This is a genomic window from Pedomonas mirosovicensis (assembly GCF_022569295.1).
In the GTDB taxonomy this organism is placed as follows: domain Bacteria; phylum Pseudomonadota; class Alphaproteobacteria; order Sphingomonadales; family Sphingomonadaceae; genus Pedomonas; species Pedomonas mirosovicensis.
Genome location: NZ_JAKFIA010000001.1, coordinates 1,311,876 through 1,368,510, shown reverse-complemented (window position 1 = coordinate 1,368,510; position 56,635 = coordinate 1,311,876). Strand labels below are relative to the sequence as shown.

At 65.0% G+C, this 56,635-nt stretch carries 51 protein-coding genes (2 of these 51 only partly in view); 25 read left to right on the top strand and 26 right to left on the bottom strand.

The annotated features are described in order from the left end of the window. The 4 genes from L0C21_RS06540 to L0C21_RS06525 form a co-directional block, all read right to left on the bottom strand. On the bottom strand, window positions 1-864 hold the 5' portion of the coding sequence (locus L0C21_RS06540) for an adenylosuccinate synthase (protein WP_259277592.1). 426 nt of this gene lie to the left of the window's left edge; the window shows 864 of its 1,290 coding nt (coding positions 1-864); the start codon lies at window positions 862-864; its stop codon lies beyond the left edge, outside the window. A 106-nt stretch (window positions 865-970) separates the two neighbouring features. Then, a complete protein-coding gene (locus L0C21_RS06535; RefSeq protein WP_259277591.1) occupies window positions 971-2,125 on the bottom strand; it encodes an ATP phosphoribosyltransferase regulatory subunit in 1,155 nt (384 codons plus the stop codon). A 157-nt stretch (window positions 2,126-2,282) separates the two neighbouring features. Then, window positions 2,283-3,863: a phosphoglycerate dehydrogenase gene (serA, locus tag L0C21_RS06530; protein ID WP_259277590.1), complete on the bottom strand. Its 1,581-nt coding sequence runs from the start codon at window positions 3,861-3,863 to the stop codon at window positions 2,283-2,285. Window positions 3,864-3,987: 124 nt separating this feature from the next. Further along, entirely contained in the window at window positions 3,988-5,184 is a 1,197-nt protein-coding gene (locus tag L0C21_RS06525) for a phosphoserine transaminase (protein ID WP_259277589.1), read from the bottom strand. A gap of 556 nt (window positions 5,185-5,740) precedes the next feature. On the opposite strand from L0C21_RS06525, the gene L0C21_RS06520 reads away from it, so the two are divergent. Together L0C21_RS06520 and L0C21_RS06515 are read left to right on the top strand one after the other, a co-directional pair. Beyond that, window positions 5,741-6,418 carry an extensin-like domain-containing protein gene (locus L0C21_RS06520; protein ID WP_259277588.1) on the top strand — a complete coding sequence of 226 codons (678 nt, stop codon included), beginning with the start codon at window positions 5,741-5,743 and terminating at the stop codon, window positions 6,416-6,418. A gap of 77 nt (window positions 6,419-6,495) precedes the next feature. After that, window positions 6,496-6,870, top strand: a complete 375-nt coding sequence (locus L0C21_RS06515; protein WP_259277587.1) for a hypothetical protein — start codon at window positions 6,496-6,498, stop codon at window positions 6,868-6,870. A gap of 25 nt (window positions 6,871-6,895) precedes the next feature. Here the strand turns inward: L0C21_RS06515 and thiD are convergent, their stop codons facing one another. Both thiD and glmM read right to left on the bottom strand, forming a co-directional pair. Next, window positions 6,896-7,729, bottom strand: coding sequence for a bifunctional hydroxymethylpyrimidine kinase/phosphomethylpyrimidine kinase (gene thiD, locus L0C21_RS06510; protein ID WP_259277586.1), 834 nt, complete (start codon window positions 7,727-7,729; stop codon window positions 6,896-6,898). Then, the gene (gene glmM / locus L0C21_RS06505; RefSeq protein ID WP_259277585.1) at window positions 7,726-9,069 is read right to left on the bottom strand and encodes a phosphoglucosamine mutase; all 1,344 of its coding nucleotides are present in this window, start codon (window positions 9,067-9,069) and stop codon (window positions 7,726-7,728) included. Before glmM ends, thiD begins: the two co-directional genes overlap by 4 nt. Before the next feature lie 190 nt (window positions 9,070-9,259). Between glmM and L0C21_RS06500 the strand changes: the two genes are divergently transcribed. Beyond that, complete coding sequence (locus L0C21_RS06500; RefSeq protein WP_259277584.1) at window positions 9,260-10,663, top strand: alanine/glycine:cation symporter family protein; 1,404 nt, start codon at window positions 9,260-9,262, stop codon at window positions 10,661-10,663. A gap of 159 nt (window positions 10,664-10,822) precedes the next feature. Then, complete coding sequence (locus L0C21_RS06495; RefSeq protein ID WP_259277583.1) at window positions 10,823-13,015, top strand: hybrid sensor histidine kinase/response regulator; 2,193 nt, start codon at window positions 10,823-10,825, stop codon at window positions 13,013-13,015. A gap of 202 nt (window positions 13,016-13,217) precedes the next feature. Here L0C21_RS06495 and ggt read toward each other — a convergent pair whose 3' ends face one another. Continuing rightward, window positions 13,218-14,939, bottom strand: a complete 1,722-nt coding sequence (gene ggt / locus L0C21_RS06490) for a gamma-glutamyltransferase (RefSeq protein WP_259277582.1) — start codon at window positions 14,937-14,939, stop codon at window positions 13,218-13,220. Window positions 14,940-15,447: 508 nt separating this feature from the next. Between ggt and L0C21_RS06485 the strand changes: the two genes are divergently transcribed. Next, entirely contained in the window at window positions 15,448-15,732 is a 285-nt protein-coding gene (locus L0C21_RS06485) for a hypothetical protein (protein ID WP_259277581.1), read from the top strand. A 29-nt stretch (window positions 15,733-15,761) separates the two neighbouring features. Here the strand turns inward: L0C21_RS06485 and L0C21_RS06480 are convergent, their stop codons facing one another. The 3 genes from L0C21_RS06480 to L0C21_RS06470 all read right to left on the bottom strand — a co-directional run bounded on the left by L0C21_RS06480 (window position 15,762) and on the right by L0C21_RS06470 (window position 19,513). Continuing rightward, on the bottom strand, window positions 15,762-16,514 hold the full coding sequence (locus L0C21_RS06480) for a hypothetical protein (RefSeq protein WP_259277580.1): 753 nt from the start codon (window positions 16,512-16,514) through the stop codon (window positions 15,762-15,764). A gap of 193 nt (window positions 16,515-16,707) precedes the next feature. After that, window positions 16,708-18,417 (bottom strand): long-chain-fatty-acid--CoA ligase, encoded by a 1,710-nt coding sequence (locus L0C21_RS06475; protein WP_259277579.1) that lies wholly within the window; start codon window positions 18,415-18,417, stop codon window positions 16,708-16,710. A gap of 22 nt (window positions 18,418-18,439) precedes the next feature. Further along, window positions 18,440-19,513: an MBL fold metallo-hydrolase gene (locus L0C21_RS06470; protein ID WP_259277578.1), complete on the bottom strand. Its 1,074-nt coding sequence runs from the start codon at window positions 19,511-19,513 to the stop codon at window positions 18,440-18,442. Between the two features lie 212 nt (window positions 19,514-19,725). Between L0C21_RS06470 and pgsA the strand changes: the two genes are divergently transcribed. Genes pgsA through L0C21_RS06455 form a run of 3 tightly spaced genes read left to right on the top strand, consistent with a single transcriptional unit; the run spans window position 19,726 to window position 21,025 of the window. After that, entirely contained in the window at window positions 19,726-20,277 is a 552-nt protein-coding gene (gene pgsA / locus L0C21_RS06465; protein WP_259277577.1) for a CDP-diacylglycerol--glycerol-3-phosphate 3-phosphatidyltransferase, read from the top strand. 26 nt (window positions 20,278-20,303) lie between these two features. Further along, window positions 20,304-20,555 (top strand): molybdopterin converting factor subunit 1, encoded by a 252-nt coding sequence (gene moaD, locus L0C21_RS06460; protein WP_259277576.1) that lies wholly within the window; start codon window positions 20,304-20,306, stop codon window positions 20,553-20,555. Then, window positions 20,552-21,025, top strand: coding sequence for a molybdenum cofactor biosynthesis protein MoaE (locus L0C21_RS06455; RefSeq protein WP_259277575.1), 474 nt, complete (start codon window positions 20,552-20,554; stop codon window positions 21,023-21,025). Before moaD ends, L0C21_RS06455 begins: the two co-directional genes overlap by 4 nt. Before the next feature lie 324 nt (window positions 21,026-21,349). Here L0C21_RS06455 and L0C21_RS06450 read toward each other — a convergent pair whose 3' ends face one another. Genes L0C21_RS06450 through pdxH form a run of 3 tightly spaced genes read right to left on the bottom strand, consistent with a single transcriptional unit; the run spans window position 21,350 to window position 23,720 of the window. Further along, on the bottom strand, window positions 21,350-22,153 hold the full coding sequence (locus L0C21_RS06450; RefSeq protein WP_259277574.1) for a PhzF family protein: 804 nt from the start codon (window positions 22,151-22,153) through the stop codon (window positions 21,350-21,352). Beyond that, window positions 22,150-23,091, bottom strand: a complete 942-nt coding sequence (locus L0C21_RS06445) for a cation diffusion facilitator family transporter (protein WP_259277573.1) — start codon at window positions 23,089-23,091, stop codon at window positions 22,150-22,152. Before L0C21_RS06445 ends, L0C21_RS06450 begins: the two co-directional genes overlap by 4 nt. A 38-nt stretch (window positions 23,092-23,129) precedes the next feature. Then, a complete protein-coding gene (pdxH, locus tag L0C21_RS06440) occupies window positions 23,130-23,720 on the bottom strand; it encodes a pyridoxamine 5'-phosphate oxidase (RefSeq protein ID WP_259277572.1) in 591 nt (196 codons plus the stop codon). Window positions 23,721-23,785: 65 nt separating this feature from the next. Here pdxH and L0C21_RS06435 point away from each other — a divergent pair, with 65 nt between their 5' ends. From L0C21_RS06435 to uvrA, 7 genes are all read left to right on the top strand, one after another. After that, on the top strand, window positions 23,786-24,268 hold the full coding sequence (locus tag L0C21_RS06435; RefSeq protein WP_259277571.1) for an RT0821/Lpp0805 family surface protein: 483 nt from the start codon (window positions 23,786-23,788) through the stop codon (window positions 24,266-24,268). A 184-nt stretch (window positions 24,269-24,452) separates the two neighbouring features. Further along, complete coding sequence (locus L0C21_RS06430) at window positions 24,453-25,415, top strand: DnaJ C-terminal domain-containing protein (protein ID WP_259277570.1); 963 nt, start codon at window positions 24,453-24,455, stop codon at window positions 25,413-25,415. Between the two features lie 27 nt (window positions 25,416-25,442). Then, window positions 25,443-26,324, top strand: a complete 882-nt coding sequence (locus L0C21_RS06425; RefSeq protein ID WP_259277569.1) for a YihY/virulence factor BrkB family protein — start codon at window positions 25,443-25,445, stop codon at window positions 26,322-26,324. 64 nt (window positions 26,325-26,388) lie between these two features. Then, window positions 26,389-27,192 (top strand): enoyl-ACP reductase FabI, encoded by an 804-nt coding sequence (gene fabI, locus L0C21_RS06420; protein ID WP_259277568.1) that lies wholly within the window; start codon window positions 26,389-26,391, stop codon window positions 27,190-27,192. 33 nt (window positions 27,193-27,225) lie between these two features. Further along, window positions 27,226-28,314, top strand: a complete 1,089-nt coding sequence (gene aroC, locus L0C21_RS06415) for a chorismate synthase (RefSeq protein ID WP_259277567.1) — start codon at window positions 27,226-27,228, stop codon at window positions 28,312-28,314. Between the two features lie 250 nt (window positions 28,315-28,564). Continuing rightward, the gene (locus L0C21_RS06410) at window positions 28,565-29,365 is read left to right on the top strand and encodes an NUDIX hydrolase (RefSeq protein ID WP_259277566.1); all 801 of its coding nucleotides are present in this window, start codon (window positions 28,565-28,567) and stop codon (window positions 29,363-29,365) included. A gap of 258 nt (window positions 29,366-29,623) precedes the next feature. Beyond that, window positions 29,624-32,599 carry an excinuclease ABC subunit UvrA gene (gene uvrA / locus L0C21_RS06405; protein ID WP_259277565.1) on the top strand — a complete coding sequence of 992 codons (2,976 nt, stop codon included), beginning with the start codon at window positions 29,624-29,626 and terminating at the stop codon, window positions 32,597-32,599. Between the two features lie 123 nt (window positions 32,600-32,722). Here the strand turns inward: uvrA and L0C21_RS06400 are convergent, their stop codons facing one another. From L0C21_RS06400 to L0C21_RS06385, 4 genes are all read right to left on the bottom strand, one after another. Beyond that, on the bottom strand, window positions 32,723-34,012 hold the full coding sequence (locus L0C21_RS06400) for an MFS transporter (RefSeq protein WP_259277564.1): 1,290 nt from the start codon (window positions 34,010-34,012) through the stop codon (window positions 32,723-32,725). 199 nt (window positions 34,013-34,211) lie between these two features. Beyond that, complete coding sequence (locus tag L0C21_RS06395) at window positions 34,212-35,675, bottom strand: alpha,alpha-trehalose-phosphate synthase (UDP-forming) (RefSeq protein ID WP_259277563.1); 1,464 nt, start codon at window positions 35,673-35,675, stop codon at window positions 34,212-34,214. Window positions 35,676-35,737: 62 nt separating this feature from the next. After that, the gene (otsB, locus tag L0C21_RS06390) at window positions 35,738-36,469 is read right to left on the bottom strand and encodes a trehalose-phosphatase (protein ID WP_259277562.1); all 732 of its coding nucleotides are present in this window, start codon (window positions 36,467-36,469) and stop codon (window positions 35,738-35,740) included. 153 nt (window positions 36,470-36,622) lie between these two features. After that, the gene (locus L0C21_RS06385; protein WP_259277561.1) at window positions 36,623-38,632 is read right to left on the bottom strand and encodes a tetratricopeptide repeat protein; all 2,010 of its coding nucleotides are present in this window, start codon (window positions 38,630-38,632) and stop codon (window positions 36,623-36,625) included. A gap of 170 nt (window positions 38,633-38,802) precedes the next feature. Between L0C21_RS06385 and L0C21_RS06380 the strand changes: the two genes are divergently transcribed. Both L0C21_RS06380 and L0C21_RS06375 read left to right on the top strand, forming a co-directional pair. After that, window positions 38,803-39,804 carry a hypothetical protein gene (locus L0C21_RS06380; protein ID WP_259277560.1) on the top strand — a complete coding sequence of 334 codons (1,002 nt, stop codon included), beginning with the start codon at window positions 38,803-38,805 and terminating at the stop codon, window positions 39,802-39,804. A gap of 15 nt (window positions 39,805-39,819) precedes the next feature. Further along, window positions 39,820-40,224: an EVE domain-containing protein gene (locus L0C21_RS06375; protein ID WP_259277559.1), complete on the top strand. Its 405-nt coding sequence runs from the start codon at window positions 39,820-39,822 to the stop codon at window positions 40,222-40,224. A 45-nt stretch (window positions 40,225-40,269) separates the two neighbouring features. On the opposite strand, the gene L0C21_RS06370 is transcribed toward L0C21_RS06375, so the two are convergent. From L0C21_RS06370 to gatC, 5 genes are all read right to left on the bottom strand, one after another. After that, complete coding sequence (locus L0C21_RS06370; protein WP_259277558.1) at window positions 40,270-41,052, bottom strand: GNA1162 family protein; 783 nt, start codon at window positions 41,050-41,052, stop codon at window positions 40,270-40,272. Window positions 41,053-41,084: 32 nt separating this feature from the next. Then, entirely contained in the window at window positions 41,085-41,459 is a 375-nt protein-coding gene (locus tag L0C21_RS06365) for a DUF4810 domain-containing protein (RefSeq protein WP_259277557.1), read from the bottom strand. Between the two features lie 332 nt (window positions 41,460-41,791). Next, the gene (gene gatB, locus L0C21_RS06360) at window positions 41,792-43,285 is read right to left on the bottom strand and encodes an Asp-tRNA(Asn)/Glu-tRNA(Gln) amidotransferase subunit GatB (RefSeq protein WP_259277556.1); all 1,494 of its coding nucleotides are present in this window, start codon (window positions 43,283-43,285) and stop codon (window positions 41,792-41,794) included. After that, window positions 43,282-44,769 carry an Asp-tRNA(Asn)/Glu-tRNA(Gln) amidotransferase subunit GatA gene (gene gatA / locus L0C21_RS06355; RefSeq protein WP_259277555.1) on the bottom strand — a complete coding sequence of 496 codons (1,488 nt, stop codon included), beginning with the start codon at window positions 44,767-44,769 and terminating at the stop codon, window positions 43,282-43,284. The genes gatB and gatA overlap by 4 nt, the downstream gene beginning before the upstream one ends. After that, window positions 44,769-45,056, bottom strand: a complete 288-nt coding sequence (gatC, locus tag L0C21_RS06350) for an Asp-tRNA(Asn)/Glu-tRNA(Gln) amidotransferase subunit GatC (RefSeq protein ID WP_259277554.1) — start codon at window positions 45,054-45,056, stop codon at window positions 44,769-44,771. Before gatC ends, gatA begins: the two co-directional genes overlap by 1 nt. A 241-nt stretch (window positions 45,057-45,297) precedes the next feature. Here gatC and L0C21_RS06345 point away from each other — a divergent pair, with 241 nt between their 5' ends. The 4 genes from L0C21_RS06345 to L0C21_RS06330 all read left to right on the top strand — a co-directional run bounded on the left by L0C21_RS06345 (window position 45,298) and on the right by L0C21_RS06330 (window position 49,541). After that, window positions 45,298-46,473, top strand: a complete 1,176-nt coding sequence (locus L0C21_RS06345) for a DUF3089 domain-containing protein (RefSeq protein ID WP_259277553.1) — start codon at window positions 45,298-45,300, stop codon at window positions 46,471-46,473. After that, window positions 46,470-46,940: a Holliday junction resolvase RuvX gene (gene ruvX / locus L0C21_RS06340; RefSeq protein WP_259277552.1), complete on the top strand. Its 471-nt coding sequence runs from the start codon at window positions 46,470-46,472 to the stop codon at window positions 46,938-46,940. Before L0C21_RS06345 ends, ruvX begins: the two co-directional genes overlap by 4 nt. A gap of 364 nt (window positions 46,941-47,304) precedes the next feature. Next, window positions 47,305-48,309, top strand: coding sequence for an aspartate carbamoyltransferase catalytic subunit (locus L0C21_RS06335; RefSeq protein WP_259277551.1), 1,005 nt, complete (start codon window positions 47,305-47,307; stop codon window positions 48,307-48,309). Further along, window positions 48,306-49,541 carry a dihydroorotase gene (locus L0C21_RS06330; protein ID WP_259277550.1) on the top strand — a complete coding sequence of 412 codons (1,236 nt, stop codon included), beginning with the start codon at window positions 48,306-48,308 and terminating at the stop codon, window positions 49,539-49,541. The genes L0C21_RS06335 and L0C21_RS06330 overlap by 4 nt, the downstream gene beginning before the upstream one ends. A gap of 66 nt (window positions 49,542-49,607) precedes the next feature. Here L0C21_RS06330 and L0C21_RS06325 read toward each other — a convergent pair whose 3' ends face one another. The 3 genes from L0C21_RS06325 to L0C21_RS06315 all read right to left on the bottom strand — a co-directional run bounded on the left by L0C21_RS06325 (window position 49,608) and on the right by L0C21_RS06315 (window position 52,037). Then, on the bottom strand, window positions 49,608-50,798 hold the full coding sequence (locus tag L0C21_RS06325; RefSeq protein ID WP_259277549.1) for an SPOR domain-containing protein: 1,191 nt from the start codon (window positions 50,796-50,798) through the stop codon (window positions 49,608-49,610). 62 nt (window positions 50,799-50,860) lie between these two features. After that, a complete protein-coding gene (locus L0C21_RS06320) occupies window positions 50,861-51,310 on the bottom strand; it encodes a hypothetical protein (RefSeq protein WP_259277548.1) in 450 nt (149 codons plus the stop codon). Between the two features lie 13 nt (window positions 51,311-51,323). Continuing rightward, window positions 51,324-52,037, bottom strand: coding sequence for an AAA family ATPase (locus tag L0C21_RS06315; protein ID WP_259277547.1), 714 nt, complete (start codon window positions 52,035-52,037; stop codon window positions 51,324-51,326). Between the two features lie 475 nt (window positions 52,038-52,512). Here L0C21_RS06315 and L0C21_RS06310 point away from each other — a divergent pair, with 475 nt between their 5' ends. Together L0C21_RS06310 and L0C21_RS06305 are read left to right on the top strand one after the other, a co-directional pair. Further along, entirely contained in the window at window positions 52,513-52,875 is a 363-nt protein-coding gene (locus L0C21_RS06310; RefSeq protein ID WP_259277546.1) for a PilZ domain-containing protein, read from the top strand. Window positions 52,876-52,899: 24 nt separating this feature from the next. Further along, window positions 52,900-53,901: a methyltransferase gene (locus tag L0C21_RS06305; RefSeq protein ID WP_259277545.1), complete on the top strand. Its 1,002-nt coding sequence runs from the start codon at window positions 52,900-52,902 to the stop codon at window positions 53,899-53,901. Window positions 53,902-54,101: 200 nt separating this feature from the next. Here L0C21_RS06305 and serB read toward each other — a convergent pair whose 3' ends face one another. Beyond that, a complete protein-coding gene (serB, locus tag L0C21_RS06300) occupies window positions 54,102-55,004 on the bottom strand; it encodes a phosphoserine phosphatase SerB (RefSeq protein WP_259278833.1) in 903 nt (300 codons plus the stop codon). On the opposite strand from serB, the gene miaA reads away from it, so the two are divergent. Further along, window positions 54,991-55,974 (top strand): tRNA (adenosine(37)-N6)-dimethylallyltransferase MiaA, encoded by a 984-nt coding sequence (gene miaA / locus L0C21_RS06295; protein WP_259277544.1) that lies wholly within the window; start codon window positions 54,991-54,993, stop codon window positions 55,972-55,974. The two genes, serB and miaA, sit on opposite strands and share 14 nt — an antisense overlap. Window positions 55,975-56,093: 119 nt before the next feature. Then, window positions 56,094-56,635, top strand: partial view of an acetolactate synthase 3 large subunit gene (locus L0C21_RS06290; RefSeq protein WP_259277543.1) — the beginning only. 1,210 nt of this gene lie beyond the right edge of the window; only the first 542 of its 1,752 coding nucleotides appear in the window; it begins with the start codon at window positions 56,094-56,096; its stop codon lies beyond the right edge, outside the window.

Here is a 56,635-nt window from a genome sequence, read left to right as displayed (position 1 = left end):
GGTGCGGCCGATGTCGTTGTCCTGCTCGGTCGGGAACGGCCCTGCGCCCACGCGGGTGGTGTAGGCCTTGCAGATGCCGAGCACGAAATCGAGCGCCGCCGGGCCGAGGCCCGAACCGGTGGCCGCCTGCCCCGCCACCGTCTGGGACGAGGTGACGAACGGATAGGTGCCCATGTCCACGTCGAGGAGGATGCCCTGCGCGCCCTCGAACAGGATGCGCTTGCCCTCCACGCGGGCGTCATTCAGCGTCTGCCACACCGGCTTGGCGAACGGGGTGATGAACGGCGCGATCTCCTTGAGTTCGGCGATCAGCGCCTCGCGGTTGATCTCCGGCTGGCCGAAGCCCGCCCGCAGCGCGTTGTGGTGGGCGAGCAGCCGGTCGATCTGGCCTGAGGCCGCGTCCAGATCCTCCAGGTCGCACACGCGCAGCGCGCGACGGCCCACCTTGTCCTCATAGGCCGGGCCGATGCCGCGGCGGGTGGTGCCGATCTTGGCCGAGCCGGAGGCATCCTCGCGCAGGGCGTCCAAGTCGCGGTGGCACGGCAGGATGAGCGGGCACTGCTCGGAGATGTGCAGGTTGTCCGGGGTGATCTCGACGCCCTGGGCGCGGATCTTCTCCACCTCTGCCTTCAGCGCCCACGGGTCGAGCACGACGCCGTGGCCGATGACGCTCAGCGTGCCGCGCACGATGCCCGAGGGCAGCAGCGACAGCTTGAAGGTCTTGTCGCCGATGACCAGCGTGTGGCCGGCATTGTGGCCGCCCTGGAAGCGCACCACCACATCGGCCCGCTCCGACAGCCAGTCAACGATCTTACCCTTGCCTTCGTCGCCCCACTGGGCGCCGACAACCACTACGTTGGCCATGACTACTCTCTTTCCTTGCCAATCGATGGGATGCCGGGTTCCCCCCGGCCGCAGTCACCCGCCCGCGCGTCGCATCACGCACGCCGGGTCGCTTCATCCCGCTTGGTTAGACCATTTGAATCTTTCGCCCGTCCCAGTAATGACTGCACCGCTGCGCGCGGGCCGCCTCTGCCGGATCGCCTTCCTTCAGCGCGCGCACGATGGCCCAGCCTTCCTCGCGCAGGCGCTCGATGTCCTTGGTGGGCGTGCCATGGGCCAGAAACAGGCGCGGCATCACCTCCACGCCCTGCCCGGCTTCCACCAGCCCGTCGAGATAGAGGGAGAAGCCGACGGCCGGCTCCTCGCCGCTGCCGTTCTGGCCGAGCGCGGGGCGGCGGATCACATAGGCCCCGCCCCGTCCCACTTCGCCCCGGATGCCCTTGGCGAACAGCGAGAAACCGATCCAGGTCTGGTAGGCGAAGCCCCGCGTCTCGCCGGGGTCGACCGTCACGCCGAGGCGCTTGTCTTCCGGCAGTTCCTTGGCCAACGCCGAGAGCACGCTCAGCCGCTCGCGGGCGATGGCCGGCATGTCCGGCACGTTGCCGATAATCTGCTCCGCGCGGGCAAGGTCACCCGTCGCTTCCAGCAGCGCGCGCCACACGGCGGCGTGGGGCAGCTGCGCCACGGCCGCCGCGTCCTTGGCATCGAGCGCCTTGGCCGCCGCCGCGATGGTCACCGGCTCCAGCCCCAGCTCCGCCCCGATGCCGGGCACGAGGTCGGGCAGCACGAAATCGATGTTGACCGCATCCAGCCCCAGCCCAAGGAGGCCGGAGAGCGCGAGGCTGGCGATCTCCGCCACGGCTTCGGGTGAGTCGGCGCCGATCAGCTCCGCGCCCGCCTGCATGAACTGGCGGTCGGCGCGCAGCTGCGAGCCTTTGATCCGCAGCACCGGCCCGGCGTAGCTGAGGCGCAGCGGCCGGGCATAGTGGCCGAGGCGGGTGGCGGCGACGCGGGCGATCTGCCCGGTGACGTCCGAGCGCACCGCCAGCGGGCGCTGGCTGATGGGATCGGTCAGGCGGAACAGGTCCGAAGGCCGGGCCGCGCCGAAGCCGCGCGTCAGGGTTTCCTCGAACTCGACCAGCGGCGTTCCCACCCGCTCGTAGCCATAGGAGGCCAGGTGGTCGAGCAGCATCCTCAAGAGCCGCGCCTCGGCTTCCGCCTGTGGCGGCAGCACGTCGCGCAGCCCTTCCGGCAACAGGCCAAGAGACAGCGAGTCGGTCACGCCAGTTTTCCTATTCTGGTCCGGCCCAAGCCAATAACGCTCGGGCCGCCCATTCACACCAAAGCCGCTCGCCCGATTTGAGGCCGGGCGAACGGCTTTTAGTCGTTTCAGGCCGGAAAGGCCAGCTTTAGAAGGTCCAGCTTTAGAAGGCCCGGCCTTAGAAAGTCAGAGCCTTCACCTCGCGCACCTGCGGCACGTCCTTCAGCTGGGCGACCAGCCAATCGGGCACCGGGCTGTCGAGCGAGAGCAGCACGATCGCCTCGCCACCGGCGGCACGGCGGCCGAGGTGGAAGGTGCCGATGTTCACGTTCGCCTCGCCCAACAGCGAGCCGAGGCGGCCGATGAAGCCCGGCTTGTCCTCGTTGATGACGAACAGCATCGGGCCGGTCAGGTCGGCTTCCACCTTGATGCCGAACATCTCGACGAGGCGCGGCTCGCGGTTGGAGAACAGCGTGCCCGCCACCGAGCGCTCGCCCGCGTCCGTCTTCACGGTAAGGCGCACCAGCGTGTGGTAGTCGCCCTCGCGGTCGTGACGCACGTCGGAGACGTCGATATTGCGCTCCTTGGCGATGAACGGCGCGTTGACCATGTTCACCGTATCGGAGTGCTGCTTGAACAGACCGGCCAGAATGGCGGCGGTCACCGGCTTGGTGTTCAGCTCGGCGATCGCGCCTTCGTACTCGACCGTGATCGCCTCCACGTTGCTGACCAGCTGGCCGGCCAGCGCGCCCAGCTCCTCGGCCAGCGTCATGTAAGGGCGCAGCTTCGGCGCTTCCTCCGGGGTGAGCGACGGCACATTCAAAGCATTAGAAACGCCGCCCGTGGTCAGATATTCCGCCATCTGTTCAGCCACTTGCAGCGCAACGTTGATCTGCGCTTCGGTGGTCGATGCGCCCAGGTGCGGCGTGCAGATGAGGCCCGGCGTGCCGAACAGCGGGTTGTTCTTGGCCGGTTCCTCGATGAACACGTCAAGCGCCGCGCCGGCGATGTGGCCAGCTTCCAGCAGGTCCTTCAGCGCCGCCTCGTCGACAAGGCCGCCGCGGGCGCAGTTGATGATCCGCACGCCCTTCTTGGTCTTGGCGAGGTTCTCGCGGCTCAGCACATTGCGGGTGCTGTCGGTCAGCGGGGTGTGCAGGGTGATGAAGTCGGCGCGGGCCAGCAGGTCTTCCAGCGTCACCTTCTCGATGCCCAGGTCCTGCGCGCGCTCCGGCGTCAGGAACGGATCGTAGCCGATCACCTTCATCTTCAGGCCTTGCGCGCGGTCGGCGACGATCGAGCCGATGTTGCCGCAGCCGATGACACCCAGCACCTTGCCGGTCAGCTCCACGCCCATGAAGCGGTTCTTTTCCCACTTGCCGGCCTGCGTCGAGGTGTCGGCGGCGGGAATGTCGCGGGCCAGGGCGAACATCAGGGCAATGGCGTGCTCGGCGGTGGTGATGGAGTTGCCGAACGGCGTGTTCATCACGATGATGCCCTTGGCCGTCGCGGCGGGCACGTCCACGTTGTCAACGCCGATACCGGCGCGGCCGATCACCTTCAGATTGCCCTTGGCGGCGGCTTCCAGAACCTCTTTCGTCACCTTGGTCGAGGAGCGGATGGCAAGGCCGTCATAGTCGCCGATCTTCTCGAGCAGCTGCTCCTTGGTCAGGTCGAAAATCTCATCAACCTCGATACCACGGGCGCGGAAGATCTCCGCGGCTTTCGGCGACATCTTGTCGGAAATCAAAACCTTAGGCATGTCTCTTGATCCTTTGCCTTGGGAGTCCCGCAGCGCCATTCAGGCAAAAGCGGGCCTGAGCCGGGAGCTGGCCGCTGCTGGTTCAGCGGCGGTGCCCCGTTTCGTCATCATCTTGGGAGTGTGGTTAGGCGGCCTTGGCGATCAGCTCGGCCTTCACCTGGGCAAAGGCCCAGTCCAGCCAGCCGGTCAGCGCCTCGACATCGGCGGTCTCGACCGTCGCGCCGCACCAGATCCGCAGGCCTGCCGGAGCATCACGGTAGCCGTTGATGTCGTAGGCAACGCCCTGCTTCTCCAGAAGCGCGGCGATCTGCTTCGGCACACCGGCCTGCGCGTCCTTGTCCAACCCTTGGAACCACGGGTCGACGATCTTCAGGCACACGCTGGTGCAGGAGCGGATGGCCGGATCAGCGGCCAGGTTCTCCACCCAATCGGTGCGATCGACCCACGCCTGCAGCGCCTTGTAGTTGGCTTCCGACCGGGCGATCAGGCCCTTGGCATTGCCAACGGATGCCGCCCAGTTCAGCGCGTCCAGATAGTCCTCGACGCAGAGCATGGACGGGGTGTTGATGGTCTCGCCCTGGAAGATGCCCTCGATCAGCTTGCCGTTCTTCGTCATGCGGAAGATCTTCGGCAGCGGCCAGGCGGGCTTGTAGGTCTCGAGGCGCTCGACGGCGCGGGGGCTGAGGATCAGCACGCCGTGCGCGCCCTCGCCGCCCAGCACCTTCTGCCAGGAGAAGGTCACCACATCGAGCTTGTTCCACGGCAGGTCCATGGCAAACGCGGCCGAGGTCGCGTCGCAGATGGTCAGGCCGGCGCGGTCGTCTTTGATCCAGTCGCCGTTGGGCACGCGCACGCCGGAGGTGGTGCCGTTCCAGGTGAACACCACGTCGGTGTCGGTGTCGACCTTGGTGAGGTCCGGCAGCTCGCCGTAGGGCGCTTCGAAGGTGGTGGCGTCCAGCTTCAGCTGCTTCACCACGTCGGTCACCCAGCCGGCGCCGAAGCTTTCCCAGGCCAGCATGGTGACCGGGCGGGCACCGAGCAGCGACCACAGGGCCATTTCAACCGCGCCGGTGTCGGACGCGGGAACGATGCCAATGCGATAGTCGGCGGGAACGCCGAGGACTTCGCGGGTCTTGTCGATGGCGGCTTTCAGCTTCGCCTTGCCGATCTTGGCGCGGTGCGAACGGCCGAGCGGCGCGTCCTTCAGGGCGTCCACGGTCCAGCCGGGGCGCTTGGCGCACGGACCAGACGAGAAATCCGGATTGTTGGGGCGTACAGCAGGGGTCGCTGCCGCAGTGGCGGCAGGGGTATTCGTCGTCATGATGTTTCTCTCCTTGCAGAGAGCACGCGCCTCGTTGGGGAGGCGTGGCCCACCGTCCAAAGCGCAGATTTGAAGCGACCCGTCAACGGGAATTTTTCGAAGGGTTCGTCCGGGCGGGCCCCTTCACCCCGCCCTGTGCGCTGGCCAAGAACAGGGCTTTCGCCTCCAAACTTATCTTTGAAGATATCCCTATAAACTCTTGAAATTTAGTCGATAAATTTGGAACTAGTTAAACACCTGGATCCACCCCATAGCTCGGCCTCGCCATTGGACCAGCCCCGGCTCTCACCGCCCGCAATTACTCAGACAAAAGGCGAGGCCAGCCGTCACCACCCCCTCTATTTTACCCCCGCCGATGTACGTATGGCCCCGCTTCGCTGCCGCGTCGCGTCTCGAATCACCTGCGGCAATCCAAAAAGTCGGGGTGCCAGCGAGGCGCAACGCCACGGTTGGTCGCGGCCCGGTTCCCTTGCCGCTCAGGATTCGCTACGCCTTGGCCATGCGGGTCACGAGTATTTTGAACGGACGAGTCGCCCTCCGGCTATCGGGAGTGGCATTGCTGGCAGCACTGGCGGCGTGCGGCGGCGGGTCGAGGCAGCACCCCGCTCCCCGGCCACCCGTAGCGCGCCCCCTGCCCGCGCCAGACCTCAACGCGCCGTCCACCGCCGCCATCCAACAGCAGCTATACGCGCTGCGCTCCAACCCGGCGCTGTGCCAATCCCTGCTCAGGCAGACGCAAGGGCTGACGGTCGAGCCATTGAAGGACTGGACGGACGGCCCCCAGTGCGTCGTCTCCAACACCTCGCGCATGCTGGATGCCCTGGTGCTGCCTGACCGCAAGCTGCCCCTCACCTGCCCGATGATCGCCGGTTATCACCTCTGGGTGCGCGAGAGCGTCTTGCCAGCGGCTCGCAAGTATTACGGGCAAGGCATTAAAAAGATTGAGACTTTCGGAAGCTATTCCTGCCGTAATCGCAACGGCAAGGCCAATGCCCCGATCTCGGAGCACGCCAGCGCCAACGCGCTGGATGTGGCCGCCTTCGTCCTGGAGAACGGCCGGCGCATCCGGGTGAAGGCGGACTGGTCGAGCGGGGACGGCGCCGCTCGCGCCTTCCTCCGCACGGTGCACGATGGCGCGTGCCGCTACTTCTCCATCGTCCTCGGCCCCGAGGCGGACGGCTACCATCAGGACCATTTCCATCTGGACATGGGCCGCTGGCGCAAGTGCCAGTAACAACGGCACTCCTTCGCCCCGCCCGCGTTCAGCCTCCCACACCCCTTGTAGTGTTGAGACCGGGAGGAGACGGAACGATGAATGCCGAACGTACCGCGAAGCTTCTTGGATGGTTCAGCATCGGCCTTGGCCTTGCCGAACTGCTCGGCAACCGCCCAGTCACCCGCTCGCTCGGCCTGGAGGACAAGCGGAACCTGGTGGGCGCCTACGGCGCGCGGGAAATCGCCACTGGCGTTGGCCTGCTCACCAGCCATCACCCCACCGGGTGGATGTGGGGCCGCGTCGCCGGCGATGCGCTTGATGTCGCCACTCTCACCCCGGCCATACGGCGAGACAATCCGCAGCGCACATGGGGCATGGTGGCGCTGGCCAGCGTGCTCGGCATCATGGCGCTGGATATCCTGTGCGCCCGCGACCTCAGCCGGAAGGCACAGTGGAGCCCCGAGATCTAGGCGCGCCCCAAACCCGCCCCAAACCCTACGCCTGCCGGGGCAGCACCCACAGGTGGTTGAGCGGACCATGGCCCCGCCCCAGCCTTGGCGCGGTGCGGATGGCTTCTTCCACGAAGCGGCGCGCCCGTTCACAAGCGCCGTGCAGGGTCAGGCCCTGCGCCAGCCCGGTGGCGATGGCGGAGGCGAGCGTACAGCCGGTGCCGTGGGTGTGGATGGTATCGAACCGCGGGCCGGTGATGGTGATGGCCTGCTCGCGGGTCAGCAGCACGTCGTTGACCACGCTGCCCGGCCGATGCCCGCCCTTCACCAGCACCGCATTCGGCCCCAGAGCAAGGATGGCCTCGCCTGCCGCCCGCATGTCATCCTCGGTCTCGATGGTTCGGCCGGAGAGCAGTTCGGCCTCCGGCACGTTGGGCGTCACCAGCGCCGCGTGCGGGATAAGAAGGGTCCGCAGCGCTTCCACCGCATCGTCCGCCAGCAGTCCGGCTCCGCCCTTGGCGACCATCACCGGGTCGACCACCAGCGGTACGCCATGGGCCCGCGCCGCCAGTTCCTGCGCCACCACCTCGATAATCCCGGCGTTCAGCAACATACCGGTCTTGACCACGTCTGCGCCGATGTCGTCCAGCACCAGCGTCATCTGCTGGCGCACGAACTCAGGCGGCACGGCATGAATGCCGAACACGCCTTCGGTGTTCTGGGCGGTGAGCGCGGCAATCGCCGTCATGGCGTAGCCGCCGAGCACGGTGACGGCCTTGATGTCCGCCTGGATGCCCGCCCCGCCGCCGGAATCCGAACCTGCAACAATCAGCACCCGGCCTTTCGGCCGGGCCATGCCATCATCATGTGTATCAGTCATGCGTGGGCCTTTACGGCCTCGCAGACTTCCTGAACAGCCTCATTGACCAACAATTCGTCATCGGCTTCCGCCATCACGCGGATCAGCGGCTCGGTGCCCGACTTGCGGATGACCAGCCGTCCGCGCCCATTCAGCCGCTGCTCCACGGTCTGGATGACCGATTGCACCTTGGCATTCTCCAGCGGCTGGCCGCCGTTGTAGCGCACGTTTTGCAGCAGCTGCGGATAGGGCTCGAACACGTGGGTAACCTCCGAGGTCGGCCTGCCCTTCTCCACGATGCAGGCCAGCACCTGCAGCGCGGCAATGATGCCGTCGCCCGTCGTCGCGTAGTCGGTCAGGATGATGTGGCCGGATTGCTCGCCGCCCACGTTGTAGCCATGCGCGCGCATGGCCTCCAGCACGTAGCGGTCACCGACCTTGGTGCGGCGCATGTGCAGGCCCTGGCCTTCCAGGTGCCGCTCCAGCCCCAGGTTGGACATCACGGTCGCCACCAGGCCGTTGCCCTTCAGCTTGCCCGCGTCCGCCCATGCCTTGGTGATAAGGCCCATCAACTGGTCGCCGTCCACCACCCGGCCGGTCTCGTCGACGACGATCAGCCGGTCCGCGTCGCCGTCGAGCGCAATGCCCACATGCGCGCCCGTCTCCACCACCTTGGCGGCCAGCGCCTGCGGGGAGGTCGAGCCCACCTTGTCGTTGATGTTGAAGCCGTTGGGAGTCACGCCGATGACCTCCACGTCCGCGCCCAGTTCCCAGAAGACGGACGGCGCCACGTTATACGCCGCGCCGTTGGCGCAATCGACCGCCACCTTCAGCCCATCGAGCCGCAGGTTGTTGGGGAAGGTGGATTTGGCGAAGTGGATGTAACGCCCGCGCGCGTCTTCCAGCTTGCGGGCGCGGCCCAGGTTGGCCGGCTCGGCCAGCACAGTGCTGAGGTCGGAGTCGATTAGCTGCTCGATCTCCAGTTCCTCCTGGTCCGAAAGCTTGTAACCGTCCGGGCCGAACAGCTTGATCCCGTTGTCGTGGAACGGGTTATGCGAGGCGGAGATCATCACGCCCAGGTCCGCCCGCATCGACTTGGTGAGCAGCGCCACCGCCGGGGTCGGCATCGGCCCCACCAGCACCACGTCCATGCCGACAGCGGTGAAGCCCGCCACCAGCGCGGTTTCCATCATGTAGCCGGACAGGCGGGTATCCTTGCCGATGACCACCCGGTGCTTATGGTTGCCACGCAGGAAACGGTGTCCGGCCGCCATGCCCACCTTCATCGCCATCTCGGCGGTCATGGGCGCGGTATTGGTCAGCCCCCGGATGCCATCCGTTCCGAAGTACTTGCGTGTCATCGATATCCCCTTCGCGTGTATTCCGAGCGCAGCGTGGCGCATACAACTTCTGCGCTGACACTGTTTCCTAGTACGGTTATAGAGCGGATCAATGCCAAAGCGTACCAAGCAGGCCGTGCTCGGCTGTCTGATATCGCCCCTTGGGCTTAACCATAGGTGAATAAAGCCGAGAGGCGAGGAGAACTATTCTGTGTCTGATGTTGTAACCGCTTTATCCGGCGTCATCGATTCGCTTGCTGCCAATGTCTTTGCCAAGGTTCCGTTGTTCGGCGTCGAGGTGGAAGGGATCGTTCTTTGGCTGGCCGCGCCGATGGTGCTTTTCACCCTCTATCTCGGCTTCCCCAATCTCCGCGCCCTGCCCCTGGCCCTGCGCGTGGTGCGCGGCCACTTCCACGATCCTACCGCGCCGGGCTCGGTCAGCCAGTTCGCCGCCCTGTCCACTGCCCTGTCGGGCACCGTTGGCCTGGGCAACATCGCGGGCACGGCCATCGGCATCAGCATCGGCGGGCCGGGCGCGGCCTTCTGGATGTTCGTCATTGCCTGGTTCGCCATGACGCTGAAAATGGCGGAGGTCACGCTTGGCGTGCGCTACCGCATCGAGCATGCGGACGGCTCGGTCAGCGGCGGCCCCATGTACACCCTCTCGCGGGGCCTCGCCGGGCTCGGCCTTCAGCGCACCGGCAAGTTCCTCGCCGTCTTCTATGCCATCTGCGCGTTGGGCGGGGCCATTCCGCTGCTGCAGGTCAACCAGTCCTACGCCCAGGTCAGCGCCGTCACCGGCCTCGACAACGGCTGGATCTACGGCATCCTCCTCGCCATCGCGGTGGGCGCGGTCGTTGTCGGCAGCATCGGCTGGATCGCCACCGTCACCTCGCGCCTGGTGCCGGCCATGTGCATCTTCTACCTGGCGGGCTGCGCCATCATCCTCTTCTCCAACATCACGGCGCTGCCTGATGCGCTGCTGCTTATCATCCGCGATGCCTTCTCGGCGGACAGCGTGGCGGGCGGGGCCATCGGCGCGTTCGTCGTCGGCATGCGCCGCACCGTCTACTCGACCGAGGCCGGCATCGGCTCCGCGGTCATCGCCCACAGCGCGGCCCAAACGCGCGAGCCGGTCTCTGAAGGCCTGGTGGCGCTGCTGGAGCCGTTTATCGATACGGTCGTCATCTGCACCATCACGGCGGTGACGATCGTCGTTGCTGGCACCTACGCCCAGGGCCTTGAGGGCGTGGCCATCACCTCGGCGGCCTTTGCCAGCGTCGCGTCCTGGTTCCCTTACGTTCTGGCCGTTGCGGTCTTCCTTTTCGCCTACTCCACGCTCATCGCCTGGGGCTACTATGGCATTCAGGCCTGGAGCTATCTGTTCGGCCACTCCAAGGCGAGCCAGACCTTCTACCGCCTGCTCTACTGCGTGATGCTGCCGTTCGGCGCGGTGCTTGACCTCAGCCGCGTGGTCAACCTCATCGACAGCATGTTCTTCCTGATGGCGATTCCGAACATCATCGGTCTCTACCTGCTCGCGCCGGAGCTGAAGCGCATGGTCAGCGACTACCTGCGGCGGGTAAAATCGGGCGAAATCAAGCCGTCTGCCTGACCGTCCTGATCTTCTCAATTCTTCCAAAGAAAAAGCCCCGTTGGAAACGGGGCTTTTTCTTTTGATGCCGCCTGCCGCAAGCAAGCGGCGCCGGAGGGACTTTTCACCGAACAACGCGTTCTTCTTTCACCCATATGGCACAGTGGAGGCGCGATAATTATGAGCGCCCAGGCACTCTTTCTCATTACCCTGTTCTGCACGGGCACCATTCTGGCCTTCGTTGCCACGATTGTGTACGTCCGCCGCCAGCAAGCCCGTGAAGCCCGCCAGGTCGCCGAATTGATCGAGAACCGACGCTTCTACCTTGCCCTTATCGACAACAACCTGGACACCCTCGCCGTCTCCGACCCCACAGGACACCTGCGCTTCTTCAACCAATCCTTGGTTGACCTTCTGGGCTTCTCCCACGCGGAACTGAGAGGGATGGATTTTCGGGATCACATCCACCCAGACGACCGGGCACAGTTCGACAAGCAGTGGGAGAAGCTGGTCACCGGCACGGACCCGGTCAACTTCACGCCGTTCCGTTATTACGACGCGCACGGCAACTACCACTGGAAGCGGTTTCTCTGCCGGAACATGATGCGCGATCCGGATATCCACGGCCTCGTTCTGTCTTCCAGCGATATTACCGATCTCATCGAGGCCATGGACGCCCTGCGCCTGACCGAGCAGCGCATTCGCATCGCCCTGGCAGGCTCTGATATTGCCGTTTACAATCAGGATCTTGAGGGCCGGTTTACCTGGGTGTTCAACCCTCTCTTCGATTTCACGGTGGATTCTCTTCTGGGCAAAACCGATGTCGACATCCTCCCCCCCGAGGCAGCCGAGCGTGCGGTGGCCCTCCGGAAAAAGGCCATCGAGGAAGGCGGCCATGTGACCGAAGAGATTGAGTACATTCAGGATAATCACCGGCGCGTCATCTCGGTCCATCTGGAGCGCCTGCTGGACCCGAACGGGCAGGTCGTCGGCGTGGTGGGGTCGGCCAGCGATGTGACCCGCTTGCGCGCGATCGCCGAACAGACCCAGCTCTCCCAGCGCACCGAGGCCATCGGCAAGCTCACCGGTGGCATTGCTCACGATTTCAACAATCTTCTGGCCATCATCGTTGGCAATCTCGAGTTGCTGCAGGAGCATCTGGAAAAGGAGCCGCAGCTCTGCCACTTCGCCAATCTGGCGCTCAAGGCTGCCGACCGGGGCGCGGGCCTCACCCGCAGTCTGCTCGCCTTTGCCCGCAAGCAGAGCCTGGAAATCAGCGTCGTTGATCCTGAAAAGGTTCTGGCGGAAATTTCCGAACTGATGCGCCGGTCGCTGCCGCCCACCATTCGCCTGGTTTTCAAGGCGGAATCGGAGGGCTGGCATTGCCGGGCCGATCCTGGTCAGTTGCAAAACGCCATTATCAACCTTGTGGTCAATGCCCGGGATGCCATGCCGGATGGCGGCACCGTCACCATTTCTACCGCCAACACCCACCTGGACCACAACAATGACGAAACCCTGCCGTTGGATGTGCAGACGGGCGACTACGTGCTCATCTGCGTGTGCGATACGGGCACGGGCATGCCTCCCGAGGTGCTGGAGCACGTCCTTGAGCCGTTCTATACCACCAAGCCGCCGGGCAAGGGCAGCGGCCTTGGCCTCAGCATCGTCTACGGTTTCGTGAAGCAGCTTGGCGGCCACCTCACCATCGATTCCCTGCCCGGCAAGGGGACCACCATTTGCATGTACCTGCCCCGGCAGCTGGAGGAAACCGAGGCGCGGCCGGTCGAGCGCCAGGCGGCCGTGCCCACGGCCCGCGGCGCGACTATCCTGGTGGTGGACGACGACGAGGACGTCCGCCAGCTCACCTGCGCCCTGTTGAAGCGGATGGATTACAAAATTCTGGAGGCGGATAGCGGCGATGCGGCGCTCACCCGCCTCCAGTCAGGCACACCGATCGACCTGCTGCTCACCGACATGTTCCTCGGGCCAGGCACCAGCGGCCTCGATCTGATCGACCGGGCGCGCAAGCTTTACCCAAACCTGCCCGTGGTGCTTATGTCCGGCTACCTCAACGTGGCAACGCCGGAAGACGCCGACCGTGAGATCAACGCTCCCCTTTTGCGGAAACCCTTCCGCCGGCACGAGTTGGAAACCATTGTGAACGAGGCCCTGGCGGCGGGGCAGACCGCCCACTCCGACCCGATGACCCGCAAGACCATCGCCCCGCACCCCGCGCCTCCGGAAAATCAGGATCAGGAAAACCGCCGGGCAAAGCCCGCGGGCGATCAGCGGCAGGCCGCCAGGTCCGTCAGCGAGAAACAGATAACCAGGTTCCTGCGGGCCCGCACCCGTTGGCCGGACCAGCACTAGCGCCCCCTTCGAGCCGGGCGCATGCCCCGCGGCAGACAAGCACGATCAACAAGGGGATGAGGGCTGCGATCTGCGTCAAGCAGGCCGGATAAAACAGGCCCGTCTTTAGCGTCAGCCGCGCGCAACAGTGCGTTGCGCGCGGCTGAACCGGAGAACGAGGCGCAGGGGTTAAAGACCCCTGCGCTGAACGAGCCGGATGGCCTTAATAGCCGGCCGCCTGCCCATCCTTCCGCATTTCGGAGGCTGCCCAGTAGACGCCATTCTCAGCCCGCAGGATTGCCTGATAGCCGCCAACGTCCTCGCCGCCTATTTTGACGACATGGCCGCGCCGCTGCAGTTCTGCAATGGTCGCGGGTGAGAAGCCGTGCTCCAGGAACAGGGTGTTCGGCGCGCTTTCCTCCGCGTTGCCCGGATCCGGTCCGCCGATATGTCGCCAGCGCGGCGCATCGCCTGCCGACTGCACATCCATGCCCAGGTCGATGATGTTGCTGAGCACCTGCACCTGCCCCTGCGGCTGCATGGCTCCGCCCATCACGCCGAACGACATCCAGGGCTTGCCGTCCTTGGTGACGAAGCCTGGGATGATGGTGTGGAACGGCCGCTTGCCCGGCGCATAGGCGTTGGGGTGGCTGGCATCCAGGTTGAACTGCGCGCCCCGGTTCTGGAGCATGAAGCCCAGCCCGTCCGGCACCAGGCCCGATCCCATGCCGGCGTAGTTGGACTGGATGAGGGAGACCATCATCCCATCCTTGTCCGCCACTGTCAGGTAGACGGTATCGGTACGCTCGAAGATCGGCTTGCCTGGGTCCACCTCGGCCGGGGCCGCGTGGCGCATGTCGATCAGCGCGCGCCGCTGGGCGGCATAGGCCTTATCGATGAGACCCTTGATCGGCACCTGCGCCATGGCCGGGTCGCCCAGGTAGCGGCCCCGGTCGGCAAAGGCCAGTTTCTTGGCCTCGGCCATCACGTGCAGCCGGTCGGCGCTATCGAAGCCCATCGCCTTCAGGTCGAAGCCCTCCAGGATGTTCAGCATCTCGAGCACGATGATGCCCTGCGTGTTGGCCGGAATCTGCCACACGTCATAGCCCCGGTAGTTGGTGGAGACGGGCTCCACCCACTCGGGCTTGAAGCTGGCGAAGTCCGCGTAGCGCAGCGGGCCCTTGATGCGCTTCATATAGGCATCGATGGTGCGGGCGACCGGCCCGCGATAAAAGGCATCGGCCCCGCCCTGGGCGATCAGGTTCAGCGTTTCGGCCAGGTCCGGATTGCGGAAAATCTCGCCTGCCTTCGGCGTGTGGCCGTCGATCATATAGGTTGCGGCGGCGTTGCCCCGCTCCTCGATCATGGCCGCATTCTTGCCGAAGCGGCGGAAGTTCATGGCCCACAGGTCGGCGATCACCGGCGAGACCGGAAAGCCGTCGCGCGCATAGCCGATGGCGGGCGAGAGCACCTCTTCCATCGGCAGCTTGCCGAAGCGCTCGTTCAGCGCGAACCAGCCGCCAACCGCCCCCGGCACCGTCACCGAGAAGCTGCCGGCCACCGGCACGGTCTTGGGCTCCACGCCGCCATTGCGCGCTTTCAGCTTGGCCTTCAGCTGCGCCAGGGTCTGCCCGCGCGGGGCCGTGCCGGAGGCGTTGAGGCCATAGAGCTTCTGGGTCCGCGGATCCCATACCAGGGCGAACAGGTCGCCGCCGATGCCGCTGCCTGTCGGCTCCATCAGGCCGAGCGCAGCATCGGCCGCAATGGCTGCGTCAACCGCGCTGCCACCGGCCTTCAGCACGTCAAGCGCCACCTGGGTCACCAGCGGCTGGCTGGTCGCGGCCGCACCCTGCGCCGCGATCACCGGCGAGCGGCTGGAAAAGGCGGGAAAGCCCGGCCGGTCGCCCGCCACGGCCACGCCGCCGCCCGCAACCAGAGCCGTCATCAGGACAACCAGGGCAAGGGCCGCCCCGCACGCCGGGCGTAAGGCCGCAAGAGCCCTCGTTATCCCGCGCAAGGCCATACCTCGCCCCGCGAACGTCCAGGCGCCGCTGGCGCCCTTCCGCCCCCGTTCAAATCCCCTGTTTGCACGCGTACCTCCTTGCTGCTCTGATCCTACGGTTACGATCCGCAGAGTTCCGACTACGCGCACACTAAGCCATATTGATTCGCTGACAATAGAACAAAACAAGAACAATGTCAAGACTCGTCTCGCCTGCGACGTTTAACGGCGCTTTTGCCCGCCATGCCCTTCCCTGTCGCCCGCAGGTCCACCACATGCGCCCGAGCGCCATTGCCCTGCCCGGATTCGGCGGAAATCCTCGGCTTTAAACAGGCGCGCGGGTTTCATCGGCAGGGCTTGGCCTGCGGAATCAGGAAACAATTGTTTGCGTACTGATTCCGACAGGTTCGATTCAGAAAAAATTCATTTTCGCATTCTATTGATTGTTGCCATGTTGCACATGATGATTGGCTTTCTGATCCTTCTGGCCTCAGCCGCGATATATCTCCGGCTGCAATGCCGCGCGCTGCTGAACTGGCGCGGGATCGGGCGAGCGCTTGCCGCCGCGCCGCTCATCGGCTGGATCGTCTTCTTCCAGAAGGCCGCTGCCGCCAGCCCGACCAGCTACATCACGCCAAGCCTGCTGCCCATCGACCTGTGGGGCGCGCTGTTCAACGCCGTCATTTTCCTCCTGGTGGTGGAAGCGGCGGTCATCCGCCGTCAGCGCTACCGCTAGCCGGCAGCCTTCCGGCGGGCGCTGGGGCGCTATTCCTCCTTCTTTGCCTGCTTCAGCTTGCCTTGCGCCACCACCTTGGCGTCACCGAAGGTCATCATCACTTCCTCGCCCGGCTTCAGCGGCTGTCCCGGCTCTCCGCCGGCCGCAGGGCTGCCGCAGGAGAGGTTGACCCCGTTCAGCTGGATATCCTTGTAGGTGCCGTCAGGCTGGAGTTGCCGCACCGTCACCGTGTTCAGCGGCTGGCCTGACGCGCACGCCTGGGAAATCGCCGCCGCCGCCGCCGGGTCGGACGTGCTCAGCGAGGCAAGGCCCGGCCCGGAAGGGACCGTCGTCTGCGCGGTGTTGGCGGCGTAGGTCTGCCCCGTCGTGTCAGACGGATAGGCCTGGGTCGTGTCCGAGGGGTAGGTCTGCTGAGGATATTCCTGCGTCGTCTCTGTCGGATAGGTCTGCTGCGGGTAAGTCTGCGTCGTGTCCGTTGGATAGGTTTGCTGGGGGTAGGTCTGCTGCGGGTATGTTTGTTGCGGATAGGCCTGTTGCGGGTAGCCATAGGCCTGCTGCGGATAGGTGCCCACCGGGTAGCCCTGCTGCGGATATTGGCCGCCAGCCCAGTTCAGGGAATTCAGCGCAAGCCACCCCTGCTGGTTGCCCCCAAGCCCCACCGTGGCCGGCCCCAGCTTCAAAAACATCCCATTGCCGCCGGCAAACAGCCCCTCCGTGCCGGCGCATGAGGTCGCCATCGCCAGAACTCCGATCAGCGCTGCGCTGCACATTGCGCGCTTCATGCAGCCTCTCCTTGATCGTCCGATTACGCCACTATTGGCTGTAATAGAACGCACGAGGCGCTAATCCGGACGAAGCGATAACATTCCACTGCACAGGTTGGCGAAAATGCGCGGCGCGCCGGCAGAACCGGGCGGGGATGCCGCTGCCCGCCCGTCCTGTTGCATCAAGCCCGTTTATCGGGAAAGCCGCGGCTCAGCCCTTGTGCGCGGCAACGGCGACAGCCGAGACCCGCCGCGCCATTTCCTCCTCCACCAGCTCCTTTTTCGAGAGCTTGCCGATCATGGTCTTGGGCAGACTGTCGCGGATCTCAATGGCCGCCACCCGCTCGTGCTTGGCCACCTTGCCGTTGAGCCAGGCGAGCAGCGCCGCCCCATCCACCTCGTGCGCGTGGTCCGGCTTCAGCACCACGAAGGCCTTGGGCCGTTGGCCGAGGTAGTCGTCGGGAATGCCGATCACCGTCGCCTCCTGCACCGCCGGGTGCTGGTAGAGCAGCTCCTCTAGCATGCGCGGATAGACCTTGAACCCGCCGACCGTAATCATGTCCTTCATCCGGTCGATGATGAAGGTGTAGCCGTCCGGGTCGATGTAGCCCACGTCGCCGGTCCGCAGGCGGCCATCCACGAACACGTCCTTGTTGTCGCGCCGCCAGTAGCCGCGCATGATCTGCGGGCCGCCGATGGTCAGCTCTCCCGCCTCGCCCACGGGCAGCACCCTGGTCGGATCGTCCTTGTCCACGATCACGATGTCGGTGCCCGGCAACGGCAGGCCGATGGAGCCCGGCTTGTTGACCCCGTGGAATGGATTGACCGAGACCACGCCCGAACTTTCCGTCAGCCCGTAGCCTTCCACCAGCACGGCCGGCGTGGCGGTGCCGAACTGCGCCTTCAGCTCCACCGGCAGCGGCGCGCCGCCCGAAATGCACAGCCGCAGCGAGGCCAGGTCCTGCTCTTGCCGCGCCGCGTGATTCAGCATCGCCGTGTACATGGTGGGCACGCCGGGCAGCACCGTCACCTTGGTGCGGCGGATGGTCTTGATCGCCTGCCCCAGCTCGAACTTCGGCAGCATGATGACCTCGCCGCCCACCAGCGTCGTCATGTTGAGCACCACGGTGTTGGCGAACACGTGGAAGAACGGCAGCGCGCCCAGCATCCGTTGGGGCTGGGTGTAGGCCTCATTGTCCACCGCCGCCACCTGCTGGGCGTTGATGGACAGGTTGGCGTGGGTCAGCATCGCGCCCTTGGGACGGCCGGTGGTGCCACCGGTGTATTGCAAGAGGGCCAGATCCTCTTCCGGGTTGATCTGCACCGGTGCGGGCCTGCCGTCGTTGGAGACCAGCGCCTCGAAGGCCACATGGCGCTCATCGATGGTCACTTCCGCCTGCTCCCGCCGGCGGAACAGACGGTAGAGCACGCTCTTCACTGGCGGCAGCGCCCGCGCCAGAGAGCCGACCACCAGGCACTTGAGGCGGCTGCGCTCCAGCACCTGGCTGATGGTGGCATAGAGGCTCGCCACGTCGAGACAGACCATGATGTCCGTCTCTGAATCCTCCACCTGCGCGGCCAGCTCGTCGACCGAGTAGAGCGGCGAGAAGTTCACCACCGTGCCGCCCGCCTTCAGGATGGCGTAGTAGGCGATCACATATTGCGGGCAGTTGGGCAGGAAGAGGCCCACCTTCACGCCCTTCTGCACTCCCAGCTTCTGGAAGCCCTTGGTGGCCCGGCAAACCAGGTCCATCACCTCGCCGTAGGTGTAGCTGCGGCCGAGGAATTCGAGGTAGGGCGCATTCGGCGTCACGCTGGCCGAGCGCTCCAGAATATGATGCACCGGCATTGCCTCGAAACGGGTATCCCAGGCCGCTTCATGACTGTAGTTGGCCAGCCAGGGCCGCTCCCATGCCGTCATCTCAACCCTTCCTTTCCCAACCTCAGCAGGCGGAGTAGACCGCCACTCCATCCTCCAGCCGGATATCCATCCGGCCGCAATATTTCAGATAGTTCAAGTGGGCCAGCGCTTCGCCGGTAGCGGACATGATGTCGCTGACCGTAATTCGCTTCTGAAACAGCGCCTCGAAGCACTCGACCACCGTGCGCGGCGCGGCGCAATGCGCCAGCAGCGCCTCCAGCTTGAGGGCATGTTCCGCCGCCAGCTGGTCGAGCCGCTCATGCAGTCCGTAGAAGGGTTCGCCATGGGCGGGCAGCACCAGCAGGTCCTGGCTCAGCGCCCGCAGCGCCTCGATGCTCTCCAGCCAATCCCGCAAGGGGTTGCTCTCCGGCTCCATCGGGGTAACCGATACGTTGGGGCTGATATGCGGCAACACCTGGTCACCGGCGATCATCACGCCGAGGTCGTCGCACACCAGGCACAGATGCTCCGGCGCGTGCCCCTCGCCGGCGACGATACGCCACGCATGACGGCCGATCCGCAGTATATCCCCTTCGCGCACCCGCCGGAACGACGTGGGCAAGGCATGAACCGCGCGGGCAAAGCCATTCCATCCGCGCTGGCGGAAGGCAGCCAGATCCGCCTCCCCCCATCCGGCCCGCCGGTAGAAGTCCAGCGCCGCCTCGGGCGGCTCCGGCATCGCGCTGAAAATAAGCATGGAGGCCAGCAGGTAATTGCTGCGCGACATGTAAAGGTGCGCGCCCGTGCGCTCGCACAGCCAGCCGGCAAGGCCCAGATGATCGGGATGAAAATGAGTCACCAGCACCCGCGTCACGGGCTTGCCCGCCAGCGGGCCGGCAAGCGCCTGCTCCCATAGCATCCGGGTCTCGCCCCAACGCAGGCCGGTGTCGATGATTGTCCAGCCGTCGTCGCCCTCCAGCACGTAGAGGTTGATATGACGGGGCGAGAACGGCAGCGGCATCCGCAGCCAGTAAACGCCTTCGGCAACTTCCCTGAGCGCCCCCGGCGCCGGCGCGGCGCGGCCGAAAGGATAGTCCAGCGCCCGGAAGGTCCGGGTGGCCGCCATATCCTCAGCCGGTGCAATCGCCTCGTCCATGCCGTGCGCTCCTCCTGCTATTCGCTTTACGTTAACGTAAACGTCAAGTCGAGCAGAATGTCTGACACCCCCCGCCTGCGCCTTCATCCGGCAACACAGGCGTCCCCACGAGCGTTTTATGCGCGAGAAACGGAAGCCTCGCGCGCATTTGTGCAAGCCGCCCCCTGCCTGATGGTTGAGAAGCGCTGCCGACTCGCCTACTGTGCCCTGCGATGCTTACAAGCTTACCCAATCTTCTAACGCTCAGCCGCATTCTGGCCGTGCCCCTGCTTGTCTTCATGCTGTGGGGGCCCACCTGGCTGGGCTCGCTTCTGGCCTTCGTGATCTTCTGCATGGCCGGAATCACCGATTATTTCGACGGTTACCTCGCCCGTGCGCGCGGCACCGTCTCCAAGCTCGGCCAGTTTCTCGATCCCATCGCCGACAAGATCATGGTGGCGGCGGTCATCGTCATGCTCATCGCCGAGCGGACGATCAGCGGGGTCAACGTGATCGCCGGCCTCATCATTCTCCTGCGGGAGATCGCGGTGTCGGGTCTGCGCGAGTTTCTGGCGGGCGCGGCCGTCTCCGTTCCGGTCAGCCGCCTCGCCAAGTGGAAGACCGCCTTCCAGATGATTGCGCTGGGCGCGCTCATCCTTGAAGGCGCGGTCGGCAACATGCTGCCGGCCCATGAAATTGGCCTTCTGTGCCTGTGGGCGGCGGCGGTCATGACCCTGATTACCGGCTATGATTACCTGCGGGTCGGCCTCAAGCACATGACCTGACGGCCACACGCGCCAAGGGCCTGCTTATGAAACTGCTTTACTTCTCCTGGGTACGGGAACGGATCGGCCGCGACGAGGAAGACGTGGCGCTTCCCGACGGCGTGACAAGCGTCGGCGCGCTGCTCGGCTGGCTGGCCTCCCGTGGGCCCGACTATGCCGCCGTTCTGGAAAACCGCAGCGCCATCCGCGTCGCCGTCAATCAGGACTATGCGGACGACGCCCACCCCGTCTCCTCCACCGATGAGATCGCCCTCTTTCCGCCGGTGACCGGGGGATGATCGAGGTCCGCATCCAGCCGCACGACTTCAACGTCGCCGCCGAGCTCGACCGGCTGCGGGACAAGCGTACGGACATCGGCGCGCTCGTCACCTTCACCGGCCTCGTGCGCGACATGCTCATGCATGACAGGACGGACGGCCAGCCCATCACCGCCATGACGCTGGAACACTACCCCGCCATGGCCCAGCGCCAGCTGGAGGCGATCGCCCGCGAAGCCGAAACACGCTGGCCCCTGCTCGGCGGCACCATCATCCATCGCCACGGCCGCCTGATGCCCGGCGACCAGATCGTCCTCGTCGCCATCGCCTCCGCCCACCGCCACGCGGCGTTCGAGGCTGCCATGTTCCTCATGGACTGGCTCAAAACCAAAGCTCCCTTCTGGAAGAAGGAAGAAGGCGATACCGGCACCCACTGGGTCGCCGCCCGCGCCGAAGACGATGCCGCCGCCGAGCGGTGGTCACGCGGGTAGGGTTTTCGATTTTTCTTGTCGCAGAGGGTCCCCGTGCGCGGAGGCGCACAAGAAACGGGCTTCCTCTGCACTCCCGTTCGTTTTTGGGGCCGCGCTTTTCATAAGCGGTTGCGTGAGCTGGATACTGCACGCACAGGGCCGCGTATCCATCCCCGGTAGCGCACCCTCTTCAACGTCTTTTGAATTGAATGATTATAAGGAGCAGGCGCGATCCATGATCCAGCCTGCATCAGCAGCCATGCAGGAAACGGCCCGAAAAACGAATGGGAGGTGCAGGAGGGGTAAGCCCCTCCTGCGAACAAGCGCAGCTTAGAGAACAACACCTTAAACCGAGAACGTTCCCCGGATCACCTCCACGCACTGGCCGGTGATCTCGACCCGCTCGCCATCGAGGCGGCACCACAGGTCGCCGCCACGCGCGCTGATCTGGCGGGCGAACATTGCTTCCTTGCCCAGTTTCTCCGCCCAGTAGGGGATGAGCAGGCAGTGGGCCGAGCCCGTCACCGGGTCTTCGTCCACGCCCAGGCCCGGCGCGAAGAAGCGGGAGACGAAGTCCACCTCCCCCTCGCCCCGCGCCGTGGCGATGACGCCATAGCCATCGAACTGCTGGCGCAGCGCCCGCATGTCCGGCTGGAGGCGGGCAACCGTCGCCTCATCCGGGTAGAGGAGGAAATGCTTGTTGCCGAAGGTCAGCCACTCGGTCGGCGCAGCGCCCATGGCGGCTGCCAGCGCCTCGTCGGGCTGGGCGGCCTTGGGCGCGCGAGCGGGGAAGTCCAGGCTCAGCCGATCGCCCTTGCGGGTCACGGCCAGCGGCCCTGCCTTCTCAGTCGAGAAGCGCACCCGGTCCAGCTCCCGGTTCAGTTCGGTGAAGATGACAAACGCCGAGGCGAGCGTTGCGTGGCCGCACAGCTCGATTTCCATAGCCGGGGTGAACCAGCGCAGGTGATAGTCCGCGTCGCCGCCCGGCGTTTTCACGAAAAAAGCGGTCTCGGCCAGATTGTTCTCGGCGGCGATGCGCTGCATCATCTCGGGCGGAAGCCATTCTTCCAGCGGCATCACCGCCGCCGGGTTGCCTGCGAACGGGCGGTTGGTGAAGGCGTCGATCTGGTAGATGGGCAGCTTCTTCATGCGCGCAGATCCTTCTGGTCAGGAATGGGCTGGTTGGGAAGGGGCTCCATGCCCCGCTCGTTTTCCTCGATGTGCCCTTCCGGGTCGACATGGATGAGAATATCCGCCTGCGGAAAGCCCTGCCGCACCTGCGCCTCCACCTCGTCCGATACCCGGTGGGCCTCCTCCAGCGTCATGGCCGGATGCACCCAGATATGAAATTGGATGAAGTCGTCGGTGCCGCTGCTGCGGGTTCGCAGTTCATGCACGCCCTTCACTTCCGGATGGGCCGCTGCCAGTTGCACCACCTGCGCCCGCCGCTCTGGAGCCCACTCCTTGTCCATCAGCATGTCGATGGCGTGGCGGGCATTGCTGAGAGCACCCCAGGCCAGGTACAGGGCGATGAGCAAGCCGAAGGCGGAATCCGCCCCCGTCAATCCCAGCCCGCTTTCCAACCCCAGCGCCAGGATAACCGAGGCGTTGAGCAGCAGGTCGCTCTGGTAATGGAGCATGTCCGTGTTGATGGCGATGGAGCCCGTCCGGCGCACCACCGAGCGCTGGTAGGCCACCAGCCCAAGCGTGGCGACAATGGCGAGAAGCGAGACGCCCACGCCCATCAACGGTGCGCTCACCGGCTCCGGGTCGATGATCCGCAGCACGGCCCGCCAGCCGATGCCGAGGGCGGAGGCCAGGATGATGCCGGTCTGCACCAGGGCGGCAATGGCCTCGGCCTTGCCATGACCGAAGCGGTGGTTGTCATCGGCCGGAGTCGAGGCGATCCGCACCGCCATCAGGGTGATGAGCGAGGCCAGCAGATCGAGCGCCGAGTCCGCCAGCGAGCCCAGCATGGCGACGGACCCTGTTCTGAGCGTCGCCACCACCTTGGCTCCGATCAGCAGGATGGCGAGAACCACCGATGCCGTGGCCGCCCGGCGCTTCAGGTTCGCAGGTTCGCTCATTCGCCTGTCTTCATTCGTATCTGCTCCCGGCTTCAGGCTTACGGGTAAAGGTAGGTCCAGCTCCAGCCCGCGTCACCCCGGACAAAGAAGCGCCGTTCATGCAGCCGGAACGCCCGGTCTTCCCAGAATTCGATCCGCTCCGGCGCCACGCGGAAGCCCGACCAGAACGGCGGGCGCGGCACTGTCCCGAGGCCAAACCGCGCCGCCTCCTGGGCGATGCGCCCAAGAAAGGTCGCCCGGCCGTCGAGCGGGCGGGACTGGGCGGAGGCCCATGCCCCGATCTGCGAATCGCGCGGGCGGGAGGCGAAGTAGGCGTCAGCCTCCTCCTCCGTCACCGGTAGCGCCGGACCCTCGATCCGCACCTGCCGGCGCAGCGACTTCCAGTGGAACAGCAGCGCGACGTTGGGGTTCTCCGCCAGCTCCCTGCCCTTCCGGCTTTCCAGATTGGTGTAGAAGACGAAGCCCGCCTCGTCCCAGGCTTTCATCAGCACCATGCGAACCGAGGGACGGCCTTGGGCATCCGCCGTTGCCAGCGCCATGGCATTGGCGTCATTGGGCTCTCTTTCCTGCGCCTCGGCGAACCATTCCCGGAAGATCTCATAAGGTTCCGCAAGAGGAGTATTCGCCATAACGCTTCCCATCTGATCCCATAATCCGCCTTCGGGCGTTTACTCCCTCGAGCGTTGAGGGAGCAATGATGATGATAAAACGAGTTATCCTGATTGCGTCCATTTCTCTTGCTCTTTGCGCGTGCGAAGGCGCGGATCGCGAGCGGATCGGCACCATCGGCGGCGCGGCTGTGGGCGCCGTGGCCGGCAAGGCGATTGGCGGCAGCGGCACCAGCGGCACGATTGGCATGATCCTCGGTGCGGTTGCGGGCGGTTATCTGGGCGGCGAGATCGGCCAGAGCCTGGACAACAAGGACAAGAACGAGCTGTCCTCCGCCACCCAGCGGGCGCTGAGCGAAGGCTCGGTCGGTCAGTCCTTTGCCTGGTCCAACCCGGATACCGGCAACCGTGGCACCGTTTCGCCCACCAGCACCAGCTACGCCACGGCCGAGGGGCAGAACTGTCGCGATTTCACCACATCCGTCACGCTGCGCGAGGGCCGGTCGGGCACCAGCTCAGGCACGGCCTGCCGCCAGGCGGATGGCAGTTGGCGCGTGGTGCGCGGGTAGCCGCGCCAGAACCTGCACACAGTGCGTCCCCGTCCGGCCACGGATGCGGGTTGAGGCGCTGACGGCGCGTAACTCCCCCGGCGGGTTGGAGGATTTCGCCAGCCGCCCTTCACAACGGCTCGTCTAATGCTTACCTTGAGAGCCGGGCGTTGCATTATTGCAACAGTAAGATGAGGAAGCAGCGGTGGCGAGAGATCCGTACAGCGTGCTTGGGGTGGCGCGCGGCAGCAGCGACGACGAGATCAAGAAGGCCTATCGTAAGCTGGCAAAGGAACTTCACCCCGACCGGAATGCAGACAACCCCAAGGCGGCCGAGCGCTTCAAGGAGGTCTCGGCGGCCTATGCCATTCTGGGTGATCCGGACAAGCGCGCCAAGTTCGACCGCGGCGAGATTGGCCCGGATGGCGCCGCGCGCTCTCCGTTCGAACAGGCTTGGCAAAACCGGAGCGGCTCCGGCTCTGCCGGCGGCGGCTTCGCCTTTGAAGGCGATCCCATGGACATCTTCGCCCAGTTCTTCGGCGGCGGTCGGCGCAGGGCTGGAGCCGGGGCCGGGGCCGGCAACCCGTTCGGCGCGGGCTTCGGCGGGGAAGAACGCACCGCGAGCGCCCGCCCCCGGCCCAAGGGGCGCACGGTGGAATACCGCCTCGATATCCCCTTCGAGGCCGCGGCCCGTCTGGAACCGCAGCGTTTGACGCTCAGAACCGGCAAGACCCTCCAGATCAAGCTGCCGCCCGGCTTCGTCGAGGGGCAGCAGCTGCGCCTTGCCGGTCAGGGCGACCCTGGCCCTGGAGGCGCGGGCGATGCGCTGGTCTCGCTGCACGTCAAACCCCACGCCCTGTTCACGCGGGATGGCGATCATGTGCTCCTCGACCTGCCGTTGCGGCTGGACGAGGCGGTGCTGGGCGCCAAGATCAAGGTGCCGACGGTCGATGGCGCGGTCATGCTGAGCGTGCCTGCAGGTTCCACCTCGGGCAAGCTGCTGCGCCTGCGCGGCAAGGGCTTCACCCGCAAGGATGGCGCGCGCGGCGACCAGTTGGTCCGCCTGATGATCGATACCGGTGAGCCCGATGCCGAGCTCAAGCGTTTTGCGGAGACCTGGGCGGCAGGAAAGCGCCGCAACCCGCGCGAGTCCTGGGGCCTGTCGTAACCTCGCCCCCTTGCTACGAAACAGCTTATGACCAGATGGCGCATTCTCTCATCGACCCTGCTCGACACCCCGGCCGGACGAATCATCAGCAAGACCGCCTCAGGCTTCTTCTCCGATAACGGCGGGATCCTGGCCGGAAACCTTGCCTATCTCACCTTGCTGACGCTCTTTCCCTTCTTCATTTTCTGCGTCAGCCTGGCCGGGTTCTTCGGTCGCACCGATGAAGGGCTGCGCGCCGTCCAGATACTGGTGAACTCGGTTCCGTCGCAGGTGGCCGATGTTCTGATCGCCCCTATCAACGAGGTGCTGGCCAGTTCGACCAAGAGGGGCCTGCTCACCTTCGGCGCGATCGTCACGGTCTGGACCGCCGCCAACTTCATCGAGACCGTCCGCGTCATCGTGCTCATGGCCTACGATCAGACGTCGGATCGCTCCCTCTGGTACAAGCGGCTCCAGTCCACGCTTCTGGTCATCGCCTCGGCGCTGGTGCTCTTCTCCTCCATGATTGCCCAGTTCGTCCTCAACGCGGCGCGGAAGATGATCGAGAGCTACCTGCCCTGGCTCAGCGGCATCACCGACTTCATGAAGCTCGTCGGCTCCGGCGTCGCCCCCGCCATTCTGGTGCTTGGCATTTACGGCATGTTCCGCGCGCTCACCCCGCGCGAGGCCCTGCCGGTCCGCCACTGGCCCGGCGCGCTGCTCACCGCCGCCATCTGGATCGCGGCAACGCATCTGCTGCCGCTGGCCCTCACCATGATGGGGTCGTACAACGTTACTTACGGCAGCCTTGCAGGGATCATAGTGACCCTCCTGTTCTTTTATGTTTTAGGGATTGGCCTGGTGCTCGGCGCACAGTTGAATGCGGCATTGCGGTTGGAAGTTCTTCGGAAGGCAGAAACGCTTAGTTGACCGGCGCTTGCCTGCCATGCCATTGACGCGCCAACATCCGGAATAGAGAACGGAGACAAAGAAAATGACAGGTCTGATGGCAGGCAAGCGTGGCCTGATCATGGGCGTCGCCAATGATCGCTCCCTGGCTTGGGGCATCACGCAGGCTCTGGCGGCCCAGGGCGCCGAGCTGGCGTTCAGCTACCAGGGCGAGGCTTTGGAACGGCGGGTGCGGCCCTTGGCGGAATCAGTGGGCTCCGACTTTCTGATTTCCTGTGACGTATCGGACATGGCCTCCATCGATGCGGCCTTCGATGCGATCAAAGAGCGCTGGGGCACGCTCGATTTCGTTGTCCACGCCATCGGCTACTCGAACAAGGAAGAGCTGCGGGGCCGGTACGTCGACACCACCCTCGACAACTTCCTGATGACCATGAACATCAGCGTCTATTCCTTCACCGCCGTCGCCAAGCGGGCGGAAGAGCTGATGCCGAACGGCGGCTCGCTCCTCACCCTCTCCTACTACGGCGCGGAGAAGGTGGTGCCGCACTACAACGTCATGGGCGTTGCCAAGTCCGCGCTGGAGACCAGCGTGAAGTACCTGGCGATGGACATGGGCCCCAAGAAAGTACGCGTGAACGCCATTTCCGCCGGCCCGATCAAGACTCTGGCCGCCTCCGGCATCGGCGACTTCCGCTACATTCTGAAGTGGAACGAACTGAATTCGCCGCTGCGCCGCAACGTCACCATCGAGGATGTAGGCGGGGCCGGTCTCTACCTGCTCTCCGACCTGTCCGCGGGCGTGACCGGCGAGATCCATCACGTTGACGCCGGCTACAACATCATCGGCATGAAGGCCGAGGATGCGCCGGATATTGCCCTGTCCTAAGGGCTCCCTGCTTCAACGGATGGAACGTCTCGCATGAGTTGGAACAGCTTCGGTCACCTGCTTCGCTTCACCACCTGGGGCGAAAGCCATGGGCCTGCCCTCGGCGTCGTCGTGGACGGCTGCCCGCCGGGCCTGCCCCTGACCGAAGCTGACATCCAGCCCTTCCTCGATAAGCGCCGCCCCGGCCAAAGCCGCTTCACCACCCAGCGGCAGGAACCGGATCAGGTCCGCATCCTCTCCGGCGTGTTCGAGGGCAAGACCACCGGCACCCCGATCAGCCTCGTCATCGAGAACGTTGACCAGCGCTCGAAGGATTACGGCAACATTGCCGAGGCCTACCGTCCCGGCCATGCAGACTGGACCTACGACACCAAATACGGCTTCCGCGATTATCGCGGCGGCGGCCGTTCCTCCGCCCGCGAGACAGCGGCGCGCGTCGCGGCCGGGGCGATCGCCCGCAAGGTACTGGGCGAGAGCATCCGCATCCGCGGCTACCTCGTCGAGCTGGGCGGCGACGCCATCGACCGCGCCAACTTCAATGACGCCGCCATCGACGCCAACCCCTTCTTCTGCCCCGACCCAAGCGCTGCCGAGCGCTGGGCCGAGGCGCTGGATGCCGCCCGCAAGTCCGGCTCGTCGCTGGGCGCGGTGGTCGAGGTGGTGGCCAGCGGCGTGCCGGCCGGCCTTGGCGCGCCCATCTACGCCAAGCTGGATTCCGACCTCGCCTGCGCCATGATGACCGTCAACGCGGTCAAGGGCGTCGAAATCGGCAACGGCTTCGAAGCGGCCCGTCTGCGTGGCGAGGAAAATGCCGATGCCATGCGTCTCGGGCCGGACGGCAAGCCCCGCTTCCTCAGCAACAACGCAGGCGGCATCCTGGGCGGTATCTCCACCGGGCAGGATGTGGTGGTCCGCATGGCCATCAAGCCCACCTCCTCCATCCTCACGCCCGTGCCCACCGTCACCCGCAGCGGCACGGAGACGGAAGTCGTCACCAAGGGCCGCCACGACCCCTGCGTCGGCATCCGCGCCGCGCCGGTGGCCGAGGCCATGATGGCCCTCGTGCTGGCCGACCACCTGCTGCTCGACCGCGCCCAGTGCGGGGCCGTGCCGCGCGGGTAACGTCTCTGGTTTCTTGCGGGGGACTTGTCCCCCGCCCCCCTTCGATTTTTCGGATCGTACCCGGTGTCGACCGGGCGCGTTCCGCTCAAAACAAATGGGAGGTACAGGAGGGGGCTCGATAGTCTGTGCGCCGCCGCGCATGGGCCCCTCCTGTAAAAAAAGAGCTGGGAAAGCCCAAAGTCGTTGGCCTTCCGCGCTGCAAGGCCCCATTTCCTTGAACAACCCGGTTGTCGCTGCCACATTCAAGGCCATGACGAGTCAGCCTGTCCCCGCCGTTCCCGCCGCCACGCTTCTTCTCCTCCGCGACACGCCGCATGGCCTTGAAGTCTTCATGGTCGTGCGAAATCGCTCCATTGGCTTTGCCTCGGGCGCGCTGGTGTTTCCAGGCGGCAAGGTAGACGCGCAGGACAGCGATCTGGCCGCAAGCGACCTGGCGGAAGGTTTTCCCGCCCTTGCCCCCTTTGAGGCCGCCTGCCGCATCGCGGCGCTGCGCGAGGCCTATGAAGAAGCAGGCATTCTTCTTGCCCACCGGGCCAGCGATGGCGCACTGATCTCCGGCAGCGAACTGGACGCCCTGAGCGATAATCGCGCCCCCATTGCCTCCGGCGCCCTGCCATTCGCGGACTTCCTCCGCAACCACGACCTCCGGCTGGCCGCTGACCGCGCCGTTCCCATCGCGCGCTGGGTCACGCCGCCCGAGTCTCCCAAGCGATTCGATACCCTGTTCTACGTAGCGGCGGCCCCTGCCGACCAGCTTGCCGCCCACGACGGCGGGGAGTCGGTGCACTCGGTGTGGATTCGCCCAGACCAGGCCATCGCGGAGGGCGAGGCCGGCAAGTGGCTCATCATCGTCCCTACTCGCTTCAGCCTGGAATGGCTCGCCCAGTACCGCACCGTGGACGAGGCGATGGCGGCTGCGCGCACCCGCACCGTCGCGCCTATTTTCGGGCGCGTGGAGGTGCGGGATGGCATCGAGATGTTCTGCGTGGACGAGGCGGCCGGCTACCCCCGCTGCGCCATTCCGACGGCGCAATTGAACCGGGGCTTCTGAGACGGCAAGCCTTCGCCTGGCGCATGCCCCGCCAGCGGTCGGAAGCGGGCCACAGGGCACCGCATGCCGTCCTGATTACAGCCATGCTTCGCTTGACTTTTTTGCCTCCTCGCTGTTGTGGAGAAGGCCGTTTCCGGAAGACTTTCCCGTGCCGCTCATCCAAGGGGCGCCGCGATGATACCGGACGGCGAGAAACCCCATCGGGGCTCTACGCCTAGCCTCTTGAGTTAGGCGAACAAATATGGAACAAGTACAACCATGTTGACCCATATTTCGATCCGCGGCGCACGCGAACATAACCTCAAGTCCATCAACGTGGACATCCCCCGCGACAAGCTGGTGGTCATCACCGGCCTGTCCGGCTCCGGCAAGTCGTCCCTAGCGTTCGATACCATCTACGCCGAGGGCCAGCGCCGCTACGTGGAGTCCCTCTCCGCCTACGCGCGTCAGTTCCTGGAGCTGATGCAAAAGCCGGATGTGGACCATATCGAGGGCCTGTCTCCTGCCATCTCCATCGAGCAGAAGACCACCTCGAAGAACCCGCGCTCGACCGTCGGTACGGTCACCGAGATTTACGACTACATGCGCCTTCTCTGGGCGCGCGTCGGCGTGCCCTACTCTCCCGCCACGGGTCTTCCCATCGAGGCGCAAACGGTCAGCCAGATGGTCGACCGCATCCTGGCGCTGCCGGAGGGCACGAGGTTTTACCTGCTGGCCCCCATCGTGCGCGGCCGCAAGGGCGAGTACCGCAAGGAAATGCTGGAGCTTCGCAAGCAGGGTTTCCAGCGCCTGAAGGTCGACGGCGAGTTCTACGATATCGATGAGGTTCCCGCGCTCGACAAGAAGTTCAAGCACGACATCGACGTGGTGGTGGACCGCATCGTGGTGAAGGAGGGCGTCGCCACCCGCCTCGCCGACTCGCTCGAAACTGCGCTGAAGCTGGCGGACGGTCTCGCCGTTGCCGAAATGGCAGGCAAGACTGGCGACAAAGGCGAGCCGGAGCGGATCATCTTTTCCGAGAAGTTCGCCTGTCCGGTCTCCGGTTTCACGATTTCCGAAATCGAGCCGCGCCTGTTCTCGTTCAACAACCCGCACGGCGCCTGCCCCACCTGCGACGGCCTGGGCGAAAAACTCTATTTCGATGCCGAATTGGCGGTGCCCAACGGTGAGTTGAGCATTGCCGACGGCGCCATCCTGCCGTGGGCAAAGTCGAACCCGCCCTCGCCTTACTACATGCAGGTGCTCGAGAGCCTGGCGGATCACTTCTGCTTCTCAGTGCATACGCCCTGGCAGGAACTGCCCAAAAAGGTGCAAGACATCATCCTCCACGGCACCAAGGGCGAAGCCGTGCCGCTCGTCTTTCAGGACGGCCGCAAGCGCTACCAGGTGATGAAGCCGTTCGAGGGCGTGCTGAACAATCTAGACCGCCGCTGGCGCGACACCGAATCCTCGTGGATGCGCGAGGAGCTGTCCCGTTACCAAGCCTCGGCCCCATGCGAGACATGCAACGGCGCGCGCCTCAAGCCGGAAGCGCTGGCGGTGAAAGTGGGTGGCTGCACCATTTCGGAAGTGACCGAGAAATCGGTGGCCGACGCGCTGGCGTGGTTCGGCGAGCTTGCCGCCCAGCTGACGCCGAAACAGGCTGCGATCGCCGAGAAGGTATTGAAGGAAATTTCCGATCGCCTCGGCTTCCTCAATAACGTCGGCCTCGATTACCTTAACCTCTCCCGCTCCTCCGGCACGCTTTCGGGCGGCGAGAGCCAGCGCATCCGCCTTGCCAGCCAGATCGGCTCCGGCCTCACCGGCGTGCTTTATGTGCTGGACGAACCCTCCATCGGTCTGCACCAGCGCGACAACGACCGGCTGCTGGAGACATTGAAGCGCCTGCGCGACCTCGGCAACACCGTGCTCGTGGTGGAGCATGACGAGGATGCCATCCGCACTGCCGACCATGTGATCGACATGGGCCCCGGCGCGGGCGTCCACGGCGGCGCGATCATCGCCGAAGGCACGCCGCAGGATATCATGACGTCGGAGAACAGCCTCACTGGCGCTTACCTCTCCGGCCGCCGCATGGTGCCGCTGCCGGAGCAGCGTCGCCCCGGCTCGGGCAAATTCATCACCATTCGGGGCGCGCGGGCCAACAACCTGCGGAATGTCGATGCCTCCATTCCGCTCGGCACCCTTACCTGCATCACCGGCGTGTCGGGCTCGGGTAAATCCACCCTTACGCTCGACACGCTGTTCAACGCCGCCACGCGCAAGCTGAACGGCAGCCGCGTCATCCCCGGCGCGCACGATGCGCTCGAAGGCCTTGAGCATTTGGACAAGGTCATTGACATCGACCAGTCTCCCATCGGGCGCACGCCGCGCTCCAACCCGGCCACCTACACCGGGGCATTCACGCCGATCCGCGAGTGGTTCGCCGGGCTGCCCGAGGCGCAGGCGCGCGGCTACAAGGCCGGCCGCTTCTCCTTCAACGTGAAGGGCGGCCGCTGCGAGGCGTGCCAGGGCGATGGCGTCCTCAAGATCGAGATGCACTTCCTGCCGGACGTGTATGTGACTTGCGATACCTGCAACGGCCATCGCTACAACCGCGAAACGCTGGAGATCAAATTCAAGGGCAAGTCCATTGCGGACGTGCTGGAGATGACCGTCGAGGACGGTGTGGAATTCTTCTCCGCCGTGCCGCCGATCCGCGACAAGCTGGCCATGCTGAAGGAAGTGGGCCTCGGCTATGTGAAGATCGGCCAGCAGGCAACCACCCTTTCCGGCGGTGAGGCGCAGCGCGTCAAGCTGGCGAAGGAGTTGTCCCGCCGCGCCACCGGTAACACTCTCTACATCCTCGATGAGCCGACCACCGGCCTTCACTTCGAGGACGTTCGCAAGCTGCTGGAGGTGCTGCATGCCCTCGTCGAGCAGGGCAACACGGTCGTCGTCATCGAGCATAATCTCGAAGTTATTAAAACAGCAGACTGGATTGTGGACCTCGGCCCCGAAGGCGGCTCGCGCGGCGGTGAAATCATCGCCACCGGCACGCCGGAAGATGTCGCCGCCAACCCGCGCAGCTACACCGGGCATTACCTGAAGCCGCTTCTGAAGCCGCAGGCGATGACCAGCGCCCGCCCGGTACTGAAGCCGGTGTCAAAGACTCCTGCCAAAGCCGCCAACAGCGAGGAAGCGGAAGCAGCGCCGCGCCGCAAGCCTGGCCGCCCGCGCAAGGCTGCGGTGTAAGGCGGGGTTGCTTGTCTGTGCAGAGGGCCTGGGCCCTCTGCCCGCCTGAAGCATTGGAGCCGCCCGAAGCAGGGACCGCCAGGGGGAGCAGTGCTCCCCCTGGGCAAGGTCCGAAAACCGCCTTCAGCTCTTGCCCAAACCGTGCTCCAGATCCGTCGCGGCGGTTGAAATCACCGGAGAAGTCGCGGCGAAGTCGTACTGAACCTTGATCTCTTCCGGTGGAGCCTCGCGGATCCGCATACGCCAGACGACATAGCCGATCAGCAATATCTGGACGAGGCCGTTGAACCAGTAGAGGCCTTGCCCGCCCATGGCGTCGATGGAAGCAGCGGCCACCGGCGCGCCGATGGCCGAACCTGCCGCATTGACCATGAGCAGGGCGGAGGATGCCTCCACGATGTCCTCCTTCGGCGTGAAGTCGAACACATGGGCGGCCGCCACCGCATAGGCGGGCAGCGTCACTGCGCCGAAGAAAAGGGCTGTCCAATAACCAAGGCTCGTGCCCAGCGTCTGGATAACGAAAATGCCGACAATGGCGGACAGACCACAGATGAGGATTAGAAGAACGCGCCGTTCCATCCGGTCGGAAATCTTGCCGAGCGGGGCCTGTGCCAGCGCGCCACCGATCACCGCCGCGCTCATGAACCAGGCCGCATAGGCCACGGCGTTTTGCGGCCCATAATCCGGCGAGGCCTCGGCGGCCCCGCGGGCAACGACCGGCGTCAGGGTCCAGAATGCGCCATGCGCCATGCCGATAAGGAAGCTGCCCACAAACCCGGCGGGCGACAGCTTGAACAGATAACGCGGCCTGAGACGCACCGCCACCAGCGGCGCGGGCTGGGCCGAGCGGGTGAGCGCGATGGGCACGGCCGCAAACGAAACGAGGATGGAAGAAATCGCCAGCGCCTCGAAGCGGGACGGCTCGAATCCGGTAGCGATCATCTGACCAATCGTCATCACCGTGAGATTGATGCCCACGTAGGTGGACATAACCACGCCCCGGTTGGTGTTGTCCGCATAGTCGTGCAGCCAGCTCTCCAGCACGAGTGAAATACCCGCAACGCATATGCCGGTCGCGAAGCGACAGATGATCCAGATGACCGGATCGCCCACGATGGCATGGAGCAGCACCACTGCCGAGGCGACCGCCACCAATGCGGCGAAGGTGCGGATGTGCCCCGCTGTCTGCACGATGCGCGGACTATAAAGACACCCCACCACGAACCCGGCGAAATAGCCGGTTCCGAGAAAACCGATGGTGAGGTTCGAGAAATCCAGTATTTCCGCGCGAATGGGCAGTGCCAGCACCTGCACGCCGCTGCCCATGATGAGAAATGCCGTTGCCATCAACAGCGCGGAGATCGGCAGAATGACTGCGCGATATCCTGGCCCTGGTGCCTGCCGTTCCGCCATCAGACGCCTCCTTGCAAACCAACGCTGCAACAGACTTGCCTTGTTGAAACACCGCGAAGCTGTCAGGGGTCCATGGCGGCGCATTCAAGACGGCACGGCACAGGGATAATTTCGCCTCGGCTGGGCGCATAACGGGCGAGGCATGGGCACACACCTGCTGTGCCCATGCCATGCCTTATCCGCAGCGCCTCGGCCTGGCTTAAACCGCCGGGCGCACCGGCCAGTTTTCCTCGTTCTGCGCTTCCAGCCGCTGGTCCGTCTGCCAGTGGTAGCGGCTGGACGGCGGCGCCTCCAGCCGCCGGTTGCCCATGACCGCCTGCAGGCATGCCTGGCTCCACGCCGCCGCCGTATTACGGCGGATGGTTTCATACATGCGCCGCCACCGCGCCTGGCGTTCCGAGAGCGACATGGTCAGCGCGATATGCAGCGCGTCCGCAATCTCTTCTGGGTCGAAGGGGTTAATCAGCAACGCATCCTGCAATTCGGCGGCAGCGCCGGCGAAGCGGGAGAGCACCAGCACGCCTGGATCATTCGGGTTCTGCGCTGCCACATATTCCTTGGCCACGAGGTTCATGCCGTCTCTCAGCGGCGTGACGAGACCAACGCGCGCGATCCGATGGAAACCCGCGAGCATGGAACGAGGCATGTCCCGCGTGATGTAGCGCAGCGGCACCCAGTCGAAATCAGCGTGTTGACCGTTGATCTGCCCCACCAACTGGTCGAGCTGGCGTTTGACGTCGCGATATTCCTTCACGTCATCGCGCGAGCGCGGAGCCACCTGTAGGAAGCCCACGTGCTGCCTGTGCTCGGGGTATTTTTCCAATAGCCGGCCATAGCCGGTGAAGCGCTGCGGCAGACCCTTGCTGTAGTCCAGCCGGTCTACACCCAGAATGAGCGCCTTGCCGCCCATGCTTTCGCGCAGCCGCTCCGCATCGTCCTGATGCTCGGCCTGCACGGCCATGTTGGCAAAGCCCTCCGTGTCGATGCCAACCGGAATGGCGCTGGAAATACAGGGACGGTTCGGGCCGAAAATCACCCCTTCCTTGCTGATGGAATAGCGCAGGATATCCCGCACGCAGGCGCGGAAGTGGTGAGCATCCGTCTCCGTCTGGAAGCCCACATGGTCATATTCGCACAGCGCCGATAGCAGCGCCCGCCCTGGCGGCAGCACCGAAAACAACGCCGGCGGCGCGAAGGGAATGTGCAAGTAAAAACCGATGCGCCCGGCAAAGTTGCGCTGGCGCAAGCAGGCCGCGAGCGGAATGAAATGGTAATCGTGTACCCACACGATGTCGTCGGGCTGAAGAATGGTCATCAGGGCATCGGCGAAGCGATGGTTGACCTTCAGATACCCTTCGTAGTCGCTTCGATCGAACTGCAGCAGCCCCGGCCGGTAATGCATCAACGGCCAGAGGGTGCGGTTGGCGAAGCCGATATAGAATTTGCTATAATCCTCCTCCGATAAATCCATGGCGATGATCCGGGCGCCTTCAGCATTGTGCTGCGTCAAGCGGCCGGATGTCTCCGTGCGCTTGCCGCTCCATCCGAACCAGATCGTCTCGGGCGTCAGAACATCCTTGAGCGCCGTGGCGAGGCCACCCGGAGCCTGTCCCTTCTTTCCGCCGATGGTCACCCGGTTGGAAACAATTACGAGTCGTGCCACGTTATATTCCTTCGGCTGAGTCATAAGCATTGGTACGTCCTGCAGGGCTCTTGCGTTCCCTCTCAGGGTGGACATTGCGCCGTTTGCGGTGCGCTTTGCGACGCGATGCGCCAGAGCCACTCCCGGACGGAACTAGGCCCACCGCCAAAATCCTGCGGCACGCGCATGCCGCGCCCGCCCAGCAGCAGGCAGGCACGAATACCGTCCTCGTCCGTAACATCATCGCCAATGAAAATGGGCTTGCGCCCCTGGAAGGGCGAAAACCGCATCAAGCGGCGCACCGCCGTGCCCTTGTCCAGGCCACGTGGGCGCAACTCCAGCGCCATCTTGGCCTCGCTGATACGAAAGGTCGGCCAGCGGTCGATCGCGCGCTCGAGAGCCGCTTTGACCACCGGTTTCTGCTCCGGCGCGAGGCGGAAATGCACTGTCAGGCAGCTTTGCTTTTCCTCGATGATGACGCCATCCAGCGCGCCAAGCGCGCCGCGCACGAAGGCGGCCATCGCCTCCGGCACGCAATAGCGTGCGCCAAGCTTGAACTGGTAGCCCGGCGGCAGCTTGAAAATGGCACCATGCTCCGCCACCAACGGCACCGGGCAACGGGGCAGGAGTCGGGACAGATCCGTCAGCGGCCGCCCGGAGATAACGGCAACCGCGCCGCCCAGGCGCTGTTGCAACCGCCCAAGCAGGGTCACGAGGTCATCCGGCACATGAACCGCGTCAGGACGGGGCGCGATATCGATCAGCGTTCCATCAAGATCAAGAAACAGAGAGATCTCATCAGCCGCAATATCCATCAGTCCCCACTCGCCAACTTCAGTAAGCTTGCTGAAATCGGGTAAGTCGTTCTGAACAGGCTATTGATATGGAATTGCTTTCAGAGATTTCAAACCGTAGCGCCTGAGTTCTGGAATAAACGTTGCGGAAAACGCCCGATTTCAGCGACTTGCCTAACGGCCCAACCGATAGTTGATACCCTGTTCATAGCCGGTGCAGCCGATGGCCTCGCCCGCCCGATAAATCGGTTGATAGCGGAAACGACTAACCGCCTTCTCGGTCGAGGGGCCAAAGATGAACGGTGGATAGGCGATAACCGTGCGCGGTTCGACAACGCGTCCTTCAGCGTCGATATCGTAGCTCACCTTCACCCATCCCTCGAAGCCCCAGCTCAGGGCCAGTCTGGGAAAATCTGAAGAAGTCATACGCGCGTTAAGGGCAACCGGCCTGACGTCCACCAGTTCGCATTGCTCAGGGCTCAGGCCCGTCGCCTGCAACAGCCCGTCTGCTTCCTCAAATTTCTTCTCGGCAGCCTTCAACGATGCCAGCCGCACCGCAGCGAGTTGGCGGACCGGATCGGCTGTGGGAAGCACTGATACCGGCAGCGCAAGAACGTCTCGATAATGCTGCTCCGCAGCGTCAAACTCGCGGAGCCGTTCGAGGGCGGTCGCCAACATTGTCTGCACCCAGGCCCCGGCCTGGTTTGCCGCCTCGTTTTTCTCCCTCAATTCAGCCAGCAATTGGGCGAAGCCATCCTTAACAGCAGCGGTCCAATGCCGTCCCCACAAGCCGGGCTGTTTTTGAATGTTGAGGCCCTTTACAACAACACGAACCTCAACAGGCGCATCGTGCGCGACGGCAATCGCCTCCGCGCGCGAAAGCAAGTCTTTCCCCTCCGTGCCCGGCACAGAGGGACTACTGCCGAGGTTTACCAGCAAAGGCAGCAGAGAGAGGTCATCCTTGCCAACCTTGGCTTCCCTTTCAGCAAGGACGGCACGCCACTGCGCCACCGCCTTGGCAGCACTTGTTCCATCTTCGACCTGCACTCCATCAGACGGAACCGATTTCGCCTCAAGCCAATCATTATAGACGGTCCAGAGCGCGGAAAGAGACCCGGCGCGCTCCACCTGCTTCGTGCACCGCAACTCCAGCCGCACGCTGCTGCGCCAGAACTTCGAGGTATCCTTCAACCCCTCAGGCATCCAGGACCAGCGGGCGACCGCTCGGGCGAACTCCAGCGCCATGGGCCCGGTGCGCGTGGCATAGATAGGCTGCACAAAGACCACCTGCCCATCATCGCCGATGGCGAACTCAATTACCGCAGCATCGTCCGGCTTCAGCCCGGTCGCATCTCCGCAGGCGGGCAGCGGCATATCGGATCCGTTCAACGGATTCTTCTGTCCCATGCGCCCTGCGCCGGTATAGGCAAGATATTTTCGCACCTTGTAGTCATTCCCCACAAGCTGCGCCGCCAACGCCAGATCCCCTCGGATGCGGACATCTGAGAGAGTAACTTTTGTTCCGAGCCCACCGGCCGCCGCCAGGGCCTTTTCAAACCAGCTATTGGCGTCAGGCAGTTTTCCCGCCATCAGTTCGGCACGTCCGCGCAGGGTATAAACCTCAGCACGGACATCGTTTTTCTCGTCCAGCGCGGACTCCACGACCGGCAGGGCCAGGTCAAGCTGGCGCCGGGCAAAGTCCGGGTCATCGAACAGACTGACGCGTGCGAGCGCGATCCGGTACAGCGCAAGATCCTTAGGCTTGGCCGTGTTGTTTGCCTCAAGCTCCGAAACCAAAGTCGTAAAAGCCTGCCGCGCCGCGTCATAATCCAGCAAGGCTTCGCGCGCCTTACCCAAGTCATAGAGCGTGTTTTGACGATCATCGCCGGAGCTCGCATCAGACAGGCCCGGCAACGCCTGCTCCAGCACTTCGATCGCTCCTTCGTAATCAAAAAGCGCCAGGCGGGCCGAACCCAGGCGGGAGCGGATAACCGCGACCGTTCGATTCTTGGGGTCATCAGGCAGCTGCGCCAGCACCTTCTCGAAACCGGCCACTGCCTTGGGAAAATCGCCCTTCTCAACGGCGGCCTGAGCCGCGTTGAACTCTTCCTGCAGCGAGGCTGCGACCGCGTTGGATGACACGCACACCATCAAACCCGCGGCAACGATCCCGGCTCGTATCATAGCTTCGCTCCCCCAACGTTCCGACTAGCCCCACGAGGCTAATATCACATTCGTAACGAACCAGAAACGGCCATCGGCCTGCTTGACTGTTGCCTCCCGGCTCCCAACTCGGCAGGAAGGAGAGGCAAACGACACGTGAAATGAACCGGGACCGGTGCGGAGCAGGCGAAATGGGACAGTCCGAGGGAAAACGCATCCTTATCTACTGCATCATTGTGGCGATCCTCGCCGTTGTCATCGTGGCGTGGGTCCGCTGGGCGGATGAGCAGATCCCCGAGGAGCCGCAGTTGCCGGGCGATTTCTTCACGCCCAAGGCCTATACCTACCGCACGCCCGGCGTTGAGGACGGCCCCGTTGTGCCGTTGCTGCAGGGCGCGAACTTCCTCACCGGCGCGCCTGCCGTCTTCATCGGCGAGCTCACCAAGGCCGAGAGCGGCGCGGGCTATGCCGTCCGCCCGACCAACGTTATCAAGCAGGACGCGGGCGTTACCATTCCGCCGTCCCTGCCGCTGGCCTCTCTGCCGAAAACCCTTGGCGAGACGCCGGAGGATGAACCCCTGCCCGTTCTGGTCCGCCTGATAAACGGCCAGCCGGAGGTCACCCGCCTCACCGCGGCGCTGGCCGAGACCGCCTATTTCATCAAGCGGCAGTATGCGGCTGACCCGCTCAAGAACACCGCGCTCGAAATGTTGCTGCTGGAGCACCGCTGGGACCGCAACGCGGGCCGCGATGTCGTCGTCGGCCTGTTTTCCGAGAAGACCGGTCCCCGTCTCGGCAGCCATGTGGAAATCGTGGTGACAGAGGATTCGGCGCTGGATGATGACATCTCCGGCCTGCCGGTGGTGCTCACCCGCTTTGGCGAGATGAAGGAGCAGCGCAACCTCTCCTGCCCCTCCTATGGCGCATGGCGTATTCTCAAGCTGCTGGAAAATGCCACCGGCCTGCCGACGGGCGAGGCCGCCAAGCGGGTGGAGGGTGAAGTCATCCTCCAGCGCTTCAACTGGATGAAGGCCGCTGTTGCCTCCTGCGTCTCCATACCGAACGACACGGCAACGGCCCTTGGCCTTTACCGCCTCCAGCGCGCCCAGCGACTGAAGGATGAAACCGTCTCCCCTGCCGAGGTGCTGAAGGACCGCGAAAAGCGGGCCGCCACCGCGCCGCGGCTCCAGTAGTCAGGAGCAGGCACGATGGCTTATTGGCTCCTCAAGACCGAGCCCGGCTCCTGGAGCTGGGGGCAGCAGGCCGCCAGCAGCACCACGGCGTGGGATGGCGTCGCCAACGCCCAGGCGCTCAAGAACATGCGCGCCATGGCCGTGGGCGACCGCGCCTTCTTCTACCACACCGGCAACGAGAAGCAGGTGGTCGGCCTCATAGAGATCACCCGCGCCTTCTATCCGGACCCAAACGACCCCGCCTCCGGCCTCGTTGACGTAAAGGCGCTCTCGCCCCTGCCCCGCCCGGTGACGCTCGCCGCCATCAAGGCCGAACCACAGTTGGCCGGGCTTGCGCTCGTCAAACAGCCCCGGCTCTCCGTCCTGCCCGTCGATGACGCCTCATGGGCGCGGATCTGCGAGATGGGCGGGGTGGATTGAGGCCAGCCCGCAGGGGTGGCCTCAGCCAGCCCAACGGGCCCTGCGCTACTCCTCGGCCCCTTCCTTGCGTTGCTTGCCGAGCCGCAGCATTTGCTGCACCGCCGTGGGCTTGTCGTCCATCGGCGCCGATATCGCTGAAATTTCTGCGTTTGACCGTTCCAAAGCCGGATTGTCGGGGAATTGCTTCGCGTCCTTCTCGTACATTGGCGAGTAGGGACCATGCGGCACCCCCTTTCCTGGAAGGTGCAGCGCAACGGCGTTCGTCGCCAGGGCCACCGACGCGTAATCCGATGGGCCATTCGGAGTTACGGACGCGATGGCTGGCGCAACAACTTGGGCAAGGTTGTTATCGCCCGGCAGGTCATGCCTATAATATCGCTCATCTTGCCACAGCAACGCTCCGCTCCTGCCGTCCTTCAGCGTGTACAGGACACGAACGAGAATCCGCCGCCATGGAATACGGTCGTCTTCCATCCAGTTGAGCGCTTCGACATAAAGAACCGAGTCCGCGTTGAACAACGAGGCCAGCTGACGGGTATCGGCTTTATGGATCTGATAGGGCTTGCTCAGCCCGTTCAGCTCCAATTGCTTCTTCACCATGCTGGCTGGAAAGACGTAATAGCCTCGCTCCGCCAAGGGCATGGGCAAGGTTGCCAAAAACCGATCCGCCACTTCCGCATCGCCAGTATAGTTGATGACCGGCACCACCAGCACCGAGCGCAGCGCGGCCTGCCGGAACGCGGTATAGTCCTTGCCCGGCAGTGAAGTGCCGCATCCGGCAAGGGCGAGCCCGGCGGCGACGAGAATCATGGTCGCTTTGAGTTGCATGTTACTATTCCCGTGACTGTGCTTGGCGCGGCTCAGGAGGTAGGACCCCTGGCGGCGCCCGTCTGGGCTGCGGATGCCTGAGCCTGCTCGATCATTTTGTGCATGAACGCAGCCGACTCCGGCCAGGCCTCACTCTCCTTTGCAAAGTAGGTCGCGGCTTCCTGGGCGTTTCCGCTCTCCAGCAGAGCGTAACCGTACTCGGCGTACAGGCCCGGCGGCACCTTGCCGCCAGCTTCAGCCAGCGAGATATCTTGACGCAAATTCCTGGCGTACTCTGCCAGCGTGCTGGATTTCTGCTGGTATTTCAGCAGATGCTCCGGGTATCCGCCCCAGGTGTAAAGCAGCTTCGGCTGTGCACATGCAGCGAGGCACAGGACCGCAGCCAGCGCGGCAAATCGGCTATTCATAACCCCCCAATGATATCGTGCGCCGGAAAGACGGCGGTGATCGTTAACGCGGCCCCCATATGAACGGCTTTTCTGGTCCGGCTCTAAATGCGGTGCATTGCGAGCGAAGGAGTCCGCCTCCGGCAGCGGTCCGTCAAACGAAGCCGTCGTCTTTACGACAAATCCGGCCGGTGTTCTCAATCCTCCAGTCCAGTCAGGCTGTCGAAAGCCGGTTCGGATGATCCGAAGGGTCTGTTAATTATAGATTAATACGCACCCGTTACGGCAAAGAAGAACGGCCCCGCCGGTGGGCTGGGGCCGTTCTTCCGTGGTCGCTTCCGATAAAGGCGGCCTTACCCGTTCAGCGCCTTCTTGAGCAGGTCGTTGACGACGGCCGGGTTGGCCTTGCCGCCCATGGCCTTCATGGTCTGGCCCACGAAGAAGCCGAACAGCTTGTCCTTGCCGCCGCGGTAGGCTTCGACCGAGTCCGCGTTGTCGGCCAGCACCTTGGCGATGGTGGCCTCGATCGCGCCGGTGTCGGAGACCTGCTTCAGGCCCCGCTCCTCCACGATGTCGGCCGCGCCCTTGCCGGTCTCGAGCATGATCTCGAACACGTCCTTGGCGAGGCGGCCCGAGAGGGTGCCGTCGGCGATCAGGCTGATGAGCTCCGCGCCCTGCGCCGGGCTGATCGGGCTTTCCTCGATCGACTTGCCCAGCTTGTTGAGCGCGCCGAACAGGTCGGAGGTCACCCAGTTGGAGGCCGGGCGGGCCACGTCCGTCAGCGACTTGCCCTGACGCTTGGCGGCTTCCGCCAGCAGCGCCTCGAAGTAGTCCGCCGTTTCCTTCTCGGCGGTCAGAACGCTCGCGTTGTATTCCGACAGGCCCAGCGCCTCGACGAAGCGCTGCTTCTTGGCATCCGGCAGCTCCGGCAGGCTGGCGCGGCAGTCGTCGATGAAGGCATCGTCGAATTCCAGCGGCAGCAGGTCGGGATCGGGGAAGTAGCGGTAGTCGTGCGCCTCTTCCTTGGACCGCAGCGAGCGGGTCTCGAACTTCACGTTGTCGAACAGGCGGGTTTCCTGGTCGATCTTGCCGCCCTCTTCGAGGATGTCCACCTGGCGGCGGGCTTCATACTCGATGGCCGCCATGACGAAGCGCACCGAGTTGACGTTCTTGATCTCGCAGCGGGTGCCCAGCCCCTCGCCGGGGCGGCGCACCGACACGTTCACGTCGGCGCGCATGGAGCCTTCCTCCATGTTGCCGTCGCAGGTGCCGATGTAGCGCAGGATGGTCCGCAGCTTCTTGAGGTACGCGCCCGCCTCTTCCGGCGAGCGCATGTCCGGCTTGGAGACAATCTCCATCAGCGCCACGCCCGAGCGGTTGAGGTCGACGTACGAGCGGGTTGGGCTCTGGTCGTGGATCGACTTGCCCGCGTCCTGCTCCAGGTGGATGCGCTCGATGCCCACGGTCTTCTGGCCGTTCTCCAGATCGAGGACAATCTCGCCCTCGCCCACCACCGGGTACTGGAACTGGCTGATCTGGTAGCCCTGCGGCAGGTCCGCATAGAAGTAGTTCTTGCGGTCGAAGCGGGACCACTTGTTGATCTGCGCGCCGAGCGCGAGGCCGGTGCGAACCGCCTGACGGACGCACTGGCCGTTGATGACCGGCAGCATGCCCGGCATGGCCGCATCGACCAGGCTCACCTGCGCGTTCGGCTCCGCGCCGAAGGCCGTCGCCGCGCCCGAGAACAGCTTGGAGTTGGAGATGACCTGGGCATGGACCTCCATGCCGATCACCACCTCCCAGTCACCGGTCGCGCCGCGAATGCGATAGGGTTTGGTCTCGCTCATTTTACCCACCACTTTTCCGGTTTGGCCGTGAACTGGGCGGCCTGTTCGATCACATGGCCCACCTTCAGCACCGTCTCTTCATCCAGCTTGCGCCCGATGAGGTGGAGGCCCAGCGGCAGGCCGTCCGCGTCCACGCCCGCCGGAACCGAAAGCGCCGGCAGCCCCGCCAGCGAGGCGGGCACGGTGAACACGTCGTTGAGGTACATGGCGATCGGGTCCGCCGACTTCGCGCCGAACGGGAAGGCCGCGCTCGGGCAGGTCGGCGTCAGGATCACGTCGCACTGTTCGTAGGCCTTCTCGAAGTCCTGCGCGATCAGGGTGCGCAGGCGCTGGGCCTTCAAGTAGTAGGCGTCGTAATAGCCTGCCGAGAGCACGTAGGTGCCGATCATGATGCGGCGCTTCACCTCGCGGCCGAAGCCTGCCGCGCGGGTTGCCTCGTACATGTCGATGAGCGAGCCGTTCTCGGGCGCGACGCGCTGGCCGTAGCGCACGCCGTCATAGCGGGCGAGGTTGGACGAAGCCTCTGCCGGAGCCACGATGTAGTAGGTCGGCAGCGCATATTTGGTGTGCGGCAGGGAAATGTCGACGATCTCGGCACCCGCTGCTTTCAGCCAGTCCATGCCCTGCTGCCACAGCCGGTCGATTTCGGCAGGCGCGCCCTCGACGCGGTACTCCTTCGGAATACCGATGCGAAGGCCCCGGATGTCGCCGGTCAGCGCCTTCTCGAAGTCCGGCACGGGCAGGTCGAGGGAGGTCGAGTCCTTCGGGTCGAACCCGCACATGGACTTGAGCAGGATGGCGCAGTCCTGGATGGTGCGCGCCATCGGCCCCGCCTGGTCGAGCGAGGAGGCGAACGCCACGATGCCCCAGCGCGAGCAGCGGCCGTAGGTCGGCTTGATGCCCGCAATGCCGGTGAAGCTGGCGGGCTGGCGGATGGAGCCGCCGGTATCCGTACCCGTTGCCGCCGCCACGATGCGGGCCGCAACCGCCGAGGACGAACCGCCGGACGAGCCGCCCGGCACCAACTGCTCGCCATTCTTTCCGCGCCACGGGTTCAGCACGTTGCCGAACGCCGAGGTCTCGTTGGACGAGCCCATGGCGAACTGGTCGAGGTTCAGCTTGCCGAGGCTCACTGCGCCGTCGCGCAGCAGGTTGGCGGAGACGGTCGACTCATAAGTCGGCACGAAGCCTTCCAGAATCTTTGAGGCAGCCGTGGTCTGCACGCCCTTGGTGGCGAACAGGTCCTTGATGCCGAGCGGAATGCCTGCCAGCGGACCCGCCTCGCCCTTGGCGATCGCAGCATCGGCGGCCTTGGCCTGCTCGAGCGCCAGCTCCGGCGTCTCGACGATGAAGGCGTTCAGTTCGCGCGCCGCTTCCACGGCGGCAATGTGCGCCTGCGTCAGCTCCACGGCCGAGAAACGCTTGGCCTTCAGGCCGTCGCGCATCTCGGCGACGGACAGGTCTGTCAGATCGGTTGCAGCCATTATTCGATCACCTTCGGCACAGCGTAGAAGCCGAACTGCGCCTCTGGCGCGTTCTTCAGCACATCTTCCTGGATGTTGCCGTCGTTCACCACGTCCTCGCGCCAGCGCAAGCCTTGCGCGACCACCGAGGTCATGGGTTCAACGCCATCGGTATTCACCTCGCCGAGTTGCTCCACCCAGTCGAGAATACCGTTCAGTTCCTTCATCATCGGTTCCACATCGGCGTCATCCAGCTTGATGCGCGCCAGATGAGCGATGCGGCGTACTGTTTTTTCATCAACAGCCATGGCTTGGCTCCCTTCGTGCCGGGGGCGGATAGCACGCCCGCTCGTCGCCCTTCAAGGCTGGCGGACGGCGTAAGGTGCTTTCCCGTTCTCCTGTAGCAGATCAAAAGCAGGAGATAGAAGCTGTTCTGCCAACGGCCATGATGCGCCTGCGCGCAACCGGCCCTTGTATCGAGGGAGCGTTGTTGCCAATCTTGCGCCTGTTTGAAAATTGCACAGCTCCGCTCCGACAGGTGGCCCGTCCATGACCTCGCCCGCACCGACCCGAACCGCGCCAAAGCGCAAAATCTCGCCCGCCATCAAGTTTCTCTGGGTCGTTGCCGGGCTTGTCATGCTGGTGATCATCGGGTTCGTGGGCTGGCAGGCATTCCTGCCGCAGCTGATGCGCTTCACCTACGTGCCCACGGTCAGCTTCGCCGAAAGCGCGAAGGATCCCGCGCCCGACTATACGAAGATCGCCGCCTGGGCCGCTCATCCGGCCAGGCCCGGCACCTCGCAGGACACGCCAGAGGGCTTCTCCGCCACCACGGCCCCGGTGGTGGACGTGTTCTTCGTGCCGCCCACCACCTACATGAAGAAGGAGCGCTGGAACGCGCCGCTCGATGACGCCGCCACCAATGCCCTGACCGACCGGATGATCCGCCACCAGGCAAGCGTGTTCAACAACGTCGGCCACGTCTGGGCGCCGCGCTACCGTCAGGCGACGCTCGGCGCCTTCTTCACCGACAAGTCGGACCGGGTGCAGGCGCTCAAACTGGCCTACAAGGATGTGGCGGCAGCGTTCGATGCGTTCCTCGCATCGCACGGCGACAAGCCCTTCATCCTGGCCGCTCACAGCCAGGGCAGCCTCCACGCGCTGGCCCTGCTGCAACATCGCATCGCGGGCACGCCCGCCGCGCAGCACATGGTTGCCGCCTATCTCATCGGCTGGCCCATTTCCATCAAGGCGGACCTGGAGCCCTTCGGCCTCGCGCCGTGCGCCACGCCCGCCGCCACCGGCTGCGTCGTCTCATGGCAGAGCTTCGGCGAACCCGCCGATCCCTCCGGCGTTCTGGCCGCCTACGGCGCAGCGCCGGGGGCAACCGGCATCGCCCGCGCCGGCACGCCAATGGTCTGCACCAATCCTTTGAGCTGGTGGGCGGATACCCGCCGTATCGAGGCGGGCGCCAACCTGGGCGCACTGCCGTTCGTCGAGGTGGGCCAGCCCATGGCCAAGGTTGAGCCCGGCCTCACGGGCGCGGCGTGCGATGCCACCGGCATCCTCCACCTCACCCAGAATCCGCAGGGCTCCTATCAGCGTCAGGTGATGCCGGGCGAGAACTACCACGTTTATGACTATGCCCTGTTCTGGGCGAACATCCGCGCCAATGTGCAGACGCGGGTGGATGCGTTCCTCAAGCCCACCGTTGGAGCCCCATGATTACCCAGTCGATCCTTGAGTTTCTGGATGTCCTGCCCGAAGGCGGGCGGCTGGCGGGCCTCGACGTTGGAGACAAGCGCATCGGCGTTGCCTTCTGCGATGCCATGTGGACCATCGCCACGCCCGCCGAGACGCTCCAGCGCCAGCGCTTCACCCAGGATGCCAACTGGTTCCGCGAGCAGTTCGCCAAGCAAAGCGTCAAAGGCATCGTGATCGGCCTGCCGCTCAACATGGACGGCACCGACTCGCCTCAAACCCAATCCATCCGCGCCTATGCCCGCAATCTCGACAAGGCGTTCGAGACCCTGCCGATCCTGATGTGGGACGAGCGCTGGTCCACCGCCGCCGTCACCCGCGCCATGATCGATGCGGACCTGTCCCGCGCCAAGCGCGCCGAACGGGTGGACAAGGCCGCCGCCGCCTTCATCCTGCAGGGCGCGATCGACGCCCTGGCGGCCGCGTGCTGATGACGCAGTATCCGCCACAGTAGAAAACGAACCTTCCCATTCCCGCAAAACTCGAAATCGCCGCTAATGGGGTTAAAACGTCCATAGAGAGGTTTTTACCTATCCCGGCTAGGGTGGTAGCGGGCAAACCTGGAATCGCGCTGTAAGGGGCCTCTGTGGGCCTTTATGGGGCATCCCAATGCGAGGCCTCGCATCGTTTGACCACTCGCCTCAAATCGGCCGCCCGGCCTGCCCCTGCAAACGCCTTCCCTGCCCCACCGCCATGCTCTATGGGTGGAGCCGGCGCAGGACGACGGCCAATCGACACGTCTTCAGGCCCTTCGTATTGCCGCCTCCGGGTTCAATCGGTATAGGCCCGCATCAAATGTCTACAGCCACACCCGCATCGCACCAGACCCCGCCGGGTCTCCACCCGTTTCCGCACACCAGCCTGCTGGGTATCGCCGGGCTTCAGCCCTGGGAGATCGCCTACCTGCTCGATGAAGCGGAGCGGTGGATCGACTCGAACCGCAGCACCGCCAAGCGCCATGACGTTCTGGCAGGGCTGACGCAGGTCAACGCCTTCTTCGAGAACTCGACCCGCACGCTCCTCTCCTTCGAGGTGGCGGGCAAGCGGTTGGGCGCGGACTGCGTCAACATGATCGTCAGCGCCTCGTCCATCGCCAAGGGCGAGACCCTGCTGGACACGGCGCTGACGTTGAACGCCATGCACCCGGACATTCTGGTGATCCGCCATCAGGATGCGGGCGCGGTCCAGCTGATCGCCGAGAAGGTGAACTGCTCGGTCATCAACGCGGGCGATGGCCGCCACGAGCACCCGACGCAGGCGCTGCTCGATGCCATGACCATCCGCCGCCGCAAGGGCCGCATCGAGGGGCTAAGCATCGCCATTTGCGGCGATATCCTTCACTCTCGCGTCGCCCGCTCCAATTTCCAGCTGCTGAGCGCGCTGGGTGCCCGCGTGCGCGTGGTTGCCCCGCCGACGTTGCTCGGCGCGGAGATCGAGCGGCTGGGCGTCGATGTCTACGCCGATATGGACAAGGGGCTTGAGGGCGTGGACGTCGTCATGATGCTGCGTCTCCAGCGCGAGCGGATGCAGGGCGGCTTCATCCCCTCAACCCGCGAGTATTTCCACTTCTTCGGCCTTACCGAGAAACGATTGAAGAATGCCAAGCCCGACGTGCTGGTGATGCACCCCGGCCCGATGAACCGGGGCGTCGAGATCGACACGGCGGTGGCGGACGACCTCGCCCGCTCCGCCATCACCGAGCAGGTGGAAATGGGCGTGGCCGTTCGCATGGCCTGCCTGGATGTACTGACCCGCAAGCGGCGCGGCGTGCCCGGCTGGACGACGGAGGCAGGCCAATGACCCGTATCGCGTTTCTAAATGCCCACCTGATCGACGCCGCCTCCGGTCTCGATGCCACGGGCGGCCTCTTGGTCGAGAACGGCCGCATCGCCGCCGTCGGCGACATCACCGTGCCGGAAGGCGCGGACGTGGTGGATTGCGGCGGCAAGGTGCTCACCCCCGCCCTCATCGACACCCGCGCCTTCAAGGTGGATGTGGACGCGTGCGTGGCGGGCGGCATCGCCACCACCTGCCTGATGCCGGACCAGAACCCGGTTCTGGATGACCCGGCGGTCATCGAGCGCGCCTATCGTCTTGGCCGCAAGACCATCAAGGTCCGCCCGTTCGTGGCGGCAACGCGCGGCCTCCAGGGCGAGGAACTGGCGGAAGTGGGCCTTGGGCTCGAATCCGGCGCGGTCGCCATCGCCACCGGCCGCAGCGCCATCACCCACACGGGCGTGATGCTGCGCCTCTTGCAATATGCCACCGGCTTCGATGCGCTGGTCATCACCCACACCGAAGACCCCGGCCTGGTGAAGGGCACCTGCGCCACCGAGGGCGAGTTTGCTCAGCGCCTGGGCCTTCCGGCCCACCCGACGCTGGCCGAAACCCTGATGGTAGAGCGCGATATTCGCCTCGCCGAAGCCACTGGCGCGCGCGTGCACATCGCGCAGGTCACCTGCGCCGCTTCCATCGAGGCGGTGCGGCTCGCCAAGAAGCGCGGCGTGAAGGTCACCTGCGGCGTAACGCCGGCCCATATCCTGCTGAATGAGATCGCCGTTTCCGGCTTCCGCACCTTTGCCCGCTTTGCCCCGCCGCTGCGGACGGAGGCCGACCGGCTGGCGGTGATCGAGGGTTTGCGTGACGGCACCATCGATGTCATCGCCTCAGGCCACGACCCGCGCACGCAGGAAGAGAAGCGCCTGCCCTTCGCCCAGGCCGCGCCCGGCATGGTAGGGGCCGAGACGTTGCTGGCGACCAGCCTCACGTTGGTGCACAACGGCACGCTGACGCTCGGCAAGCTGCTCGACAAGCTCTCCGGCGCACCTGCCCGCATCTTCGGGCTGGAGAACGGCCGCCTGGGCGTCGGCGCACCCGCCGACCTCTTGCTGCTCGACCCCGGCGCGCCTTGGCGCATCGAGGCGGAGAACCTGCGCTCCGTCCAGAAGAACACGCCGTTCGACCGCATGGCGGTTCAGGGCCGGGTGCGCGGCCTGTGGCGCGATGGCGTGGACGTGTTCAGCCAAGCCTAGATCAATCACGATTCCGGAAAAGCCCCGCCCCTCGCGGCGGGGCTTTTCGTTTGAGCCTCAGGCCGCCTAGGCCGCCGGGGCTTCGCGCGATGCCTTCGCTGTTTGCGCGTCGGCCGTCGTTACCGTTTTTGCCACCTGTGCCTTGAACGGCTGATTCCGGTCGCCCGCCAGCGGGCGGCGCACGAAACACTCCACCCCGGCGCGGCGCAATGCGCGGCATTCCGCATCAGCCTCGGCCCTGGCCATGAAGGAACCGACCGTCAACCGATGCCAGCCATCCGCCTGCGCTCCGGCCACCAGGCGCGGCTCGTACCGGCCAAGCAGATCCTCGTGGGCCTTCTGCAGCCGGCTCCACCCAGGCCTGAACGCGGCCACGTTGCGGTAGGCGGCGAGCTGGATCACCCAGCGCGCCTTGGGCTGCGCTTGCTCCCGCGCCCCGGTGGCGGAAGCGGCAGGCTCCGGCTTCGGCTCCGGCGGGACAGGCGCATCGACTGCGGCAAGCGCAACCGGCTTGTCCGCGAGAGCGGGGCTGGTTGTCGTCGCATCAGCTGCAGGATGTGTCTCCAACGCAGCGGCTGCCAGTTGCGACGCCTGTGGTGCACCCGCAGCGCCCGGCAGTGGCGGGGTTGCCGCCTCCACCAGCGTGACCGGAGCTGCGCTGCCTGGCGGCACGCCCAGGAAACCGGCCAGACGGTGCGGCGGCGGCAGGGCCGCCCAGGCCGCCCATTGGGTCAGCCGCCACGTGGCCTGTTGCGGACCGACTTCCCGCTCCACCAGGGCGCGGGCGCGCGGCCAGGAATCGGCCAAGGCCAGGGCCAGCGCCAGGTTCTGCCGGGTGCGTAGGCTGGCATCGGGCCGAAGCGCCGCCTGCTCGAGCACGGCAACGCCCTCTTGCGCCTCGCCGGCCAGCGCCAGGGCAAGGCCGACATCCGCATCGGCCGCGCCGCCATCGGCCACAAGGGCGCGCAGTCGCGCCACGGCCTGTTCGGTGTGCCCCAACCCAAGCTGCGCCAGGGCATAGCCCAGTTGGGCCCGATGATCCTCGGGGTTCTGCGCCAGAATGGAAGCTTGGGCCGCCGCGGCTTCGGCAAAGCGGCCCTGCTGCAACGCTCCCATCGCCATAGCGGCGGACGAAGCGCCATCGGCATGCAGCGACGCTTGCGCCGCGCCTTGCATGGCGGGCCGCTTCTGACCGGAGCAGCTCGCAACAAGCGCCGCGGCGGCAACGGTGGCTACCAGTATGAAGCCCGGTTTCATGCCGTGCATCCTCTCCCAGGTCCCCCGCGTGTTCCCCTGCCCCCGTCCGGCGTGGCTAAGCTTCAGGCCGATTGCGCGGCCGACAGCTGTTTCGGGAAGACCAACGAGCCTTCCTCCGCCATCACTTCATCCAGATAGCGATCCAGCGCCTCGTCCAGAATCTTCTGCGCCGAGGTGCGCTTGTAGATGGCGACCACGCGCAAGTTCAGATGCCGCTCCGGATCGAGCCGATAGGTAAAGGCCACCCGGCGCCGCGCCTCGGGCTTGCCCTCTGCCTTGGGCTTGGCCTCGCTCTTTGCCTTGTCGACTGGCGGAACGACCTGGCGCATCGCCTCGGCGTCCATCGGCCGGGCCGCCTCCGGGCGCGGCAGGGTGATGACCCTGCGCGGGGCGGCGTGGGCGTCATCCGCCTCCAGCACCAGGCCGGGGCTGAGTGCCGGGCGGGCTTGCCCCTTGCGAACCAGAAGGCCACCCGTCAGCGAAGCGGCAGGCTTGGGATCATACATGCTCATGTCCCCCGCTCTCTCAGGCGCTGATGGCCTTGCGGCCAAACCCCGCCTTGGGCGAGACCACCGGCGCCGGCGCGCTCTGGCGCGGCTGGAAGACGGTGCGGCGGAAGTTCTTGTCCAGCCGGTCCGACAGGTAGCCCCACAGGACCTCGATTTCCCGGGCGGACTTGCCATTGGGATCGCTTTCCATCACGGTGCGGCCGTCGATCATGCTGGACGCAAAGTCGGTGCGCTGGTGAATCATGATCGGCGCGACCGTGCCGTGCTGAGACAGCGCCACCGCCGCATCGAAGCTGATCTTGGCGCGCGGCGTCGCCGCGTTGACCACGAACACCAGCGGCTTGCCCGAGCGCTCGACGAGATCGACCGTCGCGCCCGCTGCCCGCAGGTCGTGCGGGCTGGGGCGGGTGGGAATCACCACCAGATCCGCCACGCTGACGACAGACTGAATCGCCATGGTGATGGCGGGCGGCGTGTCGATCACCGCCAGCTTGAAGCCACGGCTGCGAAGGTCCTCCAGGTCGGCGGCCAGACGGCTGACGCTGGTCTGGGCGAAGGCAGGCATCGGCGCTTCGCGCTCGTTCCACCAGTCCGCCAGCGACCCCTGGGGGTCGATATCCATCATGACAACAGGGCCTGCGCCGCAGCGCTCGGCCTCAACCGCGATATGACCGCTCAGGGTCGTCTTGCCCGAGCCACCCTTTTGCGAAGCAAATGCCAGGACCCGCATGGTCTGTCCCTCCCCATTCACGAGGCTGTTCGGGCCAACTATGCGAATCAGAAATTTAAGAAGATGTTACCGCTCGACCTCCGGTTGCAGGCCAAAGCGAATCGCTGCGACACGTCGGCGGGCGAAAAATCAGGGGCGCGCCCTGTAAAACAACAGCGTCTCGGGCAGCCCAAGGCCGCGCTCTTTTACAGACGTACAAAGCTGAAAAAAAGAGAAACGCGGCTTCGGGATCGCTGCAAGCAGCGCTCAACCGAAGCCGCGGTCACGAGCCCCCCGTTGCCCGTGATCCCTTATGGTTAGTCGACGTATCACGATTGTGCAAGCCATCACGTAACGAACCGATTCCTGCGACAACTCATGGGTTTGCGAAATATAATGGCATTGCGCCCTGGGTGTGTCAGAGGCCGTCGTTAACAATTTGTTGGTTATCCTTCTTCAACATAAGGCAAACTTCAGAGGGGTCCGTGGGGAAGTCATGAGGCAGGTTTTTGACGGACAGGCAACGAATCGGCGCACCGCCCCACGGTATTGGGTCCGTAGCTCCTGCATCCTGCATACGCCGGACGGCCCCCTGAACAGCCGCCTGCGCGATATTTCCGCTGCGGGGGCCTTTCTTGAAATGCGTCGCGGCCCCAACCCCGGCACTCTGGTCCGGCTGGAGCACCCAACGGCGGGCAGCCTTGAAGGCACGGTCATCCGCCGGACCGAAGACGGCATCAGCCTCGCGTTCGCCCCGAGCGACGGCAACGTCTCCTTCGCCCTGCAGGTCATCAGCGCAGAGATCGCCGGCGCACAGGCAAGCGACGGCAAAGCCGGCGCGCAGTGCTCCCCTGATTGACAGAAGCATTAGGGTTTTCTCGCCATGAGCGTTGCAAAGAAACCAGCGAAAATTCCGCTTTCGCTTCGTCTGAAGGCCTGGTGGGAGGGTTATGACGCCGAGGAGCTCGCCCGGCGCGCGCTGAAGCAGACAGTCCGCCCGGCCGCCGAGCCCGAGGTTACCGAGAAGGACGCCGTCCCGACGCTCATTACGCCCCTGCAAGGCGATACAGCGAACCAGAAGCCTGAAACCGGCCTGCCCATCGACCCGTGGGACCAGAACCGAATCGACGTGGCCCAGCTCATCTGGGGGCGCGGCTTCTGCGGCCCGGGCGGGCCGGAGCATATCGTCGCCATCTCCAAGCTGCTGACGCTCACGCCCGAGATGAGCATGATGCACCTGGGCGCGGGGCTTGGCGGCCCCGCCCGCACGCTCGCCGAGCATTTCGGCGTGTGGGTGACGGGCTACGAGACCTCGGCCTCGCTGGTGGCGGCAGGCAGCGAACTCTCCGCCATCGCGGGCATGGCCAAGAAGGCGCCCCTCACCTTCCTCGATCTGGACGAGCCCAAGCCGTTCGAGCGCAAGTTCGACCGCGTGCTGATCGACAGCTTCCTGTCCCTCATCGAGGACAAGCAGGACCTGCTGGTGCGGGTGGAGGACAGCCTGAAGAAGGATGGCCTGGCCCTCATCACCGACTACTTCCTCGCGGGCGACGAGACGCTGGACAACCCGGCCTTCCAAAACTGGTCGGATCGGGAGCCGCGCAAGCTGACGCTGGTGCGGGTGGAGGAGCTGCGGGACATCCTGGTGCGCTGCGGCTACCACGTACGCGTGGATGATGACCTGTCGACCGACTACGTCTCCCTCATCGACCAGACCTGGGCCGGGGCGGACAAGGTGGTCGCCGAGCTCCATGCCCAGCCCGGCCAGGCCCAGCTGGTCAACGTGGTCATCAAGGAAGCCGAACTCTGGGCGCGCCGGGCCAAGCTGCTACGCCAGGGGCACATCACCTATCGCCGCCTGCTCGCCGCCAAGAAGAGCTTCTGATTTCTTTTGGATTGTTTGCAGGAGGGTCTCAACCCTCCTGCACCTCCCTGTCCTTTGGGGGCGTGCACGCGATGAAGGGCGCGCTCCAATGAACTCCCGAGTTCAGAATGGGCCGCGTCCGCCATGCTGGGCGAGCCTAACAAACGAACGGGGTGCAGGGGACCGAGTCCCCTGCAAAGCATCAAAATCCCTGAATCTCCTTACCGCGCGGCTTCCCAGTCCTCACGGCGATAGCCCTGGGCAAACAGCAGGGCCGTCAGGTCGCCATGGCGAATGGAGGCGCTGGCGGCGGCTTCCGTTTTCGGCTTGGCGTGGAAGGCAACGCCGAGGCCCGCTTCCTCGATCATCGGAATGTCGTTGGCCCCGTCCCCCACCGCAAGGCAGGCATCAAGGCTGATGCCGCGATGAGCGGCTTCTTCCAGCAGCGTCTGCCGCTTCACGGATGCCGTGATGATCGGCCGGTCCACCTTGCCCGTGAGCTTGCCATCCAGAATGCCAAGCACATTGGCCTTGTGCTGGGCAAAACCCAGCTTGGCCGCCACCCGCTCGACGAAGAAGGTAAAACCGCCCGAGACGAGAACCGTGTGCGCGCCGTTGGCGGCCATGGTCTTCACCAGCGCCGCGCCGCCCGGCGTGAAGGTGACGCGCTCGGCATAGCAGCGCTCCAGCACCGCCTCCTCCAGCTCTTCCAGCAGGGAGACGCGGGCATCGAGCGCGCCCTCGAAGTCCAGCTCGCCGCGCATGGCGGCCTCTGTCACGCGGGCCACCTGCTCTTTGACCCCGGCGTAGTCGGCCAGCTCGTCGATGCACTCAATGGTAATCATGGTCGAGTCCATGTCGGCGATCAGCAGCTTGCGGCGGCGGTGCGCCGCCTCCTGCACGATCACGTCCACCCCCTCGCCCGCCAGAGCATCCTCGACAACGGCGCGCGCCTGCGTGCGGGTCAACCCGCTTGCGAACAGATCCGCCGCCCGTTCCGGCTCCAGCCAAGCCTCTTCCGTCACCCGAGCGCCAGCAGCCTGCAGGGCGTCCTTTGCCCGCTGAACCAGGCTGGATGTAAGAACAGGCCCTTCCCAGGGCGCGACGAGCGTGGCAACCAACATCGACATGAGCAACCTTTCCCGAAAACCGCTGGTGCTTATTGCCGGACCGACGGCAAGCGGCAAGTCGGCTGTGTCATTATGGCTGGCAGAAACTGCGCCGGGCACCGTCATCAATGGCGATGCGCTCCAGCTTTACCGCGATCTTTCGGTGCTGACCGCCCGCCCCTCGCCCGAGGATGAGGCCCGCGCCCCCCATCGGCTCTACGGCGTGCTGGACGGCGGCCAGGCCAGCTCGGCCGCCTGGTGGGCGGAACAGGCGATACAAGCGGTTGAAACCGCGTGGGGTGAAGGCCGCCTGCCCATCATTACCGGCGGCACCGGCCTTTACCTGCGAACGCTCCTGCACGGCATCGTGCCTGTGCCGGATATCGACGAGGCCGTGCGGGCAGACGTGCGGGCGCGCATGGAGCGCCAAGGCCCCGAGACGCTGCACGCGGAGCTCTCGCGCCTCGACCCCGTCACCGCCGCCCGCCTCGGCCCGCGTGACCGGCAGCGAATCGCCCGGGCGCTGGAGGTGGTGCTGGCGACCGGCACGCCGCTCAGCCAATATCAAGCCGAGACCACCGGTGGCCTTGCCGACAGGCCGGATGTGGGGCCGGTTGCGCGATGCGTGATTCTGCCGGACCGGGAGATTCTTTATGCCCGTTGCGACCAGCGGCTTGAAACAATGGTCGAGTTGGGGGCCCTGGAAGAAGTCAGAAAATTACTCGCCCGCAATCTCGCGCCCGAGATGCCGGTGATGAAGGCGGTCGGCGTGCCCGAATTTGTCGCCCTCCTCGAAAAACGCATGGATTATCAAGAAGCTATTGAGAGCGCCCAGCGCGCGACCCGCCAGTATGCCAAGCGGCAATACACCTGGTTCCGCAACCAGTGCCGGGATTGGCACTTTATCCGATCGCACAATCTGGAAATCCAGAAAGAGCAAATTGCAACAATATTACGAGATATCGGCTTGACTTTGAAAGTTTGAAACAATACCCAAGCCCTCACTGTGTGTAAGCGCCGTAAAGGCGGGATGCGTATGCCTGCCCTTCGCGCGTGAGTATTGCATATGCCGCGCCCCCGCGCGGTGAGGGAAGGAGTAGGAAGATGCACGGCGAGCCGATGCCCGGTGCGGAGATCATCGTTCAGGCCCTGGTGGACCTGGGCGTGGAGGTCGTATTCGGATACCCTGGCGGCGCTGTCCTTCCCATCTACGACGCACTTTTCCGGCAGAACCGGATTCGCCATATCCTCGCCCGTCATGAGCAGGGCGCGGTCCACGCAGCGGAGGGCTATGCCCGTTCCACCGGCAAGCCGGGCGTGGTGCTGGTCACCTCCGGCCCCGGCGCGACCAATGCCGTCACCGGCATTACGGATGCGCTGCTGGATTCGATTCCCATCGTCGTGCTGACCGGTCAGGTCGCCACGCACCTGATCGGCAATGACGCCTTCCAGGAGTGCGATACGGTCGGCATCACCCGCCACTGCTCGAAGCACAATTATCTGGTGAAGGACGCCGGCCGCCTGGGCGATGTGATTCACGAGGCCTTCTACATCGCCACCAATGGCCGTCCCGGCCCGGTGGTGGTCGATATCCCGAAGGACGTGCAGATCGCCAAGGCGACCTACCGCAATCCGGGCAAGATCGA

Bases quoted from the DNA above. Each gene is read 5' to 3' on its own strand.
- L0C21_RS06315 (WP_259277547.1), bottom strand. From the start codon at position 52,037: ATGCGGGTCCTGGCATTTGCTTCGCAAAAGGGTGGCTCGGGCAAGACG.
- uvrA (WP_259277565.1), top strand. From the start codon at position 29,624: ATGTTGACCCATATTTCGATCCGCGGCGCACGCGAACATAACCTCAAG.
- pdxH (WP_259277572.1), bottom strand. From the start codon at position 23,720: ATGGCGAATACTCCTCTTGCGGAACCTTATGAGATCTTCCGGGAATGG.
- glmM (WP_259277585.1), bottom strand. From the start codon at position 9,069: ATGACACGCAAGTACTTCGGAACGGATGGCATCCGGGGGCTGACCAAT.
- gatB (WP_259277556.1), bottom strand. From the start codon at position 43,285: ATGAGCGAGACCAAACCCTATCGCATTCGCGGCGCGACCGGTGACTGG.
- L0C21_RS06525 (WP_259277589.1), bottom strand. From the start codon at position 5,184: ATGACGACGAATACCCCTGCCGCCACTGCGGCAGCGACCCCTGCTGTA.
- L0C21_RS06410 (WP_259277566.1), top strand. From the start codon at position 28,565: ATGACGAGTCAGCCTGTCCCCGCCGTTCCCGCCGCCACGCTTCTTCTC.
- L0C21_RS06485 (WP_259277581.1), top strand. From the start codon at position 15,448: ATGTTGCACATGATGATTGGCTTTCTGATCCTTCTGGCCTCAGCCGCG.
- L0C21_RS06445 (WP_259277573.1), bottom strand. From the start codon at position 23,091: ATGAGCGAACCTGCGAACCTGAAGCGCCGGGCGGCCACGGCATCGGTG.
- L0C21_RS06305 (WP_259277545.1), top strand. From the start codon at position 52,900: ATGAGCGTTGCAAAGAAACCAGCGAAAATTCCGCTTTCGCTTCGTCTG.
- L0C21_RS06320 (WP_259277548.1), bottom strand. From the start codon at position 51,310: ATGAGCATGTATGATCCCAAGCCTGCCGCTTCGCTGACGGGTGGCCTT.
- L0C21_RS06380 (WP_259277560.1), top strand. From the start codon at position 38,803: ATGGGACAGTCCGAGGGAAAACGCATCCTTATCTACTGCATCATTGTG.
- L0C21_RS06470 (WP_259277578.1), bottom strand. From the start codon at position 19,513: ATGGACGAGGCGATTGCACCGGCTGAGGATATGGCGGCCACCCGGACC.
- L0C21_RS06375 (WP_259277559.1), top strand. From the start codon at position 39,820: ATGGCTTATTGGCTCCTCAAGACCGAGCCCGGCTCCTGGAGCTGGGGG.
- ruvX (WP_259277552.1), top strand. From the start codon at position 46,470: ATGATTACCCAGTCGATCCTTGAGTTTCTGGATGTCCTGCCCGAAGGC.
- serA (WP_259277590.1), bottom strand. From the start codon at position 3,863: ATGCCTAAGGTTTTGATTTCCGACAAGATGTCGCCGAAAGCCGCGGAG.
- L0C21_RS06365 (WP_259277557.1), bottom strand. From the start codon at position 41,459: ATGAATAGCCGATTTGCCGCGCTGGCTGCGGTCCTGTGCCTCGCTGCA.
- L0C21_RS06475 (WP_259277579.1), bottom strand. From the start codon at position 18,417: ATGACGGCATGGGAGCGGCCCTGGCTGGCCAACTACAGTCATGAAGCG.
- L0C21_RS06455 (WP_259277575.1), top strand. From the start codon at position 20,552: ATGATCGAGGTCCGCATCCAGCCGCACGACTTCAACGTCGCCGCCGAG.
- L0C21_RS06345 (WP_259277553.1), top strand. From the start codon at position 45,298: ATGACCTCGCCCGCACCGACCCGAACCGCGCCAAAGCGCAAAATCTCG.
- L0C21_RS06335 (WP_259277551.1), top strand. From the start codon at position 47,305: ATGTCTACAGCCACACCCGCATCGCACCAGACCCCGCCGGGTCTCCAC.
- ggt (WP_259277582.1), bottom strand. From the start codon at position 14,939: ATGACGGCTCTGGTTGCGGGCGGCGGCGTGGCCGTGGCGGGCGACCGG.
- L0C21_RS06450 (WP_259277574.1), bottom strand. From the start codon at position 22,153: ATGAAGAAGCTGCCCATCTACCAGATCGACGCCTTCACCAACCGCCCG.
- L0C21_RS06370 (WP_259277558.1), bottom strand. From the start codon at position 41,052: ATGCAACTCAAAGCGACCATGATTCTCGTCGCCGCCGGGCTCGCCCTT.
- thiD (WP_259277586.1), bottom strand. From the start codon at position 7,729: ATGACTGATACACATGATGATGGCATGGCCCGGCCGAAAGGCCGGGTG.
- L0C21_RS06385 (WP_259277561.1), bottom strand. From the start codon at position 38,632: ATGATACGAGCCGGGATCGTTGCCGCGGGTTTGATGGTGTGCGTGTCA.
- otsB (WP_259277562.1), bottom strand. From the start codon at position 36,469: ATGGATATTGCGGCTGATGAGATCTCTCTGTTTCTTGATCTTGATGGA.
- aroC (WP_259277567.1), top strand. From the start codon at position 27,226: ATGAGTTGGAACAGCTTCGGTCACCTGCTTCGCTTCACCACCTGGGGC.
- L0C21_RS06330 (WP_259277550.1), top strand. From the start codon at position 48,306: ATGACCCGTATCGCGTTTCTAAATGCCCACCTGATCGACGCCGCCTCC.
- serB (WP_259278833.1), bottom strand. From the start codon at position 55,004: ATGTTGGTTGCCACGCTCGTCGCGCCCTGGGAAGGGCCTGTTCTTACA.
- moaD (WP_259277576.1), top strand. From the start codon at position 20,304: ATGAAACTGCTTTACTTCTCCTGGGTACGGGAACGGATCGGCCGCGAC.
- L0C21_RS06400 (WP_259277564.1), bottom strand. From the start codon at position 34,012: ATGGCGGAACGGCAGGCACCAGGGCCAGGATATCGCGCAGTCATTCTG.
- fabI (WP_259277568.1), top strand. From the start codon at position 26,389: ATGACAGGTCTGATGGCAGGCAAGCGTGGCCTGATCATGGGCGTCGCC.
- pgsA (WP_259277577.1), top strand. From the start codon at position 19,726: ATGCTTACAAGCTTACCCAATCTTCTAACGCTCAGCCGCATTCTGGCC.
- L0C21_RS06310 (WP_259277546.1), top strand. From the start codon at position 52,513: ATGAGGCAGGTTTTTGACGGACAGGCAACGAATCGGCGCACCGCCCCA.
- L0C21_RS06495 (WP_259277583.1), top strand. From the start codon at position 10,823: ATGAGCGCCCAGGCACTCTTTCTCATTACCCTGTTCTGCACGGGCACC.
- L0C21_RS06425 (WP_259277569.1), top strand. From the start codon at position 25,443: ATGACCAGATGGCGCATTCTCTCATCGACCCTGCTCGACACCCCGGCC.
- gatC (WP_259277554.1), bottom strand. From the start codon at position 45,056: ATGGCTGTTGATGAAAAAACAGTACGCCGCATCGCTCATCTGGCGCGC.
- gatA (WP_259277555.1), bottom strand. From the start codon at position 44,769: ATGGCTGCAACCGATCTGACAGACCTGTCCGTCGCCGAGATGCGCGAC.
- L0C21_RS06325 (WP_259277549.1), bottom strand. From the start codon at position 50,798: ATGAAACCGGGCTTCATACTGGTAGCCACCGTTGCCGCCGCGGCGCTT.
- L0C21_RS06480 (WP_259277580.1), bottom strand. From the start codon at position 16,514: ATGAAGCGCGCAATGTGCAGCGCAGCGCTGATCGGAGTTCTGGCGATG.
- L0C21_RS06435 (WP_259277571.1), top strand. From the start codon at position 23,786: ATGATGATGATAAAACGAGTTATCCTGATTGCGTCCATTTCTCTTGCT.
- L0C21_RS06515 (WP_259277587.1), top strand. From the start codon at position 6,496: ATGAATGCCGAACGTACCGCGAAGCTTCTTGGATGGTTCAGCATCGGC.